Here is a 57,671-nt window from a genome sequence, read left to right as displayed (position 1 = left end):
CACCAGCGGCACCACCACGAGCGACACTGCCGGGGCGATAGTGTGCGCAAAAAACACCTCCACGCGGTCGACGTCGCGGATCGCGGTTGCCTGGATGCGCGCAGCACCCTGACCGTCGGTGATGGCCGGAGCCTGCGGCACGAGCCGCCGCAGCAGCCACACCCGCACTTCGGCCATGAGCGAGAACGCGGCGAGATGCCCGAGCAACTGTTCGATATAGCGCGCCACGGCTTTCACGATCGCCAGTAGCGCAACCGTCACCACCACGGGCACCAGCTCGCCTGCCGCGAGTTCGGCTCCGCGCAGCCACACCTCGCCGAGCTTCCAAGCCGGCACCGCCAACAGCGCCACCGCCAGCAGCTGACCGATCAGTCGCGCGGCAATCGAACCGGCAAGCTGCCGGGTAGCGGCGCCGGCGAACTGCAGCAGCCAGCGCACCTGTGGCCAGGCGCCCTCGTGAGTTTCGATGGTCACTGCCCGTTCACCCCCTTGATGCTGGATGCTGCGGCCGCGCTGCCGGGGTTCGCATCGATGACGAACGGCCGCTTCGATGCCGCAAGCGCCGTCGCGAAATAGTGGCTGCGGTCGACGAGCTCTTCGGGGGTTCCCTGTGCGGTAATGACCCCGTTTTCGAGCACGATCACCCAGTTAGCCTCCATGATCGTGTCGAGCCGGTGCGCGACGGTGATCACGGTGCGGCCCACCGATGCGGCCGCGAGGCTCGTGCGCACGCGCGCTTCGGTGGCACGGTCGAGGTCGGCGGTGGGTTCGTCGAGCAGCAGCACCGGTCGATCGCGCAGCAGTGCGCGTGCCACGCCGATACGTCGCCGCTGACCGCCCGAGAGAAATTCGCCGCGGTCGCCCACTTCGGTGTCGATTCCGTTGGGAAAGCTCGCCACTTCGTCGGCGAGCCCGGCACGGTGCAGCGCCATGTGGAGTTCGTCAGCGTCGGCGTCGGTTTTCGCGAAGCGCAGGTTCTCGGCGATGGTGCTCGCGAGCATCCCCGGTTGCTGTGACACTGTCGACGAACGGTCGCGCAGCACATCTGGGGTAACCGGGTGACCGCTGAGCAGCAGCGTACCGCTGCTCGGCGCCAGCAGCCCGCCCAGCACCCGCAGCAGGGTTGATTTACCAGCGCCGGATGGGCCAACCACCGCGATATGTGCGCCGCCGGCAATTTTCAGGTCGATATCGCGCAGCAGTGTTTTCCCGTTGCTGGTTACCGTGACGTCGCGCAGTTCGAGTTCGCGTCCGGCCCGGTTGTCGAGCACGTGTTCGGGTACATCTGCCGCGGGTTCGTCGGCCAGGGGCTGTTCGAGTACGGCGGTGATCTGGTCGCGTCGTGCCCGCCCGGCGAGCCCCACATAGAAATTGCGTCCGATGCGGTCGATGGGTTCTTGCAGCAGTGGGATGCACAGCAGCCCCGCGAATGCGGCACCGATATCGATTGCCCCGTCAAGCAGCCGCCACAGCAGTAGCGCTACCGCGGTGACGCCCATGAACCAGCCGAACACGATGTCGTTGACGATGATCATCCGCTGGTTGCGCACGAGCAATCGCGACAGCTCGCGCATCGATTCGCGAGCGGAGGCCGCGAACGAGGCGATCATGCGGTCGGTGGCGCCGAGCATTTTGAAGGTGCCGATACCCTCAAGCATTTCGAGGTAGCGCGCGGTGGCGGCGGCCTCACGGCGGCGATATTCGGCGTTGGAGCCGCGCAAGAGTTTTCCGGCGGCCATGATGATCACCGGCACGAGGGCTACGAATCCCAGCAGTATCACTGCCGAGAGCCAGTCGATGGCGATGGCCCACAGCACCAGCACGATCAGCGGCGCGGTGAAAGATGCGAGCGTGGGCGCGAGAAACGTGGCGCGGTAGCCGGCGGCTTTTTCAACTCCGGCGGTGGCGATATCGATGAGTGCACCCTCGCTGCTAGCCGGTGCGGTAGCGCCCGGATGGGGCCGACCTCGGTGGGCGGGAGCGGTCGGCACCTTGGCGCCGTGCAGTGCCGCCGACACCAACTGTCGTCGCCAATTCCGCTCGTGGTTGGCCTGTTCGATCCCCGGCAGTGCTTCGGCGATCCCGCCAGCCACGGCACCAATCACGGCCACCGCGATAGCGGCGCCAAGCAGCCTGAGGGCACCTTCCGCATCGGTCTGCCAATCTGATGCTGCAACAGTAACCAGCGACGCGATAGCGCGCGCCAGCAAGACCGCTGCCACGGCAAGCATCCCCACACGCAACCAGGTGAGCAGGATGACCGCGCGGGCGGTTTTGGGCGGGTCGGTTATCGCTTCACGCAGCCACATTTGTTGCCAACCTCATTTCAATACTGGATGCTTCCACCCTACGTGTGTCGGTTACAGCATTCCTCGCTCACGTGAACCGAGGTAACGCAGGCTGCTCGGTGCGTGCATCTCAGCACGGCTTGCGCCGCCTGCCAAGCGATGGTGTTCGGTGCGTGACCGATGGGATTGACCCGCGCTGGGTTTCGGTGCTGCTCGAAAAGAATGAGACGATCAGAGAGTCTGGCGTTGCCGCCGTGGTGCTCACCCACCCGGCAGCCGGCATCGCCGAGCTTGCGACGAATAAGTTCGCACAGCACGGTTTGCGTCTGTAAGCGAGGCGAATCTGTGCGGTGTGATTACGAACGAATGGGGACCATTACATGTCGATTCAATTGGCGAAGCCTTTCCATCAGCAGCTGGCGGCTGCTGATCGCGGTCTGGTGGGAATGTGGGTGTGTTCGGGTTCGCTCGTCAACGCCGAAATTGCCGCGGGCTCGGGCCTCGACTGGCTGCTCATCGACGGCGAGCACACGGCACTCACCCTCGAATCGCTGCAATCGCAACTCCAGGTGGTGGCCGCCTATCCGATCACCCCGATGGTGCGGGTGCCAGAGAACGACCCGATGCTCCTCAGCCAGTTCCTTGACCTGGGAACCGTCAACCTGCTGGTGCCGAAGGTAAACAACGCCGAGCAGGCAGCCGCAGCGGTCGATGCAGTGCTCTACCCGCCGGCAGGTAACCGCGGTGTTGGTTCGGCGCTGGCGCGGGCAGCCCGCTGGAATCGCATCCCCAACTATCTCGAACGCGCCAACAACGAGTTTGTGTCACTCACCGTGCAGATTGAAACTGCCGAGGCGGTCGAGAACGTGGCCGAGATCCTGGCCGTCGATGGTGTGCACGCCGTGTTCATTGGCCCCAGCGATCTGGCGGCGTCAATGGGGCTCATTGGCCAGCAGGGGCACCCCGATGTGGTGGCTCAGGTGCACCGCGTGATCAGGGCTGCGAAGGCTGCCGGTAAGCCCGTGGGTATTAACGCGTTTAACCCGGCGCTCGCCCACGAATACCTCGATTCGGGTATCGACTTCGTGCTGGTTGGGGCCGATGTCGCCATGCTCGCTCGCGCCAGCGAACGGCTGACCAGCGAGTTCATTGCGCAGCGCACCGGTGAGAAGGTCGCCGACGAAATCGCCAGCTACTAGTCGTTTCGCCCGAGCGGCTCGAGCGACCAGTCCATCCGTGGCGCATCGGCCTCGGCAAATAGCGCCGCCACCTGCTGCTGTGTCACCTCATCCAGTGAGGCGGGTTGCCATTTCGGCTGCCGATCTTTCTCGACCAGCATGGCCCGCACCCCCTCGCTGAAGTCGTGGCCGGCAATCAGCCGCATCCCCACCCGAAACTCGAGGTCGATGGCCGCCCGCAGGTTCACCGCCTGGCGGTTACGCCGCACGAGTTCGAGCGTTGCCGCCGCGGCCAGTGGTGATGCGGCCGTAATTGCCGCGAGCGCCTCGGCCGCAACCCGACGCTCGGGGGCGTGTTCTTGCAGCCGCGCAACAATCTCTTGCAGTGATGCCGCCGAGTACACTTCGTCGAGCCACTCGCGTTCGGCAAGTAGTGCCGACTCACCGGGATTCTCAGCAAGGTCAGCAACCACTTCGGCCGCCGGTTCGTGCGTTAACCGCGCCAACAATTGCGGGATGCGATCGGATGGGATGAACCGGTCGGCAAAACCGGTGGCGATCGCATCCGCCGCACGCAATCTTGCACCGGTGACGCCCGCGTGCTCGCCGAGCCTGCCCGGCATGCGGGCCAGCAGGTAGCTGCCGCCAACATCGGGGCTGAATCCAATAGCTACCTCCGGCATCCCCACCCGGCTGCGTTCGGTGACCACCCGGATGCTGGCGTGGCCCGACAGCCCCACACCGCCGCCGAGCGTGTGGCCGTCCATCACCGCAACCACCGGCTGCGACAGTTCGCTCCAGGTGGCATCGAGGCGATACTCGCTGCCGAGCACTCGCTCAGCAGCGCCGGTATGACCGTCGGCAATCAGCGCAGCGCGAATCTCGGCCACGTCACCACCCGCGCACAGGCCGCGCTCACCGGCACCAAAAATGACGATCTGCTCGACGCTCGCATCGTGGCGCCAGGCCGCGACCACCTCGGCCAGCCCGTCGATCATCGCTCCCGTGAGAGCGTTGAGCTGCCGGGGACGGTTGAGTTCGATCATGCCGAGCCTGCCGCCGGGGCCGCTGCGAGTGATGCGCAGGTTGCCGTTGGCCAGTTCGATAGTGGCGTCGCTCATACGAGCAACCATAAACCGCCGGTTGCGCGGCCTGCCTGTGTTGTAGCGGCTATGCCGCGCAATCCGCGCGCGAGTGCGAAAATTGAAGCATGGCCACCCCGAAGATTTTGTTGTATTACGTGTTTACCCCGCTTGCCGACCCCGAGGCGATCAAACTGTGGCAGCTTGAGCTGTGCCGACGGCTGGGGTTGCGTGGCCGCATCCTGGTGTCACAACACGGCATTAATGGCACCGTGGGCGGCGATGTGGTGCCCTGTAAGCAGTATGTGCGCGCGCTCAAGTCGTATCCGGCGTTCAAGAACGTCGATATGAAATGGTCGGAGGGCACCGGCGTGGATGCCGACGGTTACTCGCTCGATTTCCCGCGGCTGAGTGTGAAAGTGCGCCCCGAGATTGTCGCGTTTGGCACACCGGATGAGCTGGTGGTGAATGAACACGGAGTGGTGGGCGGTGGTGCACACCTGAGCCCCGATCAGGTGCATGAGCTGGTGGCCGAAAAACCCGACACCGTGTTCTTTGATGGTCGCAATGCTGCCGAGGCTGCGGTGGGGAGGTTTCGGGGCGCGGTGGTGCCGAACACGGTGACCACCCACGACTTTATCCGCGAGATCGAGTCGGGTGCCTACGACTGGATGAAAGACCGGCCCGTGGTCACCTACTGCACCGGCGGGGTGCGCTGTGAGATTCTTTCGGCGCTGATGATCAACCGTGGTTTCAACGAGGTGTATCAGATCGACGGCGGCATCGTGCGCTACGGCGAACGCTACGGCAACGAGGGGCTCTGGGAGGGTTCACTCACCGTGTTTGATGGCCGCGAACATCTCGATTTCGGGCCAGAGGCAAAAGTGATTGGTGAGTGCACGCTGTGCGGTGCCGCCACCTCGCGCCTGCAAAACTGTGCCGAAGACACCTGCCAGCAGCGACTGGTGGTGTGCGATCAGTGCGGCAAACAGGATGTGTACTGCGAGGCTTCGGCTGCCGCCAGCTAACTGTGCCTCGGCACAGGGGATGATTTTGGTGGGCTTTCAGCTCGATTTCGGGCCGATTATTACGGGCTGCGTCGACGCTGCACCTATTGTGAAAGCATCGAGATCCTCACCCAACCCAGATCGGAGCAGCCATGACTCCCAAGCAGCGAAGAAGCTGGCTGCTGAGGTGGGTTCCGCGGCTATTTGCAGGCCTCGGCGTGCTGGTGGTGGCGGTGATGCTGAGCGCTCCCCCGTCGGTCAATCTCGTGAGCGCGGGCAAAACAGCCGCAGCCCCGTGCCGCCCGGTCATCAACGTGGCACCGGTGGAGGTGTACCGCAGCTACATAGTTCCGGATGCCGCAGAAGATGCGGTCGACACGCACATCAATCCGCCCGAGTACAAATATTTTGGCCCTGACGAGGTCGACCGGCTCGACGGCCGTTTGGCCTATGCGATCGGCTGCGAACAGGCCCGCACCAACCGCCTCACCACAACTCTGTTCGTTGGTGTTGTCTGGGCGTTTGCCACCCACCGCTGGTTTTTGTGGGCTGCTCGCGTGCGGCGAGAAGATGCCGAGATTGCAGCTGCTCGCGAGCACCGCACGCAAGCAAATCACGACCCAGAGGCGAAACAATCATGACCGCTAACGCCCCCGCCCCGCAGTACCAGCCCCAGCCAGCACCGCAAGGCCCGGAACCGACGGGCCTGGGCCGGGTCATGTTCTGGTTGCAGTGGCTGACACCGCTATTCGGTGCGTTCATGCTCAGCTACGGGCGCGCGCTGTTTTTCGGGCAGGCCGTGGGCTGGATGGGCTTCCTCGTGATCATCGCGGTGGCCCCCATCATGATCTTCGTGTGCTGGGCACTGAGCGCGATCACACTCGCCAGCGATACAGCGCGGCGCGCTCTTGCGCTCCCAAAGTGGTCAGCCCGTTGCCAGGGCGCGATGTGGGTAACCATTTTCGTGTGCGCGGCATTCGTTGAAGACGTTGGCGACATGGAAGAACCTGCAACAGCGTCACTCGCGCATCGGGCATTCGGGGTGAGCGCCGACGTGGCGATGATAATCGCCCTCGTACTCTTCGGCGTTTTCGCCGCACTCGCCGTAGCCAGCAGTATCCTCGCGTTTCAAAAACCGACAGGGCCACACACTCAACCCGCAGGCTTCACCGACCGCATCAACGCACCTCGATGATGGCCCGATAGGCGGGGTCGCCCCAGCGTGCCATCGCATCAAACTCGGCAATCGCAATCGGCAGATCGTGCCCATCGAGCCAGGTTTCGCCCTCGGGTGCGTTAATCCACGGGTCTTGGATGTAGATATAGCGCTCATCTGCCGCATGCGCGATCACCCAGTGCGGGGTCGGATCATTGTGCATCGGCACCTCATCGATCAGCACGATGGCAACCGCACCCGCCTGTAGCGCTGCCGCGAGCGTCGACACCGACTGCCATTCGGTCACGATCCGCAGCCGCGCCTGTTCGGCGTGCATCCTCGCTTCGTGCTGCAGCAGCACTTTCGACTCGCGCATGAACCCGTCACTGCCCTCAAGCAGCACCGGCCCGTCTTGCGAGATCGACAGCGACACCTCGTGTTCGGGTAGCTCGGCGGCAAGCTCCACAAGTAGCGCAGTCGGGTCGATCGCCGGCATATTCGTGGCGCGCCGCCAAAACGCGAGTTCCGCCCGCCGGTCGCCCTGCCGGTCGGCACCCGCAAGCCCGCCGCCGGTGAGGTGGTTCACCGTCAACAGTGCCGATACCGCCCCGCAGGTGAAGTCGGTGGTCTGCGCATAGTACGGCGGTTCGGGGTGACGCCCACCGCCCGCAGCTAGCGCCCAACCCGCAACGTTCTCAGTGCCGTCGGCGGATGCATAGGGCTCGCGCAGCTGCCAGCCACCGGCCCGGGTGAGCACCTCGCGAATGTTTTCGGGATGCGCCGGTGGCTCCGCCGGGATCTCCCACAGCAGCCGCGCATCCCCTCGCTCGCGGCTGTAGTCAAGTAGCGCCGCGACTGCCCCGTCAATATCCGCCGATTCGTGCCACGCCGAGGCGACGACTTTCGTCACCGCGGTGTGTGCGCGTCGCATCGTCAAAAAAGCGACGCCGTCACCCAGGTGCAGCTGCGGTGAGTAGGGGTGCCGCGAACGCCGCCAGGTTTCGGTGAGCTTTCCGTCGGTGAGTGCCGTAACCGGCGCCAGCTGGGCTTCAGTGGGAGTGTCGTTCAGTGGCAGCGTCTGTAGTTGCACCTAGGGCTCCTTCACGTCGGGGTGTTCATCATCTCGCATCTGGCGCCCGTGCGCTGCCGACACCAGCTGCCGCGTGTAGTCATGCTGCGGGTTGTCAAACACCTCTGCCGAGCGGCCCGATTCGATCACCACCCCGTCACGCAACACCGCAACCCGGTCGGTAACCGCCAGCACCACCCCGAGGTCGTGTGACACCAGCGCGATCGCCTGCCCGGTTTCATCTCGCAACCGTTGCAGCAGCGCCAAGATTTTCGCCTGCACCGAAACATCGAGCGCCGATACCGATTCATCGCAAATCAGCAGTTTTGGCCGCGGTGCCAGCGCGCGAGCAATCGCCACCCGCTGGCGCTGACCTCCAGAAAGCGAAGCCGGCCGGCGACGCAAATACTCGGCCGACAGCCCCACCTGCTCGAGCAGCTCGGCAGCCTCACTCGCTGCACGCCCCGCCACCCGCAGCGCCTCGCGCAGCGTGTCACCGACGGTGAACATCGGGTTCAGTGACGAATAGGGGTCTTGAAAAACAATCTGCGCCATCTGCGGGGTGCGGTCGCGTCGACCCGGCCGCACCGGCACCCCGTCGAACGCAATCGTGCCCGCATCCTCCAATTCAAGACCGGCGATGCAGCGCATCAGTGTCGACTTACCCGACCCCGACTCACCCACCAGGCCCACGATCTCGCCGCTGCGCACCTCAAAATCGACACCATCGAGCACCTGCCGCCCGGCAAACGCTTTCGTAATACCGGTGGCGCGCAGCACCGGCGTCTGGCTCGTATCCGCGGCGCCCGAGGCGCTTGCGAGCTCACCGTTACGCATCGCCGTCACCGGGTCGGCTGCGAGCAGCGAACGGGTGTACTCGTGTTGCGGTGCGGTGAACAGCTCGCTCGCACTCGCCCGCTCAACAATCTCGCCCTGCCGCATCACCAGCACCCGGTCGGCGTAGTCGCGCACAATTCCGAGGTCGTGGGTGATGAGCAGCACGGCGATGCCACGCTCACGCCCCAACCAGTCGAGCAGCTCGAGAATACCGGCCTGGTTGGATGCATCCAATGCAGTGGTCGGTTCGTCAGCAATCACCAGCTGCGGTTGCGAGGCGAGCGCGGCCGCAATCGCGGCACGCTGCCGCATCCCGCCCGAAAGCTGATGCGGATATTGTTCGGCAGTTTCGGCCGGCAAGCGCACCTCTGCAAGCGCGGCACGGATGCGTTCAGCTCGCTGTCGGCGCGAAAGCTTTTTGGCATGTGCGTCGATCGTCCAGCCGATCTGGTCGCCGATGCGATGCACCGGGCTCAGCGCCGTAAACGGATCTTGCAGCACCATCGTTACCAACCGGCCCCGCAGCTTCCGCCACTGGCTATCAGACTGCCCCAGCTGATAGCGGGTGCCGTTCACGACCAGTGCGCCAGTGGCGGCAATGCCCGGCGCCAGCAAACCAATCAGGGCTTTCGCCGAGAGAGTTTTACCCGCACCAGACTCGCCGATGAGCGCGAGCGTTTCGCCCCTGCCCACCTCGGCGCTCCAGGGATGCACAATCACTTCGCCGCGGGGCCCGTTCACGCTGAGCCGCTCGACGGCAACCATCGCGGTCGATGTTGTTACCGAGTTCATGCCCGACCTCGCTCCAGTTTCTCACCCAACCAGTCGCCCACCACATTCGCCGACATCGCCACCGCAATAATCAACAGCGCCGGCACCAGTGCCGCGGCCGGGTTCTCAAAAATCAGGTGGCGGCCGTCGGCCAGCTGCCGCCCCCAATCGGCCGCATCGCTGGGCACACCGACCCCCAAAAACGACAGCGATGAAAACGAAACCAGCGCGAACGTCACATTCAGCATCGTGTTGGTGATGATCAACGGCAGCACGTTCGGCAGCACATGCCGAAACATGATCCGCCAACGCGACAGGTTGAGCATCCTCGTCGCCTCGACATAGGCGCGGGTCGACTGATCGAGCACTCCCGCCCGCACGATCCGAATATCACTGGGCGAAAACAGCACGACAAGTAGCAGCACGGTGACCCAATAGTTCGTGCCGAGAATACCGCCCACCACGAGCGCCAACAGCAGCACGGGTAGTGCCAGCAGCAAATCGGTCCAGCGGCCAATCACCGTGTCTACCCAGCCGCGCTCGTATCCCGCGAGGCTACCCAGCAGTATCCCAAGCACCATTGAGCCGAGTGCCACCAGCACCGGCCCCACCAGCGCCGAGGCGGCGCCGCCAACCGCGAGTTTCAGCACATCCCGGCCGAGATCGTCAGTGCCCAGTGGATGCTGATAGCTCAGCGGCGGCACCGCACCGGCAAGCAGATCTTGTTTGGTTGCATCCGGCACGATGAGGTTGCCGAAGATCGCGACGAAAGTTGCCACCGCGAGCACCGCCAGCGCCACATACGGGATGCGTCGCCGGGTATGAGCGGCCGGCACCGTCAATACTTTTGTTTTGGGGGTACTCATGACCGACTCCTGCGCTGACGAGGGTCGAGCAGCCAGAACGCGATATCGGCCAGTAGCGCGATCACCGCGATCAGCGCGGCAATGAGCAGCGTGGCTGCCTGCACCACCGGAATGTCCTTAAACATCACCGAATCTGCCAACAGCTTCCCGAGGCCCGGAAGCGCAAACGTGGTTTCGGCCAGTAGCGTGCCACCCACCAGGAAGGTGAGCACAAGACTCGCCGCGGTGATGATCGGCATGGCCGCATTGCGCAGCGCCACCCGCTCAACCTGCCGTTCGGGAATACCGCGGGCGCGCATCCCTGTCACATAGTCAGAGTTCAACGCCCCCACCATGGCGGTGCGGGTCAGTTTCAGCAAGATCGCCGCCAACCCCACGGTCAGCGAAAACGCGGGCAGGATGAGGTGGTAGAGCATGTCGAAAAAGCCGTCACCGGTGCCATACACCGGAAAGATCGGCAGGTAGTACGAAAACACGTACAGCAGCAGCACACCCACCGCGAAGGTGGGCGCCGAGATTCCCAGCACCGCCAGCCAAGAACCCACCCGGTCGACAGCGCCGCGCGGGCGCACCGCACCGCGAATCCCGAGCGGCACGGCGATGAGCACCGACATCACAAACGCGAGCGCACACATCCAGAACGTGGTGGGGATGCGATCCCCGATTGCCTGCGCCACCGGCACCTGCAGCCGAATCGAGTCGCCATAGTTGCCGGTGAGCACATTGCCAAGCCAAACCCCATACTGGGTGAGTAGCGGTTCATCCAGCTGATATTTCTCGCGGATCGCCGCGACTGCCTCGGGGTTGGCGGGTCGATTACCGAGCAGCGTTTTCACCAGATCACCAGGGGCAAGGTGCATGAGCGCAAACACCACGAAGGTGAGCACAAACAAAACCACCGCGATTCCCACGAGCCGTGTCGTGAGCATCCCAATGAACGTGTCGCCAAACCGGCGCCTGGTGGCGTTTACAGCCGCGCTCATGTTGCCGCCCGATACAGTGCGGCCGGCCAGCAGGTGACGAAACGGTACGGTGACAGGTCGCGGATACCGAGATCGGTTTTGACGGCGGTGATCGACTGCCCCCACCACAGCGGCACATCAATAATGTCGGCCGCCTGCAGTTTTTCGACCTCGAGCAGCAGTTCGATTCGTTTTTTGGTGTCGGTTTCGGCTATCGCCTGCGCGAGCAGATCCTGTATCTGCGGGTTGTCATAGCCGCTCACATTGCCCGCACCGAGCATAAAACTCGAAATCTCTTCCGGCTGGCCGAGCGTTGAGAAGTACCACATGTAGTTCACGCCGTAGCCTGCCGAAACATCGGCTGCGGCGAGCCACTCTTCGATCGGCACCTCGCGCACTTTGAGCGTGACACCGATTGTGGCGAGGTTTTCGGCATAGGCAAGAGCGGCCTGTTTCAGGTGCGGCCCGGTGGCGGGAACGAGCATTTCGGTCTCAAAACCGTTCGGCTGCGATGAGTCGGCAAGTGCAGCCCTGGCCCGGTCGAGATCAAACTCGCGCTGCGGCACCTCGGCGAGTTTCTTGCGCGCCTGATCGGCGTCGTACACGGTGGCCAGCGACTCAGGAGTCATGATGGTGGTGGCCGCTTCACCCTGATTTCGCAGCAGATTTTCGGCCACCGCGCGGCGGTCAAACGAGTGAGCAAACGCCTCGCGCACCTTCGGATCGTCGAACGGTTTCACGCTGGTGTTGAAATAGAGGCCCACATAGCTGAGGTCGGGCGCGTTTTCGATGCGCATATCCGGCACCTGCTGCCACGACCGGCTCTGCTGCACCGGCACGCTGAAGGCGATATCAATCTCCCCCGAGCGTGCCGCGAGCAGCCGTGTCGACTCATCGGGGATGAACTTCACGGTGAGCTTCTTCACCTTCGGCACGCCACCCCACCAGGTGTCAACGCGCTCGTAGCTCACGTGCGAGTCGGGTACAAACTCGGTGACCCGGTAGGGCCCTGTGCCCAAAACCAGCGAGCGACTATTGCCGATTTTGCCGTCATGTTCTTGCCAGAACCGCTTCGAGGTGATGAACCCCGCGCCGGCGCTCGACATGTTCTTGAGGAAGGCACCGTCGGGTGCGTTGAGGGTGATCTCGATGCGGTTATCGCCGACGGCACTAATGCGGTCGACACGGGTGAGGTAATAGCTCAGGCCCGGCGATAGTTCGGGGTCGCGGGCGGTTTCGAGGCTGAACACCACGTCTTCGACGGTGACCTCGCTGCCGTCTTGAAACTTGGCGCCATCGCGCAGCGTGAACACATAGGTGGTGTCATCGGGCTGTTCCCACGATTCAGCGAGCGCAGGCTGCACATTGCCGTTGGCGTCGAGCGTGGTGAGCCCTTCTTGCCCGATAGCGGCGAGATAGTAGTTGAGGATGCCGGCCTCATGCCCGACGTACAGGCTCGACACCGAGCCGGGCAGGGCTGCGGTGACGGTAGCGATTTCTTCGCCAGTGTCGGGCCCCACTTCGGTGGGTGTTGGTGGCGCGCAGCCAACCAGTGCGAATGCGGCGACGATCACCGCCGCGGCGCTGCGGCGCAGGCGCTGCCGCAATTTTGCTGGGGTCATGGCGGAAGAAACCTCGTGCATCTACTGGTGGGCTGCGAAGCGTGCCGGGCCCGAACTCGGCTGCGGGTCAGCGCAGCCGCTAGCCGGTTCGCCTCGACGGTCGCCACAGACTAACCCACAAGTTATGGCCCAACAATGCGCCGCTTCTTCGTACGTAATGCGGCGCGCCCGCCGCGTCGAGCCTCGCGGTACACCGCAGCGCTCGAGGTACACCGCAATACCGGTGTACCGCAGTGATATCGGTGTACCGCAGCGATGGTGAAGCACTTCACGAGGCATCATGGCGACGAAAAATAACTGGGGTTCCGCTGCTGGCGGAGCCTCATTCACGATGGCGGTGACGGTGGGATTTGAGCTCGTATCGCGCCTCCGGAGAACCCGATGCCGCCCCATTTGCGCCCGACAGCTACGGCGGACTCGCAAGTGCTTCCGATAGGTCTGTAGTCGGAATAGGCTTGCCCTGCAAGGCGGATCAACAAAGGCAGGGCAGGGATGACAGAAGCGAGCTGGGTTACCGAGATAACCGTCGTCTTAATGGCGATGACTTTGATAGTTCAAGTTGTCTTCTTTCTTGTCGAGACGTGTCGCAGTAATCGTGCGGCGGCAGTCCGAAGCCTCGGTGAAGCGATCAAGGATCTGACCACTCACCCCGTGGCTACCTCCCGCAAGGAGATGACTGATTGGGTGTCGCAATTTCGGAAGAGTCCACGATCTCGCAGGCGCACTAAAAAAGGCCGTGGTGGTGATCTATTCGTGGGTCGGCATGCCAACGCCGAAGTGCGTCATCACGTCTTTGTGCTGCTTTGGGCCCTCCATCGGCTCGCCCCCCTCGCCGAAGACATCGATCGAGCCCAGCAAAGTCAGCGCGATGTGCTTGTGACCCATTTGAAGCTGATGACCAGAGCGTTGCGCGATCTCACTTGCATTCTCAAACGCAGTGAACGTGAAATCTTTGCAGAGTCTGCTTTTGCGGCTACAACGTCAGTTGTGGCGGTCGCCAATGCCATGGGTCTGACAGATAAAGAACGGGATGAGCTGTCCAATAACCTTTCGGGCTTCTTGCCTTCTCTCACAGACAAGGCTCTTGCCAAGAAGTGTAAAGAGCTCGATCAAAATTAGAGAGCTCAATCGCCAACCCGTGCTTTCCATGCTGCTGATCGGACGCGGCGGCCACGTTGTCGAGGTCTTCGTCGAGCAACTCGGGAGTAGCGCACGGTGCTGCGGTGCGTGAGGCGGGGCTTCGGTCTCCTCGACCTCTTCGGCACCTTCACCTCTCGGTGAGCAGCACTGAAATCATCGGATCTGTTGATGGTCTACATGATGACGATCCGCCCGAAGATCATCGAGACTGTTAGCGCACTAGACACGGTCGCACACCGCATGCAGAGCCTGATCGAAAGCTACAAGGAACGAGCCCGAGCTCATTGATCTGGCAAAATGGGAAAACAAAACCCCGGCCGTTTGATCGGCCCTCAGAAGAGGACTACAGGGACGGTTCCGGGGTGTTCACCACTAGCCTACAAGATCGCGAGCGAAATGGGCAACTCTCAGACCTGGAACTTCTTTGAGCGTCATTTCGGGCAAGCGCGCCTGCGGCACTATCTCGATGCGTGCGATGGAGACACACAACGAGCAATGCAACTCTACGGGTGGAACGCTGAGCTATCAGCTGCGTTCTTGGCGCCCCTCGGCCACCTTGAGGTCGCGCTTCGAAACACAGTCGACCGTCAGATGACCGCAAGGCACACTGCTAAGGGCCGCTCTGGCCACTGGATCTTTGACGAGGCTCGAGAACTTGGAAGAGATCGTGGCTCAGGGGCCCGTAAGCACGCCTATCCCTACGTAGATATTGATAAGGCAATCGGTCGAGTGAAGAGTAATAAGAAACCTCTTACCCCAGAACAGGTGATTTCGGAAATCTCATTCGGATTTTGGCACCAGATGGTGTCGAAGTCACAAATGTCTCTCTGGCCAGACATCGCCTCAGGGTTCCCATATATGGAAGGCCGAAGTCAAGACCCCGTGCGTGACATTGTCTCCTCACTCAGAGATTTCCGAAACAGAATCGGGCACCACCACCGTATCTGGGCTCTTGATGTGTCCGAAAAGTACGATCAGATAATCACACTCGCTGGATACATCGACCCCAACCTTGCGACGTGGATCAGTCAGCAAAGCCGCGTGAGTGAGGTTATCGCGCGCCGACCCGACATGAGTACCGCAAAGTCCATTTCCTAGGTGTCAGTGCTCGCAAGACACGCGCCGTCGGCGACTTGGTATTTATGTGTTCGGGCTCCGTTCCCACGGCATGATCTTGAAAGCGAAGAAGGCCCCGCCTCCCCCAGAGTGTTCTAGGAGATTCGGGGCCTTGCCATATGGCGGTGACGGTGGGATTTGAACCCACGGTAGGGGGTTGCCCTACACGACATTTCGAGTGTCGCACCTTCGGCCGCTCGGACACGTCACCGTCGAACGACGTTACACGCCCCGACAGGATCACGCAAATCGCCCGGCCAGTGTGACGCATCCCCCAAACCGCGCCGTCGGTGTTGACTGTGAATCAATGTTGCCGCTACCGCGCCGGTGTCGGCAGCACCCAATAGGCTTGCCGTATGGCGACGAAACGAAACCGACCGGCCTATGTGTGCAGTGAGTGCGGCTACGAGGCCGTCAAGTGGGTTGGCCGCTGCCCCGAATGTCAGGCCTGGGGCACCGTTGAAGAGCGGGCAGCTCCAGGCGGCGGCCCGCAGTTTCGTGCCGAACCGCTCGCGCCCGCCAACCCCGCACAGCCCATCACCGAGGTCGATGCGCAGCAGGCCGTGCACTGGCCCACCGGTATCGGCGAGTTCGATCGCGTGCTCGGCGGCGGCATCGTTCCGGGCGCGGCAATCTTACTCAGCGGCGAGCCCGGGGTGGGCAAATCGACCCTGCTGATCGACACTGCTTCGAAGATCGCGAGCCTCGGCGCCAAGGTGCTGTATGTGAGCGCCGAAGAGTCGGTAAGCCAGGTGCGGCTGCGTGCCGAACGCACCGATGCGCTGCATCCCACGCTCTATCTCGCAAGCGAAACCGACCTTGCGACCGTGCTCGGGCATGTGGATGAGGTGCAGCCGCGGCTGCTGATTGTCGACTCGGTGCAGACGGTCGCATCAGCCGAGCTGGATGCGCTTGCCGGCCAGCCCTCACAGGTACGTGAGGTGGCGTCGGCGCTGATTCGGCTGGCGAAATCGCGCGGGCTGCCGGTGATCATTGTGGGCCATGTCACCAAAGACGGGCAGGTTGCCGGGCCGCGGCTGCTCGAGCATCTGGTGGATGTGGTGGCGCATGTTGATGGCGACCGGCAGACTGCGCTGCGTTTTGTGCGCACGCTGAAGAACCGGTTCGGGCCCACCGATGAGGTGGGGTGTTTTGAAATGACCGGTGAGGGGATGCGCGAGGTGCCGGATCCTTCGGCACTGTTCATCAGCGACCGGGATGGTTCGGTGCCGGGCACCTGCGTCACGATGGCGCTCGAGGGCAAGCGGGTGCTGCCAGTTGAGATTCAGGCCCTCGTGGTGCCGACGCAGGCGCCGAATCCGCGGCGGGTGGTGAACGGTGTGGATGCGGGGCGCGTGGCAATGCTGTTGGCGGTGCTTGAGCGGCGCTGCGGTCTTTCGTTCGCGCAGCACGATGTGTATGTGTCGACCGTTGGCGGAGTGCGGCTCACGGAGCCCTCGGCCGACCTGGCAATTGCGGCGGCGTTGGCGTCGGCGAAGCTTGAGTCGGCACTTGAAGACCGGCTCGCGGTGTTTGGTGAGGTGTCGCTCGTCGGTGATCTGCGGCATGTCACCAACGAGAAACAGCGTGTCACTGAGGGGCGCCGGCTTGGTTTCGAGGGGCCGGTGGGGCCGGATGCGGGGCGCCTCTCGCAAGCGTTGACCGATGCGATCCCGGGGTTTGGTAACCGCGGCTAGCGAGTTGCACTCGCGCGCGCCACACCCCAGAGCACCACTCTCCCCGGGTGTGTGTTTCCGCGTTAATTGTGTGTGGCAGAACACACACAATTAACGCGCAGACACACACGAGGCGAAAAGCAACAGCGCGAACGGCGGCGCGAGCACAAACGCGGCGGCGGCGAGTGCGCGACGCGGCGACGCGACAGCACGGCGACGGAAACGGGCTTCGCCCGCATCCTCGCAAATGGGGATGCGGGCGAAGCTCGCTATTGAGCGATCAGCCTACGAGTTGCGGCGTTTTACCACGAGGGTTGCACCGGCAGCTGCGACGAGCAGCGCCACAGCGATACCGCCCACGAGCAGGTTGCCGTCGGCACCGGTCGCGGCGAGGTTCTTGCCGCCAGCGGTCACCACACCGTTTGCGTCGGTCACCGTGAAGGTGGTGGTGACGGTGACGTCGCCCTGCACCGCGGTGACGGTGTAGCCGCCCACGGGGAACTCCTGGTTGTTTTGGGTTACATTGCCCGACTCAAGGTCGTAGGTGGCCCAGGTGATGTGTTCTGTGAATGTGCCGTGCGCATCCGGGGTCACGGTGAACTCTTCGCGGGCATTCTCCGGCCCCTCGATGGTGACGGTCACCTTCACCTCGGGTTCCCAGCCGGCGCCAGTGATGAAGAACCCAGCGGTCGACTCTTCGCTGCTGGCCTTGTCTGGCACCACCTCGAGCGTGGAAATCGTTAGCGGCGCCGTGGCCTTGGTTGCGTCCTGAGTTGCAACCACCTCGTGGTCGCCACCGGTGGCGTCGGCCGGCACCTTGGCGTCGAGGGTGGCCGCACCGGATGCGTCGGTGGTTACCGTGCCCAGATCGACCGGAGTCGAGTGGAAGGCGAGGGCCACCTCGGCGTTCGGCTTGAAACCGGTGAGGGTGATTTTGAGGTCGTCACCGGCGGCAGCGTAACGCTTGTCGAGGGTAACGGTCGAGGTCGGGTCGATCGGCGTGGTCGATGTTTCGACGGTGATCGGCAGCTGCGCGGCCGCGCCCGATTCGACAAAGTTCAGGGTCACGGTCTGCTCACCGGCGAGGTCTTCGGTGAGAGCGTTGAGCGTGATCTCGGCCGAAACGGTCTCGCCCTTGGCGGTGTCGCCCGTTACGTTGGCGGTGCCGACAGTCTTGTCACCGATCTTGACTTCGATGGTCTCGTTGGCGGTGAAACCTTTCGAACGCAGGTTGAAGTCTTTCACGGTGAACGTGAAGTCTTCGCCAGCTTTCACGGTCGGGCCTTCACCATAGCCGTTGAAGAAGCCCTCGGTGTCGACGCCCGGGCGAACCTTGGGGGCCTTGAGCTCGTTGTTTTCGAGCGAGTCGACGTACTGCACGAAAGCGTCGAGGTCGATCGAGCCGGTGTCGGTCATGGTGCCCTCGGCGAGGGTGTGGAAGTTGTCGCCACCCGCGGCGAGGAACGATGGCATCACGGCGGTGTACTGCGCGTTCATGTCGAGCGGCTTACCGTCGATGGTGACGCTGGTGATGCGGTCGCCACGGTCACGGGATGCATCGGTGGTGTACGAAACGTTCGATGAGATGCCGAGCTGGAGGTAGGGACGGCTGGGAACTTCACCGTTGGCGTCGAGCTGCCACTGCTCTTCGAGCACCTGTTTGAGCTGTGCACCGTTGAGGGTGACCAGCGCGAGGGTGTTGGTGAAGGGCAGCACGGTCTGGGCGTCTTTGTAGGTGAGCACCCCGTCGCCCTCAATGTCGGCACGCAGACCGCCCGGGTTCATGATCGACAGGTCGGCACCCGTGGTGTTGTCGTTAGCCCAGGTGTGCATCGAGTCGGCCACGAGCACGCCGAGCGATGAGGCCTGCGCGCGGTCGTCTTTGACGGCGGTGCCGTCGGCCCAGGTGTAGGCGCGGGTGATGTCGTCGTTCACCACACCGATTTCGCGTGCGCCGAGCTCTTCGGCCTTTGCATACGCTTCGCTCTTGATGCCCACGACCTTGTCGTAAACCTGCTGCGACTGCGACGAGAGGTTGTCGCGCGTGTAAATCGGGGCCTTGTCTTTGATGGTGTCGATCACGGCGCTGTCGGTGTTGACGACCTTGTTGTCAGCGTCGAGGGTGAAAACGATCTGACCAACCTGCTTGCCGTATTCACCGGCCTGCAAGACACGACGTTCAGTGATGTCGTAGTTGTAGGCGTAGTGGGTGTGGCCGTGCAGCACGAGGTCGACCTTGTTTGAGGTGTCTTTCACCATCTTCGAGAACACCTCGTTGCCGAGGTTGGTGTCGAGGTCGGTGGTCGGGCCGCCCTCGTGGTACGAGGCGATGATGATGTCGGCGGCGTCCGACTGTTTGATTTCTTCGGCGTATTTGTTCACCGCGTCAACCGGGTCGCTGAAGGTGAGGCCCTGGATGCCCTGCGGCGACACACCCGACGGGGTCGAGTCGGTGACCGCACCGATAACGGCAACCTTGACGCCGTTTACTTCGTAAATGCGATAGGGGTCGAGCAGCAGCGAGCCGTCACTTTTGGTGACGTTTGCACCGAGGAGGGTACCGCCGAGGCGTTGACGGATGCGCTCAGTGTCTTCCTGCCCCTTGTCAAACTCGTGATTACCGACGGTAAACGAGTGCTGGCTGCCCTCGCTCAGGGCGACCAGGGCGTCGATCGTGGGGTCGTCATTCTGCAGCGAAGATTCAAACTCCGAGGCGCCCACCTGGTCGCCGTTGGCAACGAACAGCGTGTTCTCGGCACCGAACTTGTCGGTGATGGCTAGCGAACCTCCGGCAAATGCCTCGAGGTTTGAGAGCCGACCGTGGAAGTCGTTGTACGACACGATGTTGATCTGCTTCTGGCCTTCGGCCAGGTCGGCAGCCGGAGAAATGATCTCGGTGTTGTGCAGTGATTCGTCAGCGAAGGCGGGCACTGCGAGGCCGGCGAAGGCGAGCAGCCCACCGACGACGCTAGCGACTGCGCCGCGCGCGAAATTCTTCTTATGAGCCACTCGGCCCCTCCTCAGTGATTCGTCAGCCTGGACTCAGACAGAGTTCCAGTCAGCTGTTACATTCCTGCAACCGCCACGTAAACAAAGCGTTACAAGAGCACCCATCTTTGGCGTGTTTTGGCTGCCGGTGCAATTCGGTCGATGGCTTGGATGCATCCCAAGCCATCGATATTTTTCGGCGCCGAGAGTGCGGCTTATTCGAGAACGAACATCACCGGGTCGGATTCGGCACCGTTGACGGTCACGGTGAGGTGGTAGTAGGCATCGCCGCCAACTGCTGCCGGACGCTGCGTGTCGCAGGTGTCTGGGGTGGAGCGTTCTCGCACCCATTCCAGTTCGGGTGAGTCAAACTTTCGCCCGGGTTTCAGCAGCACCTGCTGGTTTTCGGGGTTTTGCTGGCAGTCGGTTGACATCCAAATCTGGTCGCTCCCCGAGGTGATGCGGAATTGCTGTGCGGCCGTGCCGACATCAAAGGTGCACTCGCTGGTTCCCGTGTTTTCGATGCTGAATGAGAGCTTCGGGAGAACATCCGGCGCATACGATCGCGCATCTGTGGCGGCAGTCACAGTAACATCTTCTGGCCTGCACGGCTGTGGCTCGGCGGGCTGCTCTGGTTGCGAAGGCGCCGGTGCGGGGGTTTGCTCGACCGCTTCGGTCGGCGCCACGGTCGCAGCCGGATCAGTGGTCGGTGCCGCAGCCGATTGATCGCGGGTGAAGTGCCCAACAAGCGCGCTGATGGCCCACCAGATCAGGGCGATGACAGTGATGAGCAATAGCAGCGCCACGATCCGACGACGCCGGTAGACCGCGGGGCTGGGTTTGGTGCTCACAGCAGTAATCTACCCGGATGCGGTGCAGATTCTCACGTGCAGGGCCGAGAGAATGCGCGCTGCGCCAACCGTCGCTGGCTGTGCGGGTGCTCCCCCACCGGCGCGGGCTGCGGCCGCCGAGACAATCGGGCCGCCACCAACCGTGTGGTCAGTGGCGGCCCGATTTGTGAGCGGTTCGCCGCTCAGCCGGCGCGCGTCGCTACTCGGCGTTGCGTTCGGCGTTACGGCGGCGCAATGCCACCATGCTCGCACCGGCTGCAAGCACCAGGAGGGTGGCGACCAGCAGCGGCGTCATGTTGCTCGCACCGGTGGTGGCGAGCTTGTCGGTGACGTCGGCCGAGTTCACACCTGCAGCACCCGACTGGGTGTCGGCTTTTTCGGGCAGCGACGCGTCGCTGCCGGTGACCGTGAAGGTGATCTTCTGGGTGAACTCACCGTCGGTGACGGTGACCGTGTAGGTACCGGCCGGGAACTCGAGTTTGTCGGCGATGAGGTTGCCCTCAGCATCGAACTCGGCCCAGGTGAGCTGCTGCGCGAAGGCACCGTCGTCATTGGTAACCACATCGGTGAGCTCGGCGCGGTAGCCGTTCGGGCCGGTGACCACGAACGACAGTTCGGTGTTGGCGGGCCAATTCGCACCCTCAACATAGAAACCATCGGTCGAGTCGGCGGCCGAAGCCTTGACCGGTGTCACCTCGAGCTGGGGTTCGAGCACGGTGATCTCGGCGGAAGCGGTCTTGTCGGCCGATTCGACGGCAACCACTCGGTGTGCGCCCGGTGCGGTCGTTGCCGGCACCGTGAACTTACCTTCGATTGCACCGTTCTCATCGGCGACGACATCCGCCACCTTGACCGGGTTTGAGTGCAGTTCGATCGTGACCTCAGCACCCGGGGTGAAGCCTTCGCCACGGAAGGTGACGTTGCTGCGCAGCAGGTATTCGCTGGCGTCAGTGCTCAGGGTCACTTCGCCCGGAATGGGCGTCGCGGTGGGCTGCTGTGTCTGGGTTGGGCCCGGTGTTTCGGTCGGTTCCGGCACCTGGGTGAACTGCAAGCCAATCAGCATCGGGTTGTGGTCGGATGCGCGGTACTGGTCGGGCGCGTACAGCTGCGTCACGTTCGAGTTGTTGCGGCTGTACTCGAGCGCGATCGGCTCATAGGCGTTGATCGTCCAGACATCGGTGCCGGTCACGAGCTTCGCCGCTGCCGGCGAAGCAAACACGTGGTCGAGCGAACCAACCATGCCACCGAACAGGTACGAGTATTCACCCTCGCTCACCTGCTGCACATAGCCGGCGTTGACGATGGTCTGTACCGGGTCTTCCATGGTGTACGCGTTGAAGTCACCGGTGAGGAAGACCAGGTCGGTGCCCTGCTTCTGCTGCTGTGCCGCAGCGAAGTCGACCACGGCCTGCGCCTGACGGGTGCGGTCACCGTTCCAACCCCCGACGTTGTTTGCCGGGTTGTCGTCTTTGTCGAAGCTGGCGTTATCGCCCGAGCCTTCGCCACCCTTCGACTTGAGGTGGTTCGCGATCATCACGAACTTCTGGTCGGCTTTCGCCACCGGCGTGAAAGTTGCCGCCAGCGGTGCGCGGGCGTTCGTGAAGTTTGGGTTGTCGAGAATCTCGGTCGAACCATCCACGTAGCTCACTTCGGCGGGCTGGTAGATGAACGCGGTGCGGATGACGTCATCACCGGTTGCCGGGATGGTCGCGGGCGAGGGCACATATGCCCACTTCTCGGCACCCGCGTTCTTGTTCAGTTCGTTCACCAGGTTGGCGAGCGCGGCGTCGCGGTTTTGGCCGAAGTCGGCCGAGTCTTCGATCTCTTCGAGGGCGATGACCGATGCATCCAATTTGTTGATCGCCGAGACGATCTTGGTCTGCTGACGCTCGAAACTCTTGCCGTTGTAGGCGCCGCGGGCGTGGCAGTAGTTATTGGTGGTGGGGTTACCCTCACGGTCGGTGTAGAACTTGCAGCCGCTTTCTTGCTCTCCGAGCGAGGTGAAGTAGTTCAGCACGTTGAAGGTACCGACGGTGATGTCACCACCCACCTCGGCGGGTGCTGCTTCACGGGCATCGCTGAAGGCTGCCGGAATCCACTCTGAATCGGCACCAACTACCTGCTGCTGCGGCTGCAACCGCCAGGCGTTGTGGCCGTAGTCGAGCACGACTGGCTTGGTGAAGGTTGCGGTAGCACCCACGGTGACCGGCTTGTCGAGCGAAAGGTACGGCAGTGGCGAGTTTTGAGCTTCCTTGCTCTTGGTGTAGTTCCAGGTCGATCCGTCGTCGAGCAGCACACCGTGAGCCGCGTTGTATGCGGCCTGCTCGTGCGCCTCAGCCGAGTCGGGAGCACCCACCTCGGTGGGTTGTACGAGCGGCTTGGTGCCGAAAGCGAGCCCGATTTCGCCGTAGCTGTTCAGACCGTAGTTGTCGGTGACGGTGTAGTTGCCCGACAGTTCGAGAAGCATTCCCTCATAGCGTTCACGCTCGGCATCGGTGGCCGGCCAGGCATCGAGTTTCACGGGAGTTGCTTCGCCGAGTGACTGCTCAAGCTTGCTGACACCGGTTGCGGTGATCTGGGTGGCCCCGAAGTTTTCACCCACCTTGCCGGTGACCGAAACCGAGTCGCCGATCTGCACATCCGAGGCGTAGTTGCTGCCGTAGATGAACACTCCGCTCGAGCGGGTGGGGTCGGCTTCGCCGGGTGCCTGGATGAAGAAACCGTTCTTGCCACCGGTGGGATACACGGCGGTCACGATGCCTTCAACGGTGACGGTCTGGTCGACGAGCGGTGATTTGTCGCCCTCGCCCTGCACCTCAACAATCGGGGTGGCAGCGCTACCGGGTTCGGTTGGCTGCGGGGTCTCGGTCGGTTCGGGTGCCTCGGTTGGTTGCGGAGTATCGGTGGGGTCGGATGCGTTGCCGCCCGATTTTTGCGGCGTCGGCTCACCGATCGTGAAGTCGGCCTTATTGTTGTCGGTGTCTTGGGTGACCGGGGTGCGGGCGGCCGAGGTTGAGTTGCTGGTGCTTGCGGCAGGGGTGCCCTCGAACCGCTTCGCGGCACCCCAGCCAACCAGGTCGACTGTGGTGCCGTTATTGCTCAGTTCGACGATGCCTTCTCTACCGCCCATATTGAGCAACCCCTCGGCATCAAACTCAAAGTCGACTGTGCCGCCCGAACCGCGCGACTGTGCGATCAGGTAGTAGTCGCCGGGGGCGACGGTGCCGCTCAGCGAGGTGGTGCCACCCGAATTACCGGTCTTGGCCGAGAAGTATTCGACCTGCCATCCCGAAAGATCAATCGGCTGATCCGACACGTTGTACAGCTCAATAAAGTCGCGCTTGTAGCTTGCGCCACTATTGCCACCGCCGCCATAGACTTCGCTGATCACCAGCGAGGTCGAGGGCGCTGCCGCAGCATCGTCCACGTTTACCGGCAGCGCCACCAGCCCTGCCGCACCGAGCGCAGCAATGGCGGTTGTGGCGACCAGCTTATTTCCAAATCGCACCGAAGTGTTCCCTTCTGTGGGCGGTCATGACCCGGCGAGACTACTGATGGGCGTTAGCGCTGCGGTAAACGGGAATGAACCTGCAGGTGGCCTGCAGGTGTGCGGATAGCGGCGACTTACAGGGTCAAAATCATGCGAGTGTTGCCGAGCGTGTTGGGTTTCACCCACGGCAGATCCAAGAACTCGGCGGTGCCCTCATCCGGCGACCGAAGTATCTCGTGATAGGTGCTGGTGTCGATCACCCGTTCGGCAACCGGCTCGAATCCGTGTCGAGCAAAAAAGTCGGTTTCAAAAGTCAGACAGAACAGCCGCGACAGCCCGATTTCTCGAGCCTCGGCGATCAGAAACTCGACCACCCGGTAACCGATGCCGCGCCCGCGCATCCCCTGTTCAACCGCGACGGTGCGCAACTCACCCAGGTCGTGCCACAGCAGGTGCAGCGCCCCGCAGCCAACCACTCGGCCATCGAACTCGACCACCGCAAAATCGCGCATCGACTCATAGAGCACAACGAGGTCTTTCTGCAGCACGATGTTCTCGGTTACGTACGGCTGAATCAGTTCGTACACGGTCGGCACATCGCGCAGTTCGGCTTTGCGCACCACAATTTTGCTCATTGCCCACAACTCTACGCTGCGGCAGCACGTCGGTCGCGCGCCGGTGCATCGCGCACTTGGCGTCGTACCAAAGTACGATTGAGCCCATGCGCCTCGGAGTACTCGACGTTGGATCTAACACCGTTCATCTCGTCATTGTCGACGCGCATCCGGGAGCAAAACCGGTGCCGATGGTGTCGCAAAAGCGGGTGCTGCGACTCATGCAATACATCGACAACTCGGGAGCGATTAGCGACCACGGCGTGCAGCGAATCATGGAGGCGATGGCGCACGCGAAGCAGCTCATCGACGATGCCAATCTTGATGAGCTGCTGCCCATGGCAACCAGCGCGATTCGCGAGGCGAAAAACGGCGCCAAGGTGCTCAAGCGCATCCGAAAAGAGTTCGGTATCGATCTGCAGGTGATGTCGGGCGAGGATGAGGCACGCACCACGTTCTTGGCCGTGCGGCGCTGGTTCGGTTGGGCTGCCGGGCGAATCATGCTGGTTGATATCGGTGGCGGCTCGCTCGAACTGGCCGTGGGTGACGATGAACTTCCCGAGCTCGCGATGTCGCTACCGCTGGGAGCCGGGCGCACCACCAAACAGTTTTTCCACCACGATCCCCCTCTTGACGACGAGCTAACCCAGCTGCGCCATCACGTGCGCAAGCTGCTGCCGGATGCGGTGCGCAAGTTTGGTGATCTGGCGCCGGCCGATCATTTTGTTGGCTCGTCGAAGACTGTGCGTTCGCTCACGCGCCTTGCCGGTTCGGTGATTGACGGCGTTGGCCCGAACGACCGGATGACACTTCGCAAGTGGCAGCTTGATGATTGGATCCCGCGGCTGGCGCAGCTTCGGGCCGAGTCGCGCCCGGCGCTGCCGGGGGTGACCACCGACCGAGCGTTTCAGATTGTTGGCGGCGGCATCGTATTGTCGGAGGTGATGTCGGCGTTTGGTATCGAACAGCTTGATGTATCGCCGTGGGCGATGCGTGAAGGGGTGCTGCTCGACTATCTCGACCGGTTGCCCACCACCACCGGCCGCCGCTGAGCCTAGCGGGCAGCGTGTTTGAACGGCTAGAATCCGAGTCGATGCCGCTGTAAGACATAACTAAGCTCTTTCAGGATCCACATGTTGATGAGAAAAACCTTCAGTGCCCTCGCTCTGACCGCCGTGGTCTGTGCGGGTATTGTGCTTCCCCAACCAGAACCGGCGGCCGCCGACTCCCGACGCGGCTGCATTGATGTTCCCGGGGTCGTCAAGATTGCACCGTCACCGGTGACCGAGTCACAGCTCACCGAGCACGGGGTAACCATCACCGTCGAGGGTCTGCCACCGAACGTTGTGGGTGAGGCCATTGTCGGGCCGGCACAACTCTACAGCGTCGGGGCCGACTATGTGAGTGAGTTTGAGAACGATCCTGCAGCCGACGAGTTCGAGTTTCACCCCGATTTCTTTAGGCTGTTGCGAGAGTCGCCGCTACATTTTCCCGAGGAATCCGAAAACTCCCGCCAAGAATTGTTCCGTCGGGGCTATTTCGTAACCGACAGCAATGGCACCCTCTCGCTCACCTTCGGTGGTCACGAGCTCCACGACAAAGAAATCACCATGCCGCCCAGCTGGGAGCAGTCTGGCCGTGACCGGGACCTACTCGAAGACGAGCTCGCCAATCTGAACGAGCGGCGCTGGACCTCCGCCCTTCCTGCAAACGAAAACGGTTACCTCGGCAACTATGTGGTGGTCTTGCAATTCGCTGACTACATTGGCCGCACCGAATACTCGTTCTTCGCCGGTGAACACGGGGTTACCGTGGTCGACGACTATTCGAAGCTTCGCCCACTGGCAGAGAAATACGCCGAGAAGCTCATGAGCGATGGGCTGTCGGAACTCGAGAGCTCATATGTGAGTGACCTGCGTGGGGGCAGTTCGCTCTGCACCGAGTTCAGTGTGGTTGACCAACCCGCACCGACACCGGAGCCAACACCGACGCCCGAGCCGACACCAGAGGATACTCCGACGTCCACTCCCGAGGCCACACCGACGCCGACGCCTGAGGTGACGCCGACTCCCGAGCCGAGCAGCACTCCAGAACCGACCCCAACGGCAGCGACCACGCCTGGCCCCTCACCAAGGCCCACCGCGACCGAGGTCGGGTCGGGGTCACTGCCACGCACCGGTGGCGACCCGCTCGGCGTCCTCGCCGTCGGCGGCATCCTCACCGCAACCGGCGCCGCACTCTTCGCACTTGCACGCCGCCGCATAACTGACAACTGCTAGGATTCCGCTGTTCAACGGCCGCACCATGCGGCACGCCTTGCGAATCGCGGTCGCATTCGACCGTGGCAAACTTTCCAGGATTCACCTTTGATGAAAAAACTCTTCGGCACCCTCGCCCTGACAGCAGTGGTCTGTGCGGGTATTGCGCTCCCCCAACCACAACCAGCATCGGCAGCCTCCGACTCAATACAGAGCTGCATCGAGTATCCCGACTTCATCAAGATTGCACCTTCACCGGTGACCGAGTCACAGCTCACCGAGCGCGGGGTAACCATCACCATCGAAGGCCTCCCACCGAACGCTGTCGGTCAGGCCGTTGTGCGGTCGGGGAAGTTGCGTCATTTCGGAGCTGAGCTCGCGAGCGAGTATGAGGCGCACCTCGAGAGTGCGATTGAAGAGGGTGATTTCGAGTTTCACCCCTCATTCTTTACGAGGCTGCGAGAGCTCCCCCTGCGCTACCCCGAATCCATCGATAGCCCCGCCCAAGGGTCGGTCACTGGTGGTTATTTCGTGACCGACAGCAGTGGCACCCTCTCGCTCACCCTCGGTGGCCAGCAGCTCCAAGACGAGAAGATCACGATGCCACCGAGCTGGGAGCAGTCTGGACACGACCGGGACGAACTCGAAGCGCGGCTCGCCGATCTGAACGAGTGGCGCTGGACGTCGACCCTTCCTACAAGCGAAGCGGGCTACCTCGGTGACTACGCCGTGGTGATCGAGTTCGTTGACGAGGTGAGCCGCACCGGCTACGGCTTCTTTGCAGACGAACACGGGGTTACCGTGGTGAACAACTCCGACGAACTTGAATCGCTGCAGAACAAATACGCTGAAAAGCTCATGAGCGAAGGTTTCTCACAAGAAGAGAGCGGCATCCTCAGCCAATATCGCGGCGGCATCAAGCTCTGCACTGAGTTCAGCGTGGTTGACCAGCCCGCACCGACTCCGACACCGGAGCCGACGCCGACACCGGAGGTGACGCCGACACCCACCCCTGAGGTGACGCCGACGCCCACTCCCGAGCCGAGCGACACTCCGCAGCCAACCCCTACGGCAGCAACCACACCCGCTCCCTCACCGACGCCCACCGCAACCGAGAGCGGCCCGGGGTCTCTGCCACGCACCGGTGGCGACCCGCTCGGCATCCTCACAGTCGGTGGCATCCTCACCGCAACCGGCGCCGCACTCTTCGCACTTGCACGCCGCCGCGCGGCGAGACTGTAAGCAACTGCCTGAGCCGCAGCTAGCTGCAAGTTGGGGGCGTGGGCCGAAGCGGTCTCACGCCCCCAACTAGTTGTAGGCGAACATCGCTTGACCAGCTCTCATATTCACCCGAAGAATGACCGTTCCAAGACATAACTGATGCCTGCTACAATTCCCGATGTTTCAGCTAAGTTTCACGCGGCCTGCCTCCCTGCATGACCGCAGCAAACCTTCCAGGATCTAGCTTTGATGAAAAAACTCTTCAGTGCCCTCGCCCTGACCGCAGTGGTCTGTGCGGGTGTTGTGCTCCCGCAGCCAGAACCAGCTGCCGCCGACTCACGACGCGGATGCATCGATGTTTCCGGTTTGATCAAGATCGAGCCGTCGCCGGTGGCCGAGACACAGCTCACCGAGCGCGGGGTAACCATCACCATCGAAGGCCTCCCACCGTACGCCATGGGCATCGCCCAGATCTGGCCCGGTAAGCTCAATCGCCCCGCAGATCTCGCCAAGAGCGAGTTTGAGAAGCTCGATCAAGAGTTTCATCCCTCGTTCTTCGAAAAACTGACGGAATCGCCCGCGCGAGGCCCTGAACCCGGCGGATACCCCGACCGCAGTTGGGAAATTCGTGGCCTCTTTATGAGCGACAGCGACGGCACCGCCTCGCTCACCTTCGGCGGCAAGGAACCCAACGATGCCACAATCACGATACCGCCCAGCTGGCAGCAGTCGGGAGCAGATCAAGCCGAGCTCGACGAGACGATCGCCGAACTCAACGAACTACGCTGGACCTCGGCTCTTCCCGAAAGCGAAGACGGCTATCTCGGCGACTACTTTGTGTTGATCGAGGCGCTTGACTATCCGAACCAGACCCGCTTGGGTTTCTTCGCTGAAGAGCACGGGGTTACCGTAGTGCGCAGCGATGACGAGATTCGGTCACTGCAGCGCAAGTACGCCGAAAAGCTCAAGAGTGAAGGATTCTCAGAGAACGAGAGTAAAGCTCTCAGCGAGTTTCGCTTTGGATCGATGCTCTGCACTGAGTTCAGCGTGGTTGACCAGCCCGCGCCGACACCGACACCAGAGCCGACTCCGACACCGACACCGACACCAGAGGTGACGCCGACACCCACCCCTGAGGCCACTCCGACGCCCACTCCCGAGCCGAGCAACACTCTGCAGCCGACCCCAACGGCAGCCACCACGCCTGGCCCCTCACCGACACCCACCGCAACCGAGGGCACCCCGGGGTCTCTGCCACGCACCGGTGGCGACCCACTCGGCATCCTCACCATCGGCGGCATCCTCACCGCAACCGGCGCCGCCCTCTTCGCACTTGCACGCCGACGCTCGGCGACACCGTAAGCAACTCGCTGAGCCACAACTAATCGACAGTTGAGGGCGTGGGGACCACAAAGGCCCCACGCCCTCGCGCTTTATGAATGACGCACCAGACGCCACAACTTGTGACCTGAGGTCGGTTCGGCAGCACAATAACAACACAGAAAACACCGGTGGCGGCCAGCATCCGCCAGCCGCCACCGGTGCCTGATGAACTTACGCCTGCTGCAGAATGAACTGCGCGGCGCGCTCCAGCATCACCTCACCCGAGGCGATCTTGCCTGCCGAAGTGAACAGGCCGTGCGCGTGACGGGGAAGGTGCACGAGCTCCACATAGGTGCCGTTCATCGCCAGCTTGTGCGCATAGTTGAGGTCTTCTTCACCCAGCGGGTCAAGACCCAGCGAGAGAATGAACGCCGGCGGTTGCGGCGCATCCCCCGCCTTCACTGCCAGCATCGGCGAGACCCGCGGGTCGGTGCGGTCGGCATCGCTGGCAAGGAAGTTTTCACCGAACCAGCGCAGCGAGTTCGCAGTCAGTGGGAAGCCCTCGGCAATGCGCTCATAGGCGGGCGTCTCGTTTTTCATGTCGAGCATCGGGTAGAGCAGCACCTGCGCGGTGACCGTGGTGCCGTCGACCAGCAGGCTCGGCTCGAACGCGAGCACGTTCGCGAGCCCGCCACCTGCCGAGTCACCAATAGTGGCCACACGCTGCGGGTTCCACACGCGTTCGGTCGCGTTATCGCGAATCCACTCAACGGTGTGCTTGCAGTCGAGGTGGGCGGCCGGGAAACGGTGCTCGGGCCCGAGGCGGTAGTCAACTGCCACCACGGGCAGCTTGGTGAGCGTTGCCAAGCGACGGCACACCGGGTCGTGAGTTTCGCGCGAACCGATCACCCAGCCACCACCGTGGAAGAACACGATCACCGGGTCATCGGCGTTGCGTTCGGCACGGTTGTCGTAGACGCGGATAGTGAAGCGCTCGTCGCCCTCGCCAAGCTGCACGTCTTCAACAATCTTCACCTCGTCGCGCGGCAGGCCGTTGGCCGCGCACGACTTTTCGTAGTTTTCGCGTGCAACCGCAACCGATTCCGCATCCTGAAACGACTTGCCGCCAGCAGCTCGGAAAGCTGCAATAGCGTCGCGCTGATCGGGCGCAACCAGTTCGATGTCGATGAGTTCACTCATTGGGTTCAGCTCCTAATCTTGTTCAGCATCACGCTGGGGCGGTGACCACCAGCCGGATGCGGCTGTGGCGCGACGTCGTCGGGGCGCCACAATCAATCTTTCATATCAACGTAACGGCCGCCGGTTCTCGCGCGCTGCGCATGAACCGGCGGCCGTTTTCAATACCCGATCACGTCGGCTATCGAAGCACTAGACGCTTGCGAGCACCTCGTTGCCCGAACGCATCTCGTAGTCGGCAGGGTTGAAGGTCTCCGCCAGGTCGCGGTACTCCTCAACGGTGCCCGACCAGTTGTTGATGACCTTGCCCTTCGAGTTCTTGTACCAGCTCGAGCACTCGCTCGAGTAGGCCGAACCCTTCATCTCTTCCTGCATGGTGGCGTTGAACTGGTCGATGACATCCTTACGCACATCGGCCGAAACCTTCTCGATGTCTTTAGTCTTCTCGAGGAAGTCGGCGACGTAGCGCTGCTGGATCTCGAACATGGCGATGTTCGAGTTGTGGTTCAGGTTGGTGTTCGGGCCGTACATGAGGAACATGTTCGGGAAGCCGTCGACGGTGATACCCACGTAGGCTTCGGCGTCGTCTTCGCCCCAGCGGTCGGCGAGAGTCACGCCGCCGCGGCCGATGATCGACAGGTCGCCCTGGAAGTTCTGCGAGTAGAAGCCGGTGCCGAAGATGATGACGTCTGCCTCGTGCTCGACGCCGTCTTCGGTGACGATGCCCTTCTCGGTGAAGTGGTCGATGGCCTCGGTGACGAGGGTCACGTTGTCACGCAGGAAGGTCGGGTAGTAGGCCGAGGTGCGCAGGATGCGCTTGCAGCCGAACTCGAACTTCGGGGTGAGCTTTTCGCGCAGCTCGGGGTCTTCAATCACCGAGTTGAGGTAGTCGATCGCTTCCTGAGCACCCTCAGACTGGGCCGACGAGTCGGTGCGGGTGCGCTCGAAGCCTGCCTCACGCACCTCGTGGATGGCGCGACGCGACTCTTCGAACAGCTCGGGGTTCTCTTCGAAAGCGTCGAGCTGCTCTTCGGTGAAGGTGATCTGCTCGCGCGGGAAGATGTAGTTTGCCGAACGCTGGAACACCTCGAGGTGGGCAACTTCCTTGGCGATCTCAGGCACATACTGCACGGCCGATGCGGCCGAACCGATCGAGATGACCTTCTTGCCCTTGAGGTCGACATCGTGATCCCACTCTGCCGAGTGGAACATGATGCCCTTGTAGTCTTCCATGCCCTTCCACTTCGGAGTCTTGGGAGCGTTCAGCTGACCCCAGGCCGGAACGAACACGTCGGCGGTGTAGGTGTCGCCGTTGCGGAGCTTGAGTTCCCAGTAGGCCTCGTCGTCGTTCCAGCGTGCTTCGGTGATCTCCGAGTTGAATTTGGTGTGGTCGTAGAGGCCGAACTCCTTAGCCATGGCCTTCTGGTAGCCGAGCATCTCTTCACCGGCGGCGTACATCTGCGAGACGCGCAGGTGCGGGAAGTAGCTGTAGCAGTAGACGTGTGCCTGGGTGTCGCAAGCAGCACCCGGGTAGGTGTTGTCACGCCACACGCCACCGATCTCGTCGGCTTTCTCGAAGATCACGAAGTCTTGGATTCCGGCGCGAACGAGTTCGGCGCCCATGCCGAGGCCACCGAAACCGGCACCGAGGATTGCAACGCGGTAGTGCTGGGTCATTGTTATTCCTTTGCTTGGCTGCGCCCGGCTACCGGGCGGCGGAGTAAATGGGATGAGGTTTGTGAAGTTGTGGTTTAGGCGTTTTCGAACTTGATGATCTGGCGCAGCACGGTGCCTGCCGACAGCGCATCCATACCCTCGTTCATCTCGTCGAGCGCAATTTCGTTCGAGATCAGGCGTTCGAGGGGCAGTTTGCCCTCACGCCAGAGCTGCTCAAACTTGGGGATATCACGCGAAGGCACGGCCGAGCCGAGGTACGAACCGATCACCGTCTCGGCACGAGCGGTGAGCTTGAGCGGCTCAATCTCGCTCATGGCACCCGGAGCCGGCAGCCCCACGGTGACGAGCGTGCCACCGAAACCGATCATGCCGAACGCGGTCTCGAACGCGCGCGGGTGGCCGACAGCCTCGATCACCACATCTGCGGTGATGCCCTTTTCGGCAGCCTCGGCCGACGTGTAGGCCTCGTCGGCACCCCACTCGCGAGCGAGGGTGAGCTTGTCGGGGTTGGCGTCAACGGCGATGACCTTCTTGTTGTCGACCGCGAGCGCGGTGAGCAGCGCCGCCATACCCACACCGCCGAGGCCGACGATGGCGATGGTGTCGTCGGGGCCGAGGTTTGCGGCGTTGAGCACGGCGCCACCACCGGTGAGCACGGCACAACCGAGCACGGCGGCAATCGACGGGGGAACGTCTGCACCCACGGGCACAACCGAGCGGCGGTCAACAACCGAGTAGGTGGCAAAACCCGAGCAGCCGAGGTGGTGTTTGACCTCTTCACCATTGCGGGTGAGGTGCTTGGTGCCGTCAAGCAGCACGCCCTCTTCGTTCGTTTTCGAACCGGCCGAGCAGGGCAGTTTACCGTCGGTGCGGCACTCACGGCACTCGCCACAGCGAGGCAGGAAGGTGAGCACCACGCGCTGGCCGATCTCGAGGTCGGTGACGTCCGAGCCGAGCTCTTCAACCACACCGGCGGCTTCGTGGCCGAGCAGCATCGGGGTGGGGCGAGGGCGTGAGCCGTTCACAACCGAGAGGTCGCTGTGGCAGATACTGGCGGCCTCGATGCGCACGAGCAGTTCGTTCTCGCCGGGGCCGGTGAGTTCGAGTTCGTCGATCGTGATCGGGCGAGATTCAGCGAAAGGTGCTTCGGCGCCGATCTTGTTGAGTACGGCTCCGCGGATGGTGCGGGTGTTCGTCACGTCATCTCCATTGATACTCGAGGGGGATGCGATCGCTACTGCCGGATGCGGCCAGAGATTTGCGATTGCTTTTCAACGATCATGTTCGCTCAATGACCTAAAGTAAGTGTTGGTTCATCCATATTTTCTGTCTTCATATGGAGGATTACACATGTCATACCCCGAGTCGACCCTGGATTCGCAGTCCAGCATCCAGCGCGAACGGCGTCAGCGTGCGCTCTTGCGCGCTGTCAGCGACTTCGCGCGCGCCCTCGTATCGCCGCTGGATGACTTGGCCGATGTGTTGCAACAGCTCACGGCTCGACTGCGTTCGCTGCTCGATGCCGACCTGGCCATCTTGGGGCTGGTAGATGAGGATGCCGGCGTCGGGCGGGCGATCGCATCCGACGGCATGTTTACCGACGCCCTACACCGGGTTTCGATCCCGCTGGGAACCGGTCTCACCGGGAAGGCAGCCGCAACGGGCGACCCTGCCCGCACCAGCAACTACCTCGACGACACCAGCTTCGAACACGACCCCGCCACCGACGCCGCGGTTGCTGACGAAGGGCTACGCGCGGCTCTCGCCATCCCGCTGCGGGCCGAACAGCGCACCATTGGCGTACTGATTATCGGACACCGGCACCCGCATCGACACGCCCCCGACGAAGTACAGATCGCCCAAACGTTCGCCGACCTGGCAGCGGTGGCGATTTCAACCCAAGAACACATCACCCGCGAGCGCGCTCGCGCCGAACCGCTGCGCGAACAGCTTGCCGCAAGTGAGGCACTGCTCGCACAGCAGCGACGAATCGTGCAGGTCGACGAGGCACTCATCGAGGCACTCGCTGCCGGCGGCGGCCTGGCGGCACTGCGCGAAGGCATGTCGCGCGAGCTCGGACGGGATGTGCGGCTTGCCGACCTGACCGTGCGGTTCGCGCTCGACGACTCCCTCACCGAGATGATCGACAGCGAACGGGCGCTAGTGACGCTTTCGGCGCAGCAGGGGATGCCCGTAACCGGTAGGCGCGACGACGGTTCACGCTTCACGGTAATGACCGCTGGAGTGAAGTCGGGCAGACCCATCGCATCCGTGCTGATCGAGGGGGATGTCGAGCCGCAAGAAGCCGAGCTGCTGCGGCGCAGCGCGCGGATGCTCGACACCTTCTTGCGCGCCCACCACCGCGAGCTGGGCGACCTCAGCCGTCGCCGCCACGACCTCATCCTCGAACTGCTCAGCCCGCCGCCAGGCGGCCCAACCCCCACAGCGCTGCTGCGCCTCGACGAGTTCGGGGTGCGCGAGGGCGAACCGTTTCGCATCGTGGTTGCCGACGGTTCAGTCACCACGCTCGACGATCTCGACCACCGTTTCGAGGTCGATTTCGGCAGCACACTGCTGCGCGCCCGCATCGACGATCGACTGGTGGCAATCGCGCCCGAGCGGGCATTCGCCGCGATCGAAAGCGAGCTGGGGGCGCCGGGGGCGCGGCGGCGCGGAGCCCTGCTGGTGGGACACTCGCCCACCCTGCACATGTTGAATATTGCACCGGAAGAGTACGACCTAGTGCTGCGCGTGGTCGAGGCTGCGCGCCGCAGCGGACACGACCGCATCCTCGTCTCGCTTGAGAGCTATGGCGCACTGGGGGCGTTTCTCACGCGAGTCACCATCGAACCAACCAAGCTGGCGATCGAGCAGATTCTTGGGCCGCTGCTGAACTACGACCGCGAGCACGGCACGGCGCTGGTCAACACTGCGGCGGCTTACCTAGATGCCGCACACTCGGTGGCCGACACCGCAAAGCAGCTGCACGTGCACGAAAACACAGTGCGGCAGCGGCTAGAACGCATCACGACGCTGCTCGGCCCTGGATGGGCGGGTGGTCGCCGCGGGCTGGATATCCACGTGATGCTCGCCGCCCACCGCCTAGTAGGCAGCAGCTAGGTCTGCCCGCCCTGCGCACCCGGTTCGGTCTGCCCCGCACCCCCTGCGCCCCGCCGCAACCTCGCTCTGCCGCAACCTCGCCCTGCCCTGCCCCGCATCCCTGCCCCGCAAACCCGCTCTGCCCTGCCCCGCATCCCTGCCCTGCATTCCTTCCCTGCCCTGCACCCCCGGCACCCCAAACCCAGTCCGCCCCGGCCGCACCCGCCCTGCAGATTTTTGTTTCCTGACCTCAGATTTTTGTTTCCTGTTTCCTGATTCTTGACTTCAAAACCGGGGCTTGAAACGTTTCACCCTAGAGAAAGCCCGCTTTTTGCAGCCAGAAAACAAAACTCCGCAGAGGGACTGCAGTCAGGAAACAAATTTCGCACCGGGGATGCAGCCAGGAAACAAAAATCCGCGAGGGTAAGCGGCAGAGAGGCAGAGGGAGCGGCGGGAATGCAGGCAAATAAGAATGCAAGCACGCAGACAAAAATGCAAGCAGGGATAAGCAGGTAGACCTGCAAGCATGCCCGGCGAGCAAGCCCCAGAACTAGTCGCTTGGAATTTCAGTGGCGCCGGTATCGACCCGTTCGTCGTGCGGTTTTGGCACATAGCGCGGGATGTAGCGCGCAAACAACAACCCGCCGAACAGCCCGATTCCGCCGAAGAGCATCGCGGTTGCCACCAGGCCCGCAAGCGCCGAAAAACCCGACACCAAAAACGGCACCATCGCAGCGGATGCATCGATAATGGTGCGCCATGCCCCCAGAAACGGCGCCGGGTTGTCGGGATCAGCGAGATCGGCGCCGAGTGTCATCACGATGCCCGAACCGATCCCGTTCGACAGCGCGAGCCAGCAGGTCACCATCATGAACCACCACTGCGGATTTGCGAACCACATCGATGCACCAAGCACCAGAAATCCAATACCGATCCCGATCAGTGCTGGAACCCCGCTCGCGGCGCGACCAAACTTGTCCATAATCCAACCGCTGGTGAAAAACAGCGCGAAATCGATGGCGCCGCCGATCCCTATCACCAACGAAATCGCTGCCGGATCAAGCCCAACCGCGTGTCCCCACAGTGGCAACACCACCTGACGCGCCGATCGCAGCATGGACAGCGCCCCGGCCCCGATCCCAAGCGTCAACAGCACATCCCGTCGCCGCACAATCGTCGGCCAGAGCCGGTCGGAAGGCGCCACGCTCACCTGTTTGCGCACCGCTGGCCGACCGGCGGTTTTTTCGACATCGGGCAGCACGAGCAGCGTTACCACCACCAGCGCCGAACACACGATGTACGCCCAAAAGTTGAACTGCGGCGATTGCGTTTGGCTGATCAGCCAGGCTGAAACAAACGGCCCAACGAAAGCTCCCGAGCGGAACACGCCCCCGAGCGACGACATCGCCCGCGCCCTCACGCGCAGCGGCACATACGAGGTGAGAAATGACTGCCGGGCAAGCGCAAAGACTGCCGTCATCAGTCCCTGCAGCACCACGCCGACCAGCAGCATCCAGGTGGTTGTGGCCGTCACCGAGATGAGGGCACCGACGATGGTCGCTAGTGCCGCCAGCGTCATCGCTTGCCGCTCCCCCAGTCGTGCCACAACGGATGCGGCGGGCAGGTTACCGATGGCTTGGCCAATCAACAGCGACCCGGCAATAAATCCAGCGAAGGCGACATCGGCGCCAAGGGATGCGGCAACAGACGGGATGACCGGAACAATCGTTCCCTGCCCGATCGAGTAGATGAGTGTGGGCAAGAACGCTACGGTCAGCACGCGCCACAGGGCTGGTTCATTGGCGCGGTGTTGGGTCATGGGAATCAGGTTAGCGCTCGCTGGGTCACAGCAGGCTGCGCTCTCGCTTCTGCCCTCCCCGCTCCTTTCCGGCAACTGACCCTGCAACTGCTTACTGGCTCTTCCGCCAACACCAATCCCACCAACACTGCTCTCGCCAGCACTGCTCCCACCGGCAAGTGGCCCTGTAACTGCAGACTGACCCTGCTACAGCAGGGTCATTTGGCAATAAGAGGGTCACTTGCGGGAGAAACCGGATGCGGGAACGCGGGAGAAACGGAACGCGGGAACGCGGGAACGCGGGGCGCAGAGCACGGGCGCGCAGAGCGGCACCCCCGCCACCACGCGCCCCGCACAGCAAAAGGGGGCGAGGCCCACGCCTCGCCCCCTGCCTAAACGCCGCTATTCGCCGCGGTCGGCGGTTGCGGCCCCCGCATCCGCGATGCCATCAACCCCCGCAGCACCGGTGGCACCGGCGCCGACGCGCTCGGTGCGCTGCACATCGAAGGTGAACTCGCCATCGCGGTGATCGACCACAACGTGGTCGCCGCCGATGAGCTCTCCGCGCAGGATCTTCTCGCTCAGCGGGTCTTCGATCTCGTGCTGCACGGCGCGGCGTAGCGGGCGCGCACCGAGGGCCGGGTCGTAGCCCACCTTGATGAGCTGTTCTTTGGCTTCCTCGCTCAGCTTGATCGTCATATCGCGGTCGAGCATCCGCTCACTCAGGCGCTTGATGAACAGGTCAACGATTTCGAGCAGTTCCTTCGGCGTCAGCTGCGGGAACACGATCGTGTCGTCAACACGGTTCAAGAACTCGGGCTTGAAGTGCTTCTTGAGCTCTTCGTTGACCTTCGCCTTCATCCGGTCGTACGAGGTTTCGGTGTCGCCCTCAATCTGGAAGCCAACGGGGCCACCGGCGATGTCTTTCGCGCCGAGGTTCGTGGTCATGATGATCACGGTGTTCTTGAAGTCGATGACGCGGCCCTGCCCGTCGGTGAGGCGCCCCTCTTCAAGAATCTGCAGCAGCGAGTTGAAGATATCGGCGTGCGCTTTTTCGATTTCGTCGAACAGCACCACCGAGAACGGCTTGCGGCGCACCTTTTCGGTGAGCTGCCCGCCCTCTTCAAAACCAACGAACCCTGGAGGAGCACCGAACAGTCGCGAAACGGTGTGCTTCTCACCGAACTCCGACATGTCGAGCGTGATCAGTGCCGACTCGTCATCGAACAAGAACTCGGCAAGCGCCTTCGCCAGCTCGGTTTTACCAACACCGGTGGGCCCGGCGAAAATGAACGAGCCTGATGGGCGGTTCGGGTCTTTCAGGCCGGCGCGGGTGCGGCGAATGGTGCGCGACAGCGCCGCGATGGCCTCGTGCTGGCCGATAACGCGCTCGTGCAGCGCATCCTCCATGAACACCAGGCGGGCGGTCTCTTCTTCGGTGAGTTTGTATACCGGAATACCGGTGGCAGCAGCGAGCACTTCGGCAATGAGCCCGGCATCCACCGTGCCCACGGCCTTCACCTCGCCAGCTTTCCACTGCTTTTCGAGACGCAGCCGCTCACCAAGCAGCTCCTTCTCGGTGTCGCGCAGTTTGGCCGCGCCTTCAAAGTCTTGCACCGCGATGGCGTCGTCTTTTTCGCCGCGCACCGTCGCGATCTTCTCGTCGAGTTCGCGCAGTTCGGGCGGTGACGACAGCACCGAAAGGCGCAGCCGGGCACCGGCCTCATCGATCAGGTCGATGGCTTTGTCGGGCAGCTGACGGTCGCTGACGTAGCGGTCGGAAAGGTTCACGGCGGCGACAATTGCGTCGTCGGTGATGGTGACCTTGTGGAACGACTCGTACTTTTCGCGCAGCCCCTTGAGGATGTTGATCGTGTGCGGCACCGACGGCTCGTCAACAATGATCGACTGGAAGCGGCGTTCGAGCGCCGCATCCTTTTCAAAGTGTTTCTTGTATTCGTCGAGCGTGGTGGCGCCGATGGTCTGCATCTCGCCGCGCGCCAGCATCGGTTTCAGGATGTTGGCGGCGTCGATCGCGCCTTCGGCAGCACCGGCGCCCACCAGTGTGTGGATCTCGTCGATGAAGACGATGATGTCGCCGCGGCTCTTGATCTCTTTGGTGACCTTCTTGAGGCGCTCTTCAAAGTCGCCGCGGTAGCGCGAGCCGGCAATCAGCGAGCCGAGGTCGAGCGCATATACCTGCTTGTCTTTGAGGGTCTCGGGCACCTCGCCATTCACGATGGCCTGCGCCAGGCCTTCAATAACGGCGGTCTTCCCAACACCGGGTTCACCGATGAGCACGGGGTTGTTTTTGGTGCGGCGCGAAAGAATCTGCATCACGCGTTCGATTTCTTTCTCGCGGCCAATCACCGGATCGAGTTTGCCGTCGCGTGCGAGCTGCGTGAGGTTCTCACCGAACTGGTCGAGCACGGCCGATCCCTTACCGGATGCGGGCGCGCTCTGCCCGGCGCCGGCCGCCACCGGCTCTTTGCCCTGGTAGCCAGCAAGCAGCTGAATCACTTGCTGGCGCACCGAGTTGAGGTCGGCGCCGAGTTTCACGAGCACCTGCGCCGCGATACCCTCACCCTCACGGATCAGGCCGAGCAGGATGTGTTCGGTGCCGATGTAGTTGTGGCCCAGCTGCAGCGCTTCACGCAGCGACAGCTCAAGCACCTTTTTAGCGCGCGGGGTGAAGGGGATGTGGCCGGTGGGCTTTTGCTGCCCCTTGCCGATCATGTCTTCGACCTGCTCGCGCACAGCCTCGAGCGAGATGCCCAGGGCTTCGAGCGCTTTCGCCGCCACACCATCGCCCTCGTGGATGAGCCCGAGCAGTAGGTGCTCGGTGCCGATGTAGTTGTGGTTGAGCATCTTCGCCTCTTCTTGGGCGAGGACGATCACGCGCCGAGCACGGTCGGTAAAACGTTCGAACATGCCATTCCCTCCAATTCCAGCACCGCTGTGGCACAGCGGTAGCGGGGTTCGATTCGAGGGTAGTGGGCGGGTGACCCGTTTCTCGCCCCTGTTCGCCGTCGGCGTGACGGTATCGGTGGCACTAGTGGCCGGGCAGCGGGTTGTCGTTCACCTGGCAGGTGGCGGATGCATCCCGAAACCGCGACGGATGCGCGTGTTGCAGCCAGGTTTGGCCGTATCGTTCGCGCAGTTCGTGCCATTCTTCGCCGCTTGCGAAACTGCAGCCGGCGACGTCTACGACGAGGCTGAAGTTTTCGCCGTTTGACATTGGGCTCGACACAAATTGCAGGGTGTAGTTGCTGACCGGCAGCTGTTCGAGCAGCCGGATGGCATCGTCGACTGTGCCGGATGCTGGCGAGTCGAGAAACGTTTGCTGCGCGAGCTCTGGTTGCAGCGCGTCCATGGCTGGGTCGAAGGCGAACACCTGCAGCTCGGTTTTCGCCACCGGTTCGGTGGTGTGCCGCAACTGGATGCTCGCCAGCCCCGGCGCGTCGGCGAAGATCTGCCCGAGCTGGGCGTCGGCTGCCAGTGCCTGCGCACCGGGGAACTCGGGGCTGACATAGTCGACGCGCATTTGTGACGCGAGCCCAACCACTCCCCACTGGCCGGTTTGCGCGCCTGGGTCGTGTGCCCGTTCGATGGCTCGGATGGCATCCTGTTGCGCATCGACTGCGTCGCTCGGTAGCTTCACGCCGATATAGCGTGGCGGCGGTGCTTGGGGTGCGTGCGCGCGGGTGTGGGGTTGGCTGCTTGCATCCGGTTGCGTTTCGTGGTGCTGCTGGGTGTCGATGGGGGGTTCGGATGCGCCGTTGCCGCTTGCTCGATAGGCCGAGAAGTTCACGCGCACCGCGCCGCTATTGCACAGTTCGTGCCAGTATGCGAGCTGCTGTTGCAGTTGTTCGGGCGCGAGATCCTCGAAGTATGAGTAGGTCGAGTCGCCGAGGTGAATCTGCGGTGTTGATGCGGTGAAGTTGTGGCGCTGTGCCTCGTCGACGAAGGCGAGTGCCCGGTCGCCGATCTCGTTGAGTTCAGCGGTGTCGATCTGCGCTGACACCGTCACCTCGAGATGTGCTCGCCGACGCTGTGGTGAGGTGTCGACCGACACGTTTTCGACGCCCGAGATTGAGCGGATGTTGTCGGTGTAGGTGTCGAACGCACCCACCGCCTCGGGCGAAACCGGTTCGGTGGTGGTGCACGCGCTTACCGTAGCCGCCAGCAATAGTGAGGCAGCGAGCGCAACGATTCGTCGCATCCGCTTCCCCTCCCTGATCGTTACCGGCGTTGGGACTCGATCAGGGTAGGAAAGTTGTTGGAGTATCGGCTGAGTTTTCGGTCAATACCTCCCGAATGGGAGGTGTGTCCGCGCGGCAGTCTAGTCGCGCCCGAAAATATCGCGCGAATAGACCTTGTCGAGGTGGGGTTTGAGTTCTTCGTCGACGCGGTTGGTGATAATCACATCCGATTCGTTAACGAAACGGTCGAAGTCGGGTTCGAGTAGCTGCGCGAACGATTCGTTACCGGATGCGGTGGGTTCGTAGATTTTGACGTTGACGCCGGCGGCAACCAGCGCATCCACCACCGCCAGCACGGCCGAGCTGCGGAAGTTGTCGCTGCCGGATTTCATGGCCAGGCGGCACACCCCCACCTGTTTCGGTTGCAGGCGTTGAATATCGTCGGCGATGAATCGGATGCGTTCGGTATTCGATTCGACGATGGCGGTCATCATGCGCTGCGGGATGTCACGGTAGTTTGCCAGCAGCTGCTTGGTGTCTTTCGGCAGACAGTAGCCGCCGTAGCCGAAGCTCGGATTGTTGTAGTGGCTGCCGATGCGCGGGTCGAGGCCCACCCCGTCGATGATCTCGCGGGCATCGAGGTTGTTGCGGCGCGCGTAGGTGTCGAGCTCGTTGAAATAGGCAACGCGCATGGCCAGGTAGGTGTTCGAGAACAGTTTGATGGCTTCGGCTTCGGTGGTGCCGGTGATGAGCACGCGAGTGTTCGGGTCGAGCGATTCGGCGTGCAGCAGCTCGGCGAACTCGGCGGCCTTCTCACGGTCGCCGGCAACAACGATGCGGCTCGGATGCAGGTTGTCGTAGAGGGCTTTACCCTCGCGCAAGAACTCGGGGCTGAACAGGATGTTCAGCTCGGGGTGGCGCTGCGACATTTGGGTGGTGAAACCGATCGGGATGGTCGATTTGATCACCACGGTGGGGCGTTCACCCGATTCGGCCACCTGCTGCAGCACCGCTTCAACGGTGGAGGTGTTGAACGAGTCGGTGACCTCGTCGTAGTCGGTGGGGGTAGCCACCACCACATAGTCGGCGCCGGTGACTGCCTCGGTGAAGTCGAGTGTGCCGCGCAGATTGAGCTGCTTGTTGGCCAGATACTGGGTGACCAGGTCGTCGGCAACCGGAGCGCGACGCTCGTTCACTGCATCCACGCGCGATTGCTGCACATCAACCGCAACCACTTCGTGTGATTGTGCAAGCAGCACCGCGTTCGCGACGCCCACATACCCGAGACCGATAACGGCAATCTTCATGCTTTTCCTCGTGTTCGTCGCGCTGGCTAGTTGCTGTTTGACTCGGCGGCGGGGTCGGCCGGGGTCGAGTCGAGGTGTTGGGTTTTGGCTGCACGTTCGGCAGCGAACCTGGCACGCTCTTCTTGTTCGACGCGGCTGCGTTCGACTCGCGCCTTGCGGTCAGCGTTGAGCGCGGCATAAATAATGAGCCCAAAAAGGGCACCGATAACGATGGTCGGAGTCACCGACCACAGTGCGTTCAGCCACCAGTTTTCGATCATTGTGAGTTCTAGTCTACGCGGCAAGCCGGCTCGCGGCGGGATGCGGGGAGGTTACGTCACCAGCGGGCTGTGCCATCCTGTCGCCGTTGGTGACTACTTCACCAACGGACTGTGCCATTTCGTCCCGCTCGTTATTTGACGAGCGGGAAAAGCACCGTCTCGCGGATGCCGAGGCCGGTGAGGCCCATCAGCAGGCGGTCGATGCCCATGCCCATACCACCGGCCGGGGGCATACCGTGCTCGAGGGCGGCGAGGAAATCTTCGTCGAGGCGCATCGCCTCAGCATCCCCGCGCGCGGCTTCTTTGGCCTGCTCAACAAAGCGTTCGCGCTGGTCAACCGGGTCGATGAGCTCCGAATATCCCGTTGCCAGTTCAAAACCGCGCACATACAGATCCCACTTCTCTACCACGCCCGGCTTCGAGCGGTGTGCGGCTGTGAGCGGCGACGTTTCAACCGGGAAGTCGATCACGAAGGTGGGACGATCAAGCCCGCCCTTCACGAAGTGCTCCCACAGCTCTTCGACGAGCTTGCCGTGGTTCGGCAAGTGCACCTCCACGCCCTCGGCGTCGGCGAGCGCCACGAGCTCATCGACCGAGGTCTCGGGAGTGATTTCGCGGCCGGCCGCCGCTGAGAGCGACTCGTACATCGAGATGCGCTGCCAGTTGCCGCCGAAGTCATACTCGGTGCCGTCAGCCCACACCACGCGATGCGAGCCATCGGGTGATACCGCGGCGGCCGCGTTCTGCACGAGCTCTTGGGTGAGATCGGCGATGGTGTTGTAGTCGCCGTAGGCCTGGTATGCCTCAAGCATCGCGAACTCGGGCGAGTGGGTCGAATCGGCACCCTCGTTGCGGAAGTTGCGATTGATTTCAAACACCCGGTCGAGACCACCCACCAGGGCCCGCTTGAGATAGAGCTCGGGCGCGATACGCAGGTAGAGCTCGGTGTCGAACGCGTTCGAGTGGGTGACGAACGGGCGGGCGGCGGCACCGCCGTGCATCACCTGCAGCATCGGAGTTTCTACCTCAACGAAGTCGTGTGCCGCGAAAGTGGCACGCAGCGAGGCATTCATCTTGGCGCGGGTGCGCACCATCTGACGCGCCGCATCCCGGGTGATGAGGTCGAGGTAGCGCTGCCGCACGCGAGTTTCTTCGTTGAGGTCGCTGTGCAGGGTCGGCAGCGGCCGCAGCGCCTTCGAAGCCATCTGCCACTGTTCGGCCATGATCGACAGTTCGCCGCGACGCGAGGTGATCACCTCACCCGAAACGAACACCTGGTCGCCGAGGTCAACAAACTCTTTCCATTTGGCCAGTGCTGCTTCACCCACCTTGGCGAGCGAAATCATCACCTGGATGCGCGAGCCGTCACCTGCCTGCAGCGCCGCGAAGCAGAGCTTGCCGGTGTTGCGCAGATGCACGATGCGACCAGCCACACCAACAACCTCACCCGAGGCAAAATCGATGCCAAGCTCGCGCCCACCGTACTTCGCCACGATGTCGGTGATGGTGGCGGTAATCGGCAGCGTCAGCGGGTAGGGAGTGAGCCCCTCGGCGAGCATCCGCTCACGCTTGTCGAGTCGCACCTGTTTCTGCTCCGAAACTTCGGCGGCATTCAGGGTTGCGTTCTCGGGGGTTTCGGCCATTGCCGGTCTCCTTGCTCGTGTGGTGGTAACGGGTTGAAGCTTTCTTCGCGGCAATGGGATGCGGGCAGCAAGCCCGCCGCGCCGCGTCACTCGATCTATCGTAGGCGAGGCGGCCAGATGCCGCTGATTGCGGGGCCGGGGCGTACGATGCTCTGCGTGACCACTGTGCTGCAGACCATTGACGCCGCTCGTTCGGCGCTCGCTCTCGACGCCCGCGCGGGTCAAACCGTTGCGCTCGTACCAACTATGGGGGCGCTGCACGACGGGCATCTCGCGCTCGTGCAGCTCGCGCACCAGCACGCCGACCGCGTGGCCGTCTCGATTTTCGTGAACCCGCTGCAGTTCGGGCCCAGCGAAGACTTTGACGCCTATCCGCGGCAGCTCGAAGCCGATGTGCAGCTGCTCGAAAAAGCCGGTGTCGACTGGGTGTTTGCGCCGAGCGTCGAGCAAATGTACCCGAATTGGCCCACCACCACGATGGTGACCGCGGGCGAAGCCGGCCGCATCCTCGAGGGTGAGTTTCGCCCCACCCACTTTGATGGTGTGCTCACGGTGGTGGCGAAGCTTTTTTCGATTGTGCAGCCCGATATTGCGGTTTTTGGGCAGAAGGATGCGCAGCAGCTGGCGCTCGTGCGTCGGATGGTTGCCGATCTCAACCTGCCGCTGCGGATTGTTGCCGCACCGATCGTCCGCGAGCCCGACAGGCTTGCGCGTTCGAGCCGCAATGCCTACCTGTCGGGAGCAGACCGTGAGCGGGCCGTGGTGCTTTCACGCGCACTGGCGGCGGTGGCGGCTGCGGCTGGTGGCGGGGTTGCGGCGGCGCTCGACGCCGGGCGCGCGGTGTTTGCATCCGAACCGACGGTGACGGTCGACTACCTGGTGGCAGTGGATGCGGCAACTTTCGCCCCCGCTGGCCCAGACTTTCGCGGGGATGCGCTGGTGCTGACGGCCGCGCGCGTGGGCACCACGCGACTGATCGATAACTGCGAGGTGCGGTTCTGAGCGAGCCCCACCCAGGCAAGCCCTTCGGCGCCGCGCTAACAGCACCGAGTCGCGCTACTCGCTGGGCGGTTCGATCGGCTCTTGCGCCGCGATCAGCGCGTTGTCGGCGGCCGATCGCACGAGGCTCGAAAGCACAAAACCCGGCGATTCCACCCCGATCGAGGCGAGCAGGCCGGTGGCCTGCTGCACGATCGAGCGGGTGAACGAAGTGGCTGTGGCGATCGCTTCGGCATAGATCGCGCGGTCACCCTCGTCAATCACCACCGGTTCGGCGCCGAGCTCCACCACCAGGGCCTGCGCGATCGGCAGCACCGGGCGGGGTGCGGTCACCCCGCACCAGCCCTCTTTGAGTCGAACCAGGTCGATCGAGGTGCCGGTGACATCGATCGCGGGATGAATAGCCAGCGGAATCACGCCGCGGTTGAGCGCTTCGCCCAGCAGGGCCGTGCCGTACTGTGCGGCGGTGTGCACCACGAGCTGGCCGGGCACCCACGCACCGGCTTCGGTGAGTTCGGTAACGCGCGCCTCGAGCGTTTCAGCCGGTTCGGCGAGCACCACGAGTTCGCTGCGCTCGGTCACCTGCTCGGCGCTCAGCTGTGGGGCGCCCGGCAGCAGCGCCTCGACACGATCAGCCGCGGCAGCATCCGTCACCGCCACGCCAATCAGCGAGTGTCCGGCAGCCGCCAGCCCGGCCGCAAAAACCGGGCCGAACAGGTCGTTACCAACCACGCCAACCCCGAGGCGACCATCTCGGTTCATGCTCATTGCTGCCCCTGCTGGCGCTGATACTCGTCCGCGGCGCGGGTAATCGCCACCGCCCGCGGGTCGGGTGCCGCACCGGCGGCATGCGCATCCTGCAATTGCAGCTGCGCCACCTGCACGAGCATCCGGGCACCCGCTTCTGCCCAGCGGTGCGAGCGGTCAACCTGTGCCGCCCGGATAGCGAGCTGCGAAAGCTGCTCAAAAAGCTGCAGCGCCTGTGCCCTCGCCACAAGCCGCTGCCCAGTCAACACCGGCCCCACCACGGTGCCGATGCTGAGGCTTGCGGCACCCGCCAGCCGGCGCCATGGGCCGTCAGCGATCGTGAGCCCCTGCATCCGTTCGGCAGGGATCATTGACACGCGACGCTGCAATCGGCCACGGCGCAGATACACCACACCGCGATCAACCAGCATGGCGTTGCGCTGCCACGCGAACGGCGCCAAAAACCAGGCACGAGCCGGTGTCACGCGCAGCTGCTTGGGTGGTTTTGCCGCGAACAGATCGCGCACAAGCTGCGGGGTGTGCTGGCCAAACTGCATGGGCATCGCCACCGATAGCACCCGAATCACATCGTCAAACTTGCCGAGCGGCAGCAGCACCGTGCGCGAAACCTGGCTGGAGTCGCTGTTTTGGCTCGCCACGACCGCGACATCGGCACGGTTGATACTGACGCGATACCAACCCAACATTCGCCACCAGAACCGCTGCTGAATCTCAACGGCGTGGATGCGTCCCGGCGCGATAGTGTCGCTATTGGTGGTGAGTAGCCCCTTCCCAACTCGCAGACCGTCCGGTGTGCCGGCAATCGAATACCGCATGTTTGCAGGTATCAATGCCAGCGAAGCGAGCACACCCACCATCAGAATCATGAGCGGCAGACCTATGGTCACGATCGCACCAGCGATGTTGATTATCCGCGAGTCGATTCTGATGTGATCAAGAAAAACCCCCTGGGTTGCCGAGAGCACTCCCAAAACGGCCCAGAGCTTACCCGCGATGATGAGCACAATCAGCGCGGCGCCCACAAATTTCAGCATCTCAGCCCCGGCCAATCGGCTCGCGGGCACGGTGACAATGGTCGGGCTACTGGCACCCATCGAGGCGAACGAGCCGCTGAAATCTTCCACCACTGCGTCAACAAAGTCGGCGAGTGTGCGCCGCCGCGGGGCCGGTTGGGGAGGGGTCGCGGGCTGCTGGGGAGCGAGGCCGGGAGTCTGGCCGACGCCGGGCGGCCGGCCAACGCCTGGCTGCGGATGTGTATCCGGCGTGCCGTTCGGCACCGTCTGCTGAACCACAGCTTGTTCGGCACGCTTGCGCCGCTTCGCACCAGATGCTCGCCGCAGCATCTCATCGCGCAGTGCCTCGGCATCTGCCTGACCGAGGTACCTCAGTTGCACCTCGCTCGAGTCGGATGCACCGGAGGTTGCAACATGAGAGAGCCCCATCATCCGTGCGCCCAGCGGCCGATTGATATTGACCGATTGCAGCCGGTCGAGACGTGCCTGCAAGAGATGGCGCGAAAACACACCGCAGCGAAGCTCAAGCACCTCGTCAGTCACCCTGAACTCGGTGGCACGGTAGCCGAGCACAATACCAACCGCGCCGAGCACACAAATCGCCAGCACGATGATCCCCAACAGCAAGAAATACGTGCTGGGGCTAATCCCAAGCCGTGGCGAGTCGGGGTCGTTACCAATCACGACACCCGCCAGCGACACACCAATCAGGGGCACCAAGACCAGCACCCCGCCCAGCAGGTTGAGCACAGCCAGCAACGGGGTCAGCGGATGCAGCCGGTGCCACTCGCCGTCGGCGAGTTCGGTCGTGCGCGGCTGTTGATAGGGATTGTGCTGCGGCGGTTGCGGTTGCTGCCAGTGCTGCGGGTGCTGCGGGCCGGGTTGGGGCGGCCACTGCGATTGTGGGCCGGGCTGCTGCGGCCCCTGCGGTGGAGGCGTCCAGCTCATAGGCCGGCCCGCCGAGTTTCTGCCACCCGAATCAGGTGGTCACGCAGCCGCTCCGCTTCGGCCAGCGGCAGCCCGGGAATCGACACCGACGCCCCAGCTGAGGCGGTCGACATCCGCAGCGACGCGAGCCCAAGCATCCGATCAATCGGTCCGCGATGCATCGAAACTGTTTGCATCCGGCCGTAAGGAACCGCGGTCATGCTGTTGAACATCACGCCACGACGCACCAGTAGGTCATCTTCACGAACCGCATAGCCAATCGCCCGGTTTCGAGGCACCACCATCGCCACTTCCACGATGCTCACCACAACCATCCAGGCTGTAATCAGCCACCATAGTCCGTCAGCCAGCACCCAGATCACGACCGTGGCGACAAGGCACACCAACAGCCAAATGACATTACTCACCAGTGACACGGCTATATGTCGCGGTGAGATTCGGTGCCACTGCACCTGCGGTAACTCAAGCTTGGTCACGAGAAATTCCTCTTATTGGGTTCGCTGTCTTAACTACTTTCAATCTTCCCGATACAGGCGAGCACTGCATCCGCCGAACGTTGTGATGTCGCAGCAACGCTGAGATGATGATCAACCCCCGCCTCGGGCCCGCACAGATCACTCACCCCGCGCACCGACACAAACGGCACCTCGAACACCCGGCACACCTGCGCAATCGCACACGACTCCATATCGGTGGCCACCGCGTCGGCGAACGCCTCGCGGGTGTCGGCCACATTGCGGGCGGTCACGAACGTATCGCCCGAGAGGATGCGGCCGTACAGCGTGCCGCTACCGTCACGCTCTTCACGGCTACCGGGCTCGCGACCGCGCGCATCCAGCGCGTCCAACAGCACATCGGATGCGGTAAACCGCACCGGCTGCCCCGGAACCTGCCCGCGCTCATAGCCAAACTCGGTGGCATCCGCAGTGCCGTAACTGTAGTCGAGACCAACTGCCACATCCCCCACTCGGCTCGAGCGCGAAAGCCCACCGGCCGTGCCCGCAGAAATTACCGCCCGGGGCGCGAAGGTCAGCACCGCCCAGGTGGCGGTTGCAGCCGCAGCCACCAGGCCAATTCCACTGGTAACCAGCACCACATCACGGCCCGCGAGCCGCAGCCGCCGCGCTGCAACCCCCGCTAGCGGGCACACAATAGGCGCGCTGTTTTCGGCTGCCGCAATGAACGGTGCCGCCTCGGCGGGCATCGCCACCTGAATGACAACTGTCACGCGTGCTCTCCGAACACCTGCGCCCATTCGTCACGCGCAGCCAAAAACTCACGCACCGCCGACTGCGCCCCCTCGAGGGTGTGGTGCACACCCCAGCCGCACTGCACCTCGTTCGCTGCCGGCACCTCGGTGGCCTGCAACACATCGCGCAGCGTGGTTTCAAGCAGCTGCTCAAACTCGTCGGGCTCAACCTCAAGCATCAGCGCATAAAAACCGGTGCGGCAACCCATCGGTGAAAAATCAATGAGCCGATCGGTGTGATTGCGCATGTGTTCGGCAACGAGGTGCTCAATCGAGTGAATCACTTCGGTGGGCAGATGCGCGAGATTCGGCTGCGTAAAACGCACGTCATACTTCACGAGGGTGTCGCCACCGGGCAGGGTTTTACGGTCGGCAACCCGCACATAGGGGGCTGTCACCATGCGGTGGTCAAGGTTGAACGATTCGACATTCATACGGCTCGGCATGCCGCCAGCCTACGTTGCCAAACTGCGCGGCAGCTGCCGCCCACTACGGCTCTACCCGCAAATCGAGTAGATCCCGCAGCAGCAGCCGGTCGAGCGAGTTCCCATCGGTTGCAAGCCAGTCGCCTACCTCGCGCAGCATCGACTCTACGCTCGCCAACCGCACACGCGGCCAGGTACGCGAGTTATCCACTGTAAACTCACCCGCCCGTTCGGGCACCAGCACGAGCCACCCGCGCACCTCGGCCACATCACCGAAATACTCGCGCAGCCGCTCCACCCGGTGGGGAAATTCTGACGCTGTCGATGCGGGCACCCCGTCGCGGGTGATCGAACCGCGCGCATCCAGCGCGTAGTGCGCCGGTGCCCGCAGTTCACCGTCGATGAACGCGATCCGGCGACCGGCCACCACCGCGTGTGAAATCGTTGCCACCTGCTCATCGGCGCCGGGAATCCGCAGACCGTGCACGATCCGTGCCCCGGGAAGCCGCAGCAATGCATCCAGCGCCTCGCCCGCAACTTGCTCGGCGCACTGCCGCCGCAGCGGATGCACGCCCGGCTGCGTACACGTCATCGCCGTGGCACCGGGGCTGCCATACACTCGCGTTGCTTCATCGGCCGCTGGTGCCGATTCGTCGGCGATGCGCATCAGCAGCCGCTCAAACTGCGTCCGTTTCACGCGCGGTTGCAGCCCCCACCAGGCAAGCACCGCGAGTGCCAGCACCACCAGTGCGATCAACGCGCGAGCGATCCCCACCCCGGTGGTGGTGTCGGGGCCGGTAAAGATTCCGAGCATCGCGTCGAAAAACGACGCCGCGGCCGAAAGTGAAACACCGGCCACGAATATCCAGAGCACTGTCGATACCACCGACTGCGGGCGCGCATCGCCGCACAGCCACAGCCACACCATGCCGAGCAGCACCAGCAACAGCGCGACTGGCCACCACACCGTAAACAGTGGCGATGCGGGAATTGCCAGCGTCAGCACCGCCAGCACCGACGCGAGCACGAACGGGCCCGCAGTGGCCAGTTCGCGCGGCGTCACCGGCGGCGCCGCCGTGCGCGCTGCGGGCCACACCTCTACCGGGTGCTGCCACGTTTGGCGATACCACGACATTTTGCGCAGCTGCGGTGCGGGTTTCGGGATGCGGTCGAACACTGGCATATCGGTGCCAGCGGCGGTGTGCCGCGCCGACGGCTGGGCGGGGCTGGTGGGGGTTGCGGCCGGTCGCGGTCGGCGCTGTTGCTGGCGCAGTCGCGGCCCGGGGATACGTCGGGCCGACATCGCCTGGCCCGAGGTGGTTGCCAGCCAGGCATCGTGCGCGGCGCGGCGACGCGGATCGGTGAGCACTTCTACTGCCAGCCGCACCCGCATAAAGGCTTCCGGAGTGCCGCCGAGGTCGGGGTGGGTTTCGCGCTGTTTGATTCGGCCGGCTCGGCGAATCTCGTCTTCGGATGCGCCCGGTTCAACCCCGAGCACCCGGTAGAGGTTTTCGGGATAGTCAGTCGAGCGGAGTTTCATGCGGTACCTGCTGGGTTGAGATGGGCTCGGGTTGGGGCTGGTTAGCGCAGCTGCTCGGCAAGTTCGCTGCTGCGGCGCATATTCGCTGCAAACGCCTCGGCGAAAAGCTCGGCAAGGTTGGCGTCTTGCAGCACCGCAATCGACTGCTCGGTGGTGCCCTGCGGGCTCATTACCCGGCGGCGATGCGTTGCCACATCGGTTTCGGGTTCGTTACGCAGCAGCGCAACCGAACCCGCAAAGGTTTGCACCACCATCTTGGTGGCCGTTTCGCGGTCGAAGCCCGAGCGCATCGCCGCGTCAATCATCTGCTCGATGAGCAAGAAAACGTGACCGGGGCCGCTGCCGCTGATCGCGCCGATTGCCGGGATCTGCGACTCGGGCACCTCAATGACCTCGCCCACCGCGGCGAATAGCGTGCGGGCAATTTCGAGCGCTGCTGCATCTGCGCTGGCACCCGCGGCGATACCCGTGACGCCGAGACCAACGGTGGCTGGGGTGTTTGGCATGGCGCGCACCACGCGCACTCCGGCGGCAAGTCGCGACTCGATCGCGGCAGTCTCTACCCCGGCAGCCACCGAGATCACCACGGTGCCCGGTGCGATTGTTTCGGTGAGTTCGGCGAGTAGATCGTGCAGTTGCTGCGGCTTCACCCCGAGCAGCACCACCGACGCATCACGGCATGCCTCGCGGTTTGCTGCCGGGTTTGTTTCGACCGCCTGGGCACGCACTCGCGTGTCTTGTTCGTAGCGCGCTGCCGATGCTTGTGAGCGGGTGGTGATCCGCACGGGTTCGCCCGGTGCAGCGGGAGATTCGAGCAGCCGCGCCAGCACGGCCCCGCTCATATTTCCCACACCGATCATGGCGAGGTTCGCAAGTTTCTTCACGGCTCTGAGTCTAGGGTGTGCGTCGTATGCTTGAGGGGAGCCATCCCCGCGGCGAGGAGATCATCATGACCAATTCCATTCTGGCGGAGGCAGTGCGCACCGCACTGCTCGAGAGCGTGCACGTTTCTGAGATTCTTGAGGTGCGCACCACCGAAATCGACGGTCAGGTTGACGTGATTGGCGTGCGGGTGGCGCTCACCCACATTGCCGATGTTGATGCGCTGCCGCCGGTTATTGCCGATGTGCGCCACCGGGTGCGCAGCGCCGCCCCGGATGTTCGTGCGGTGTTCGTTGAGCCCGATGTCATCGGCCCCGACCGCTCGTCGGTGTCAACCGAGGCGATTGTTTTCCGCGGCTGGGATTAGACCTACCGCCTTTTGACGACTCGCCCCCGGCCCCAGTCGCCACCGGATGTGATGGCGCTACTCTTTGCCTCGGCGGGCTAGTGCTTCGGCGGGCTAGTGCTTCGGCGGGCTAGTCGCGTCCGAAAAACTCGCGTAGCGGCGCGGCACATTCAGCCTCGAGCACTCCGGCAACTACCTCGGCGTGCTGCGGCAGTCGGCGGTCGCGCACGAGGTCATATTGCGAACCAACCGCGCCGGCTTTTTCATCCCACGCCCCGAACACGATGCGTGATACCCGAGCTGTGAGGGCGGCGCCCGCGCACATGGCGCACGGTTCGAGGGTGACGAACAGGGTGCAGCCATCGAGGCGTGAGGTGCCGAGGGTGTCGGCTGCCGCCCGCAGCGCCACCACTTCGGCGTGCCCGGTGGGGTCGTGATTTGCCTGGCGCACATTCCGGCCGCGGCCGATGATCTGGCCGTCGGGATCGGTGACCACCGCACCGATCGGCAGATCGCCGGTGTCGGTAGCTTTGTGGGCTTCAGCCAGCGCCTCACGCATCACTCGCTCGAGTTCTTGGGGAACGCGCACGTTTTCACCTCGCTTGTCACTGTTTTGAGCGTAGTTGGTGTGAGTTCAGTGGTAGAGGTTCACGCTCACGTATGCGGGATTGCCCACAGCCAGAAAAGTTACAGTGGTGCTATGGAGCTGCACGTCGCCGACCATCCGCTGATTGACCACAAAATGACCCTGCTTCGCGATGAGCGCACCTCCTCGTCGATGTTCCGCGAGCTCGTCGCCGAACTGGTCAATCTGCTCACCTATGAGGCAACTCGCTCACTGCGTGTGGTGCCCCACGAAATCCGCACCCCGGTGAGCGCGATGACCGGTGTGACCGTTGCTGCGCCGCTGCCGCTGGCGGTGCCGATTATTCGTGCCGGCCTCGGCATGCTCGACGGTTTCCTCAAGCTCATGCCCTACTGCGAGGTGGGGTTTGTGGGAATCCGCCGCAACGAAGAAACGCTGCAGCCCGAGACCTACGCGAAGCGGCTGCCCGAAGACCTTGCCGACCGGCAGTGTTTCGTGCTCGACCCGATGCTCGCCACCGGTGGTTCGCTCGCGGCCACCGTGCAGTTCTTGCTTGATGCCGGCGCCACCGAGGTCAATGCGATCTGTCTGGTGGCCGCGCCACAGGGTGTTGAACTGATGCGGCAGCGCTTTCCCGACGCGAATGTTCGGGTGCTGATCGCCGCGCTCGACGAGGGCCTCAACGAACACGGATTTATCGTGCCCGGGCTCGGGGATGCGGGCGACCGGCTCTATGGCGTGGTCGACTAGCGCGGGCTGCGCGCAGCCACGGCCGGATGCGCGCAAACGCAGCTGCGAGTTGACGATCGGCACGCCATCCTGAACAATGAACTTCATGATCGCAACAAACGCACGCCCCTTGACCGCCCACGAGGTGGCAGGACGCGCCGGCATGATGATGGCTGGCGTGTGCGTGTGTCGAATGTGTCGCTAACTCGCATCCCGTCTCGATCGGGCCGACGCTGGCACCACGAAATGCACAACTGCGCTCGCGCCAGCCGACACGATCTCGCTGTTTCCGATCTCGCTGCACCCGCAGACGAGCTTTCACGGCCATCATCCCGGCCACGTTTTTTCGGCTGTTCCAGCCCGGCAATCGCCCGCTGCAGCCCCGCATCATCATCGAAAGCTGAACTCTCATGTCGCTCACGCAAAGCACCACAGTGATCCCTCACCACCGCACCGACCAGCCCCGCCTGCGCCCCACCGCAACTGCCGCACCCGCCACCGGGTACACCGCAGCTGCCCGCCAGCCCGCGCCCACCGCGCGCGGTTTCGCGCTCTATGTGGGGCTTGACACCCGCGACGATCACGAACTCGCCGAGATCGTCAACGCGCTGCGCGAAGTGCTCACCGAGCGGGCCCCAGATGCTGAAAGCTATGCGTCTGTGGCGCTCGCTCCTGCCGAAGCTTCGGGCAGGCCGATCGACCTGGTGCGCCTGGCGCTTCAAGAACCGAAGGCCGTTGCCGAAGCCCGCTCGGTGCGTAACCGCGGGGTGAACGACTCACCGCGAGCCGCAACCAAGGTGGTAATCGACACCAGCCGAAAGCGCGTGCTAGTGCACGATGACAATGCCGACCTCACCTACAAAGAGTTCGAGCTGCTGCAGGCGCTCGTGCTGCGTGAGGGCCGCACCGTCACCCGCGATGAGCTCATCGACGTGCTGTGGACCGACCGCAGCGAAGAGCAGCCACACGAGCGCACGATCGACGTGCATGTGCGTCGGCTGCGCAAGAAGCTCGGTGACTACGCCGATATTGTGCGCACCGTGCGCGGCAGTGGTTACCGTTTCGACCGTCACGCGGATGTGCGCGTGGTGCATCCGTTGGCACCGTCACCCGACCGTTTCTAGGCTCACCTCCCACTGTCGAAGGCGCAAAGATTTGTGGCCCGAGCCACAACCGCTCGATAAAATTGAAAGCGGCCGAGCAATTACAGTTCGTGCGCAACCGCGGCCGTGCCGCCGCGGTGGGATGAAGCGGAGTGAGTATGTGTGCAGCGTCGACATCAGCCAGTGATGCATGGGAGTCGCTGTTCCGCACACAGGTTGCGGTAATGCGCGTGTTGCGGCAGGAGTTTTCGGGCGTCGGCATGTCGATCAACGAGTACGACGTGCTCTACAACATCGCGCGCTGCCCCGATCGGCGCACCCGGCTGCGCGACCTGAACGAATCGGTGCTGATCACGCAATCGTCGGTGTCGCGGCTGATCGACCGGTTCGTTGCTCGCGGGCTCGTCGAAAAGTTTGAAGATGAGTTTGATGCGCGCAGCACCATCGTGGCGCTCACTGAAGCCGGGGTGAGTGAGTTCCGTCGGGTTGGGCGGATTCACGCCGACAGCATTGAGCGCCACGTGGGTGGTGCGCTTTCAAAAGATGAACTCGCGACACTGCAGCAGCTGTGTGACCGCCTGCGCGCACCGTTCATGCCGGGCAAGAAGTAGCTGCGCTTCGGTCACAGCTCACGGCCCTCTCGATTCGCCACACGCAGCGCTTCGGGCAGCTCAACGGTGGCAGTTTCGAGGTCTTGCGCTTTGATGAGCGAGGTGCCGCGCGTCTCTGGAATCGACCAGACCGTGACGATACCCACGACGCCGACTATGACGAGGAAGAACCCCGGCAGCAGCAGAATGCCCGTGAGGTCGATCAGCCAGGTGAGCAGATAGGGCGCGGTTCCGGCGAAAAGGGCCGCGGTCAGCGCGTAGGCAATCGAAAGCCCGGTCTGCCGCGTGCGTGTTGGGAAGAGCTCCACCACTGTCACCGCGTGCGTGCCGAGCACAACCGCCAGCATGAGCGCCAGCAGCAGCGTCGAGGTAAACAGCGCCGGGCCGGTGCCGATATTCATCAGCATGAATGTCGGCACACTGAGCAGTGTCAGGGCGATCGCTGCGGCCATCAGCACCGGTTTGCGCCCCAAGCGGTCAGATGCCATTCCCGACAGCGGCACGACGAGCAGTCCGAGGGCCGAGGCGAGCGTCGACAGCAGTGCCGCCTGGCTCGCATCCACCTTCAGGTAAACCTCATGGTAGGTGAGCAAGAACACCAGCACCACGTAGAACGTCACGTTCATGAAGATCTCCATCCCGCAGGTTTGGAGGAACTCCTTGAAGTTGCGTTCGAACACTTCCCTGACCGGGGCGTGCGAGACGGTTTCGAGTTCTTGCAGCTGCTCAAACTCGGGGGTGTCTTCAATGCGCTGGCGAATGTAGAGACCGATCAGCCCGAGCGGCACCGTAATCAAGAACGGGATACGCCATGCCCATCCCTCAATGTCTTCCGGTGAATACATCTGGTGCAGCAGGTACACCGTGAAGGATGCGAGCAAGAACCCGAGCAGGCTGCCGAACTCGAGCCAGCTGACGCCGAACCCCCGTCGCTTCGCCGGTGAAAACTCGCCGAGGAAGGCGGCCGCGCTACCGAACTCACCGCCAGCTGCGAGGCCCTGCACCACACGAGTGATGACGAGCAGGATCGGCGCAAAGATGCCGATGGTGTTGTAGCCCGGCAACAGCCCCAGCACAAGGGTCGACAGCGCCATCGCAACGATGACAATCGACAGTGTGCGCTTGCGCCCGAGTTTGTCGCCGAGCCGGCCGAAAATCAGCGCGCCAAGCGGCCGCACAAAGAACGACACCGCGAACACGGCAAATGTGGCCAGTAGCCCCGCGGTTTCATCTGATTCGGGGAAGAAAATATGTGAGATCGTGTTTGCCATATAGGCATAAACGGCCCAGTCGAACCAGTGCACCAGCACTCCGATTGAGCCCGCCACAACACTCTTGCGCAGACTTTTCTTGTCGACGAGGTCGCTCAGCTGCGGCGACCCTGACGCGGTTGACATGTCAATACTCCCGAGTGGATTCGTGCCGACCAGCGCGACGTTGCGCGATGTCGAAAGCGGTGTAGGCAAGCCCAAGCGCACCGTCGCGAAGCGTTTGTTCGGCTCTGGGGCCGATGCAGGCGTCGGCGAACTCGGGCTGGTGATTGCTCGCGCTACCACCCACACCGATATAGGGGTGGATGGCGTTGACGACCTGTGACACATTGCCCATATCTGTTGAGGCCCGGGCCATCGTCGCGGCGAGTGGATCGACGTCGAAGTTGCGGCCTAGCGCAATGGCATTTTGCCGGTAGCACTCGAGCGCTTCTTGGTCGGTGCGCATTTCTGAGTAGCGCTTACTCTCGTGTGTGATCGTGAGTTTGGCGCCGGTAGCCAGT

Annotated in this window: 49 protein-coding genes and 1 tRNA gene (2 of these 50 running past the window's edge); 18 read left to right on the top strand and 32 right to left on the bottom strand. The window is 63.1% G+C overall.

Going from position 1 to position 57,671, the window contains the following annotated elements; translation table 11 throughout:
- A protein-coding gene (locus RQ865_RS03015) for an ABC transporter ATP-binding protein (protein WP_311477412.1) crosses the window boundary here: on the bottom strand, positions 1–474 show its start. Its footprint begins 1,299 nt before the window's first position; only the first 474 of its 1,773 coding nucleotides appear in the window; it begins with the start codon at positions 472–474; its stop codon lies off the left edge, out of view.
- On the bottom strand, positions 471–2,309 hold the full coding sequence (locus RQ865_RS03010) for an ATP-binding cassette domain-containing protein (RefSeq protein ID WP_311477410.1): 1,839 nt from the start codon (positions 2,307–2,309) through the stop codon (positions 471–473). Before RQ865_RS03010 ends, RQ865_RS03015 begins: the two co-directional genes overlap by 4 nt.
- Before the next feature lie 152 nt (positions 2,310–2,461).
- Here RQ865_RS03010 and RQ865_RS03005 point away from each other — a divergent pair, with 152 nt between their 5' ends.
- On the top strand, positions 2,462–2,620 hold the full coding sequence (locus RQ865_RS03005; protein WP_399521795.1) for a hypothetical protein: 159 nt from the start codon (positions 2,462–2,464) through the stop codon (positions 2,618–2,620).
- Positions 2,621–2,668: 48 nt separating this feature from the next.
- Positions 2,669–3,487, top strand: a complete 819-nt coding sequence (locus RQ865_RS03000; RefSeq protein WP_311477408.1) for an HpcH/HpaI aldolase/citrate lyase family protein — start codon at positions 2,669–2,671, stop codon at positions 3,485–3,487.
- On the opposite strand, the gene RQ865_RS02995 is transcribed toward RQ865_RS03000, so the two are convergent.
- Positions 3,484–4,587, bottom strand: a complete 1,104-nt coding sequence (locus RQ865_RS02995) for an enoyl-CoA hydratase/isomerase family protein (protein ID WP_311477406.1) — start codon at positions 4,585–4,587, stop codon at positions 3,484–3,486. The two genes, RQ865_RS03000 and RQ865_RS02995, sit on opposite strands and share 4 nt — an antisense overlap.
- An 89-nt stretch (positions 4,588–4,676) precedes the next feature.
- Here RQ865_RS02995 and RQ865_RS02990 point away from each other — a divergent pair, with 89 nt between their 5' ends.
- The 3 genes from RQ865_RS02990 (at position 4,677) to RQ865_RS02980 (ending at position 6,750) form a co-directional block, all read left to right on the top strand.
- Positions 4,677–5,576 (top strand): rhodanese-related sulfurtransferase, encoded by a 900-nt coding sequence (locus tag RQ865_RS02990; RefSeq protein ID WP_311477404.1) that lies wholly within the window; start codon positions 4,677–4,679, stop codon positions 5,574–5,576.
- Positions 5,577–5,707: 131 nt separating this feature from the next.
- Positions 5,708–6,196, top strand: a complete 489-nt coding sequence (locus RQ865_RS02985) for a hypothetical protein (RefSeq protein WP_311477402.1) — start codon at positions 5,708–5,710, stop codon at positions 6,194–6,196.
- Positions 6,193–6,750, top strand: coding sequence for a hypothetical protein (locus RQ865_RS02980; RefSeq protein ID WP_311477401.1), 558 nt, complete (start codon positions 6,193–6,195; stop codon positions 6,748–6,750). Before RQ865_RS02985 ends, RQ865_RS02980 begins: the two co-directional genes overlap by 4 nt.
- Here RQ865_RS02980 and RQ865_RS02975 read toward each other — a convergent pair.
- The 5 genes from RQ865_RS02975 to RQ865_RS02955 are packed head-to-tail and all read right to left on the bottom strand — an operon-like array spanning position 6,734 to position 12,838.
- On the bottom strand, positions 6,734–7,801 hold the full coding sequence (locus RQ865_RS02975) for a peptidase C39 family protein (RefSeq protein ID WP_311477399.1): 1,068 nt from the start codon (positions 7,799–7,801) through the stop codon (positions 6,734–6,736). The two genes, RQ865_RS02980 and RQ865_RS02975, sit on opposite strands and share 17 nt — an antisense overlap.
- Complete coding sequence (nikE, locus tag RQ865_RS02970) at positions 7,802–9,409, bottom strand: ABC transporter ATP-binding protein (RefSeq protein ID WP_311477397.1); 1,608 nt, start codon at positions 9,407–9,409, stop codon at positions 7,802–7,804. It abuts the gene before it with no gap.
- Positions 9,406–10,254, bottom strand: coding sequence for an ABC transporter permease (locus tag RQ865_RS02965; RefSeq protein ID WP_311477395.1), 849 nt, complete (start codon positions 10,252–10,254; stop codon positions 9,406–9,408). Before RQ865_RS02965 ends, nikE begins: the two co-directional genes overlap by 4 nt.
- The gene (locus RQ865_RS02960; RefSeq protein ID WP_311477393.1) at positions 10,251–11,237 is read right to left on the bottom strand and encodes an ABC transporter permease; all 987 of its coding nucleotides are present in this window, start codon (positions 11,235–11,237) and stop codon (positions 10,251–10,253) included. The genes RQ865_RS02965 and RQ865_RS02960 overlap by 4 nt, the downstream gene beginning before the upstream one ends.
- Entirely contained in the window at positions 11,234–12,838 is a 1,605-nt protein-coding gene (locus RQ865_RS02955) for an ABC transporter substrate-binding protein (RefSeq protein WP_311477391.1), read from the bottom strand. Before RQ865_RS02955 ends, RQ865_RS02960 begins: the two co-directional genes overlap by 4 nt.
- A gap of 492 nt (positions 12,839–13,330) precedes the next feature.
- Here RQ865_RS02955 and RQ865_RS02950 point away from each other — a divergent pair, with 492 nt between their 5' ends.
- Together RQ865_RS02950 and RQ865_RS09800 are read left to right on the top strand one after the other, a co-directional pair.
- The gene (locus RQ865_RS02950; protein ID WP_311477389.1) at positions 13,331–13,957 is read left to right on the top strand and encodes a hypothetical protein; all 627 of its coding nucleotides are present in this window, start codon (positions 13,331–13,333) and stop codon (positions 13,955–13,957) included.
- Between the two features lie 318 nt (positions 13,958–14,275).
- Positions 14,276–15,076 carry an Abi family protein gene (locus RQ865_RS09800; protein ID WP_399521794.1) on the top strand — a complete coding sequence of 267 codons (801 nt, stop codon included), beginning with the start codon at positions 14,276–14,278 and terminating at the stop codon, positions 15,074–15,076.
- Positions 15,077–15,214: 138 nt separating this feature from the next.
- On the opposite strand, the gene RQ865_RS02945 is transcribed toward RQ865_RS09800, so the two are convergent.
- Positions 15,215–15,305 (bottom strand) — tRNA-Ser (locus RQ865_RS02945).
- Between the two features lie 145 nt (positions 15,306–15,450).
- Between RQ865_RS02945 and radA the strand changes: the two genes are divergently transcribed.
- Positions 15,451–16,791: a DNA repair protein RadA gene (gene radA / locus RQ865_RS02940; protein WP_311477387.1), complete on the top strand. Its 1,341-nt coding sequence runs from the start codon at positions 15,451–15,453 to the stop codon at positions 16,789–16,791.
- A gap of 264 nt (positions 16,792–17,055) precedes the next feature.
- Here the strand turns inward: radA and RQ865_RS02935 are convergent, their stop codons facing one another.
- From RQ865_RS02935 to RQ865_RS02920, 4 genes are all read right to left on the bottom strand, one after another.
- The gene (locus tag RQ865_RS02935; RefSeq protein WP_311477385.1) at positions 17,056–19,779 is read right to left on the bottom strand and encodes a 5'-nucleotidase C-terminal domain-containing protein; all 2,724 of its coding nucleotides are present in this window, start codon (positions 19,777–19,779) and stop codon (positions 17,056–17,058) included.
- 194 nt (positions 19,780–19,973) lie between these two features.
- Positions 19,974–20,609 carry a hypothetical protein gene (locus RQ865_RS02930; RefSeq protein ID WP_311477384.1) on the bottom strand — a complete coding sequence of 212 codons (636 nt, stop codon included), beginning with the start codon at positions 20,607–20,609 and terminating at the stop codon, positions 19,974–19,976.
- Positions 20,610–20,808: 199 nt separating this feature from the next.
- Positions 20,809–24,117 carry an ExeM/NucH family extracellular endonuclease gene (locus RQ865_RS02925; RefSeq protein ID WP_311477383.1) on the bottom strand — a complete coding sequence of 1,103 codons (3,309 nt, stop codon included), beginning with the start codon at positions 24,115–24,117 and terminating at the stop codon, positions 20,809–20,811.
- A gap of 116 nt (positions 24,118–24,233) precedes the next feature.
- On the bottom strand, positions 24,234–24,734 hold the full coding sequence (locus RQ865_RS02920; protein ID WP_311477382.1) for an amino-acid N-acetyltransferase: 501 nt from the start codon (positions 24,732–24,734) through the stop codon (positions 24,234–24,236).
- An 86-nt stretch (positions 24,735–24,820) separates the two neighbouring features.
- On the opposite strand from RQ865_RS02920, the gene RQ865_RS02915 reads away from it, so the two are divergent.
- From RQ865_RS02915 to RQ865_RS02900, 4 genes are all read left to right on the top strand, one after another.
- Positions 24,821–25,765 carry a Ppx/GppA phosphatase family protein gene (locus RQ865_RS02915; RefSeq protein ID WP_311477380.1) on the top strand — a complete coding sequence of 315 codons (945 nt, stop codon included), beginning with the start codon at positions 24,821–24,823 and terminating at the stop codon, positions 25,763–25,765.
- An 87-nt stretch (positions 25,766–25,852) separates the two neighbouring features.
- Positions 25,853–26,992 carry an LPXTG cell wall anchor domain-containing protein gene (locus RQ865_RS02910; RefSeq protein WP_311477378.1) on the top strand — a complete coding sequence of 380 codons (1,140 nt, stop codon included), beginning with the start codon at positions 25,853–25,855 and terminating at the stop codon, positions 26,990–26,992.
- Positions 26,993–27,082: 90 nt separating this feature from the next.
- Positions 27,083–28,213, top strand: a complete 1,131-nt coding sequence (locus RQ865_RS02905) for an LPXTG cell wall anchor domain-containing protein (protein ID WP_311477376.1) — start codon at positions 27,083–27,085, stop codon at positions 28,211–28,213.
- A 228-nt stretch (positions 28,214–28,441) separates the two neighbouring features.
- Complete coding sequence (locus tag RQ865_RS02900) at positions 28,442–29,554, top strand: LPXTG cell wall anchor domain-containing protein (RefSeq protein WP_311477374.1); 1,113 nt, start codon at positions 28,442–28,444, stop codon at positions 29,552–29,554.
- A gap of 192 nt (positions 29,555–29,746) precedes the next feature.
- Here RQ865_RS02900 and RQ865_RS02895 read toward each other — a convergent pair whose 3' ends face one another.
- The 3 genes from RQ865_RS02895 to RQ865_RS02885 all read right to left on the bottom strand — a co-directional run bounded on the left by RQ865_RS02895 (position 29,747) and on the right by RQ865_RS02885 (position 33,588).
- Entirely contained in the window at positions 29,747–30,715 is a 969-nt protein-coding gene (locus RQ865_RS02895) for an alpha/beta hydrolase (protein WP_311477373.1), read from the bottom strand.
- 189 nt (positions 30,716–30,904) lie between these two features.
- A complete protein-coding gene (locus RQ865_RS02890) occupies positions 30,905–32,389 on the bottom strand; it encodes an NAD(P)/FAD-dependent oxidoreductase (protein WP_311477371.1) in 1,485 nt (494 codons plus the stop codon).
- 74 nt (positions 32,390–32,463) lie between these two features.
- Entirely contained in the window at positions 32,464–33,588 is a 1,125-nt protein-coding gene (locus RQ865_RS02885; RefSeq protein WP_311477370.1) for an alcohol dehydrogenase catalytic domain-containing protein, read from the bottom strand.
- A 151-nt stretch (positions 33,589–33,739) separates the two neighbouring features.
- On the opposite strand from RQ865_RS02885, the gene RQ865_RS02880 reads away from it, so the two are divergent.
- Entirely contained in the window at positions 33,740–35,509 is a 1,770-nt protein-coding gene (locus RQ865_RS02880; protein ID WP_311477368.1) for a GAF domain-containing protein, read from the top strand.
- Positions 35,510–36,038: 529 nt separating this feature from the next.
- Here the strand turns inward: RQ865_RS02880 and RQ865_RS02875 are convergent.
- From RQ865_RS02875 to lysS, 6 genes are all read right to left on the bottom strand, one after another.
- The gene (locus RQ865_RS02875; RefSeq protein ID WP_311477366.1) at positions 36,039–37,307 is read right to left on the bottom strand and encodes an MFS transporter; all 1,269 of its coding nucleotides are present in this window, start codon (positions 37,305–37,307) and stop codon (positions 36,039–36,041) included.
- Positions 37,308–37,688: 381 nt separating this feature from the next.
- Positions 37,689–40,217 (bottom strand): ATP-dependent Clp protease ATP-binding subunit, encoded by a 2,529-nt coding sequence (locus RQ865_RS02870; RefSeq protein WP_311477364.1) that lies wholly within the window; start codon positions 40,215–40,217, stop codon positions 37,689–37,691.
- 121 nt (positions 40,218–40,338) lie between these two features.
- Positions 40,339–41,508 (bottom strand): hypothetical protein, encoded by a 1,170-nt coding sequence (locus RQ865_RS02865; RefSeq protein ID WP_311477362.1) that lies wholly within the window; start codon positions 41,506–41,508, stop codon positions 40,339–40,341.
- A gap of 120 nt (positions 41,509–41,628) precedes the next feature.
- Positions 41,629–42,795, bottom strand: coding sequence for a nucleotide sugar dehydrogenase (locus RQ865_RS02860; protein ID WP_311477359.1), 1,167 nt, complete (start codon positions 42,793–42,795; stop codon positions 41,629–41,631).
- Between the two features lie 26 nt (positions 42,796–42,821).
- Positions 42,822–43,055, bottom strand: coding sequence for a hypothetical protein (locus tag RQ865_RS02855; protein ID WP_311477357.1), 234 nt, complete (start codon positions 43,053–43,055; stop codon positions 42,822–42,824).
- Between the two features lie 131 nt (positions 43,056–43,186).
- Positions 43,187–44,698, bottom strand: a complete 1,512-nt coding sequence (lysS, locus tag RQ865_RS02850) for a lysine--tRNA ligase (protein WP_311477355.1) — start codon at positions 44,696–44,698, stop codon at positions 43,187–43,189.
- 147 nt (positions 44,699–44,845) lie between these two features.
- Here lysS and panC point away from each other — a divergent pair, with 147 nt between their 5' ends.
- Complete coding sequence (panC, locus tag RQ865_RS02845; RefSeq protein ID WP_311477465.1) at positions 44,846–45,700, top strand: pantoate--beta-alanine ligase; 855 nt, start codon at positions 44,846–44,848, stop codon at positions 45,698–45,700.
- Between the two features lie 54 nt (positions 45,701–45,754).
- On the opposite strand, the gene RQ865_RS02840 is transcribed toward panC, so the two are convergent.
- The 7 genes from RQ865_RS02840 to proC are packed head-to-tail and all read right to left on the bottom strand — an operon-like array spanning position 45,755 to position 52,524.
- Positions 45,755–46,465, bottom strand: a complete 711-nt coding sequence (locus RQ865_RS02840; protein WP_311477353.1) for a Rossmann-like and DUF2520 domain-containing protein — start codon at positions 46,463–46,465, stop codon at positions 45,755–45,757.
- Complete coding sequence (locus tag RQ865_RS02835) at positions 46,462–48,426, bottom strand: PH domain-containing protein (RefSeq protein WP_311477351.1); 1,965 nt, start codon at positions 48,424–48,426, stop codon at positions 46,462–46,464. Before RQ865_RS02835 ends, RQ865_RS02840 begins: the two co-directional genes overlap by 4 nt.
- The gene (locus RQ865_RS02830; RefSeq protein WP_311477349.1) at positions 48,423–48,902 is read right to left on the bottom strand and encodes a PH domain-containing protein; all 480 of its coding nucleotides are present in this window, start codon (positions 48,900–48,902) and stop codon (positions 48,423–48,425) included. Before RQ865_RS02830 ends, RQ865_RS02835 begins: the two co-directional genes overlap by 4 nt.
- Positions 48,903–48,931: 29 nt before the next feature.
- The gene (gene mtnN / locus RQ865_RS02825; protein WP_311477348.1) at positions 48,932–49,654 is read right to left on the bottom strand and encodes a 5'-methylthioadenosine/S-adenosylhomocysteine nucleosidase; all 723 of its coding nucleotides are present in this window, start codon (positions 49,652–49,654) and stop codon (positions 48,932–48,934) included.
- Positions 49,651–50,121, bottom strand: coding sequence for an S-ribosylhomocysteine lyase (locus RQ865_RS02820; protein WP_311477346.1), 471 nt, complete (start codon positions 50,119–50,121; stop codon positions 49,651–49,653). Before RQ865_RS02820 ends, mtnN begins: the two co-directional genes overlap by 4 nt.
- A 43-nt stretch (positions 50,122–50,164) precedes the next feature.
- Positions 50,165–51,640 carry a J domain-containing protein gene (locus RQ865_RS02815; protein WP_311477345.1) on the bottom strand — a complete coding sequence of 492 codons (1,476 nt, stop codon included), beginning with the start codon at positions 51,638–51,640 and terminating at the stop codon, positions 50,165–50,167.
- Positions 51,641–51,681: 41 nt separating this feature from the next.
- A complete protein-coding gene (gene proC, locus RQ865_RS02810; RefSeq protein ID WP_311477343.1) occupies positions 51,682–52,524 on the bottom strand; it encodes a pyrroline-5-carboxylate reductase in 843 nt (280 codons plus the stop codon).
- A gap of 65 nt (positions 52,525–52,589) precedes the next feature.
- On the opposite strand from proC, the gene RQ865_RS02805 reads away from it, so the two are divergent.
- Complete coding sequence (locus RQ865_RS02805) at positions 52,590–52,889, top strand: hypothetical protein (protein ID WP_311477342.1); 300 nt, start codon at positions 52,590–52,592, stop codon at positions 52,887–52,889.
- A 109-nt stretch (positions 52,890–52,998) separates the two neighbouring features.
- Here the strand turns inward: RQ865_RS02805 and RQ865_RS02800 are convergent, their stop codons facing one another.
- Positions 52,999–53,457 (bottom strand): nucleoside deaminase, encoded by a 459-nt coding sequence (locus RQ865_RS02800; RefSeq protein WP_311477340.1) that lies wholly within the window; start codon positions 53,455–53,457, stop codon positions 52,999–53,001.
- Positions 53,458–53,568: 111 nt separating this feature from the next.
- Here RQ865_RS02800 and upp point away from each other — a divergent pair, with 111 nt between their 5' ends.
- The 3 genes from upp to RQ865_RS02785 all read left to right on the top strand — a co-directional run bounded on the left by upp (position 53,569) and on the right by RQ865_RS02785 (position 55,897).
- Positions 53,569–54,204, top strand: a complete 636-nt coding sequence (gene upp / locus RQ865_RS02795) for a uracil phosphoribosyltransferase (RefSeq protein ID WP_311477338.1) — start codon at positions 53,569–53,571, stop codon at positions 54,202–54,204.
- Between the two features lie 389 nt (positions 54,205–54,593).
- Positions 54,594–55,307 (top strand): winged helix-turn-helix domain-containing protein, encoded by a 714-nt coding sequence (locus tag RQ865_RS02790; RefSeq protein WP_311477336.1) that lies wholly within the window; start codon positions 54,594–54,596, stop codon positions 55,305–55,307.
- Between the two features lie 137 nt (positions 55,308–55,444).
- Entirely contained in the window at positions 55,445–55,897 is a 453-nt protein-coding gene (locus tag RQ865_RS02785; RefSeq protein ID WP_311477335.1) for a MarR family winged helix-turn-helix transcriptional regulator, read from the top strand.
- An 11-nt stretch (positions 55,898–55,908) separates the two neighbouring features.
- Here RQ865_RS02785 and RQ865_RS02780 read toward each other — a convergent pair whose 3' ends face one another.
- Entirely contained in the window at positions 55,909–57,294 is a 1,386-nt protein-coding gene (locus tag RQ865_RS02780) for an MFS transporter (protein WP_311477333.1), read from the bottom strand.
- 1 nt (position 57,295) lies between these two features.
- Positions 57,296–57,671, bottom strand: partial view of a M20 family metallopeptidase gene (locus RQ865_RS02775; RefSeq protein WP_311477331.1) — the end only. Its footprint extends 794 nt past the window's final position; only the last 376 of its 1,170 coding nucleotides appear in the window; its start codon lies off the right edge, out of view; the stop codon is at positions 57,296–57,298.

It is taken from the genome of uncultured Gulosibacter sp. (genome assembly GCF_963509965.1).
GTDB lineage: Bacteria > Actinomycetota > Actinomycetes > Actinomycetales > Microbacteriaceae > Gulosibacter.
The sequence above is the reverse complement of the archived record's forward strand: the minus strand, read 5'-3'. Positions and strand labels throughout refer to the sequence as shown.

Coding starts and splice junctions, on each gene's coding strand:
- RQ865_RS02905 (WP_311477376.1), top strand. CDS start 27,083: ATGAAAAAACTCTTCGGCACCCTCGCCCTGACAGCAGTGGTCTGTGCG.
- lysS (WP_311477355.1), bottom strand. CDS start 44,698: ATGGCCGAAACCCCCGAGAACGCAACCCTGAATGCCGCCGAAGTTTCG.
- RQ865_RS02990 (WP_311477404.1), top strand. CDS start 4,677: ATGGCCACCCCGAAGATTTTGTTGTATTACGTGTTTACCCCGCTTGCC.
- RQ865_RS02840 (WP_311477353.1), bottom strand. CDS start 46,465: ATGAGCATGAACCGAGATGGTCGCCTCGGGGTTGGCGTGGTTGGTAAC.
- RQ865_RS02965 (WP_311477395.1), bottom strand. CDS start 10,254: ATGAGTACCCCCAAAACAAAAGTATTGACGGTGCCGGCCGCTCATACC.
- RQ865_RS02980 (WP_311477401.1), top strand. CDS start 6,193: ATGACCGCTAACGCCCCCGCCCCGCAGTACCAGCCCCAGCCAGCACCG.
- RQ865_RS02865 (WP_311477362.1), bottom strand. CDS start 41,508: ATGCGACGAATCGTTGCGCTCGCTGCCTCACTATTGCTGGCGGCTACG.
- RQ865_RS02985 (WP_311477402.1), top strand. CDS start 5,708: ATGACTCCCAAGCAGCGAAGAAGCTGGCTGCTGAGGTGGGTTCCGCGG.
- RQ865_RS09800 (WP_399521794.1), top strand. CDS start 14,276: ATGGGAAAACAAAACCCCGGCCGTTTGATCGGCCCTCAGAAGAGGACT.
- RQ865_RS02785 (WP_311477335.1), top strand. CDS start 55,445: ATGTGTGCAGCGTCGACATCAGCCAGTGATGCATGGGAGTCGCTGTTC.
- RQ865_RS02815 (WP_311477345.1), bottom strand. CDS start 51,640: ATGAAACTCCGCTCGACTGACTATCCCGAAAACCTCTACCGGGTGCTC.
- RQ865_RS02860 (WP_311477359.1), bottom strand. CDS start 42,795: ATGAAGATTGCCGTTATCGGTCTCGGGTATGTGGGCGTCGCGAACGCG.
- RQ865_RS02960 (WP_311477393.1), bottom strand. CDS start 11,237: ATGAGCGCGGCTGTAAACGCCACCAGGCGCCGGTTTGGCGACACGTTC.
- RQ865_RS02895 (WP_311477373.1), bottom strand. CDS start 30,715: ATGAGTGAACTCATCGACATCGAACTGGTTGCGCCCGATCAGCGCGAC.
- RQ865_RS02875 (WP_311477366.1), bottom strand. CDS start 37,307: ATGACCCAACACCGCGCCAATGAACCAGCCCTGTGGCGCGTGCTGACC.
- RQ865_RS03010 (WP_311477410.1), bottom strand. CDS start 2,309: ATGTGGCTGCGTGAAGCGATAACCGACCCGCCCAAAACCGCCCGCGCG.
- RQ865_RS02870 (WP_311477364.1), bottom strand. CDS start 40,217: ATGTTCGAACGTTTTACCGACCGTGCTCGGCGCGTGATCGTCCTCGCC.
- RQ865_RS02880 (WP_311477368.1), top strand. CDS start 33,740: ATGTCATACCCCGAGTCGACCCTGGATTCGCAGTCCAGCATCCAGCGC.
- radA (WP_311477387.1), top strand. CDS start 15,451: ATGGCGACGAAACGAAACCGACCGGCCTATGTGTGCAGTGAGTGCGGC.
- RQ865_RS02910 (WP_311477378.1), top strand. CDS start 25,853: ATGAGAAAAACCTTCAGTGCCCTCGCTCTGACCGCCGTGGTCTGTGCG.
- RQ865_RS02805 (WP_311477342.1), top strand. CDS start 52,590: ATGACCAATTCCATTCTGGCGGAGGCAGTGCGCACCGCACTGCTCGAG.
- RQ865_RS02900 (WP_311477374.1), top strand. CDS start 28,442: ATGAAAAAACTCTTCAGTGCCCTCGCCCTGACCGCAGTGGTCTGTGCG.
- panC (WP_311477465.1), top strand. CDS start 44,846: ATGCTCTGCGTGACCACTGTGCTGCAGACCATTGACGCCGCTCGTTCG.
- RQ865_RS03000 (WP_311477408.1), top strand. CDS start 2,669: ATGTCGATTCAATTGGCGAAGCCTTTCCATCAGCAGCTGGCGGCTGCT.
- RQ865_RS02995 (WP_311477406.1), bottom strand. CDS start 4,587: ATGAGCGACGCCACTATCGAACTGGCCAACGGCAACCTGCGCATCACT.
- RQ865_RS02855 (WP_311477357.1), bottom strand. CDS start 43,055: ATGATCGAAAACTGGTGGCTGAACGCACTGTGGTCGGTGACTCCGACC.
- RQ865_RS02835 (WP_311477351.1), bottom strand. CDS start 48,426: ATGAGCTGGACGCCTCCACCGCAGGGGCCGCAGCAGCCCGGCCCACAA.
- nikE (WP_311477397.1), bottom strand. CDS start 9,409: ATGAACTCGGTAACAACATCGACCGCGATGGTTGCCGTCGAGCGGCTC.
- upp (WP_311477338.1), top strand. CDS start 53,569: ATGGAGCTGCACGTCGCCGACCATCCGCTGATTGACCACAAAATGACC.
- RQ865_RS02950 (WP_311477389.1), top strand. CDS start 13,331: ATGACAGAAGCGAGCTGGGTTACCGAGATAACCGTCGTCTTAATGGCG.
- RQ865_RS02955 (WP_311477391.1), bottom strand. CDS start 12,838: ATGACCCCAGCAAAATTGCGGCAGCGCCTGCGCCGCAGCGCCGCGGCG.
- RQ865_RS02890 (WP_311477371.1), bottom strand. CDS start 32,389: ATGACCCAGCACTACCGCGTTGCAATCCTCGGTGCCGGTTTCGGTGGC.
- RQ865_RS02915 (WP_311477380.1), top strand. CDS start 24,821: ATGCGCCTCGGAGTACTCGACGTTGGATCTAACACCGTTCATCTCGTC.
- RQ865_RS02820 (WP_311477346.1), bottom strand. CDS start 50,121: ATGCCGAGCCGTATGAATGTCGAATCGTTCAACCTTGACCACCGCATG.
- RQ865_RS02790 (WP_311477336.1), top strand. CDS start 54,594: ATGTCGCTCACGCAAAGCACCACAGTGATCCCTCACCACCGCACCGAC.
- RQ865_RS02780 (WP_311477333.1), bottom strand. CDS start 57,294: ATGTCAACCGCGTCAGGGTCGCCGCAGCTGAGCGACCTCGTCGACAAG.
- RQ865_RS02920 (WP_311477382.1), bottom strand. CDS start 24,734: ATGAGCAAAATTGTGGTGCGCAAAGCCGAACTGCGCGATGTGCCGACC.